Origin of the sequence: Planococcus soli (assembly GCF_016881065.1) — a bacterium.
GTDB classification, from domain to species: domain Bacteria; phylum Bacillota; class Bacilli; order Bacillales_A; family Planococcaceae; genus Planococcus; species Planococcus soli.
The window spans coordinates 57,097-97,664 of sequence record NZ_WXYN01000002.1 but is presented as its reverse complement, the minus strand read 5'-3'; the positions used below and the strand labels follow the sequence as shown (position 1 = coordinate 97,664).

Below are 40,568 nucleotides of genomic sequence, written 5' to 3'. Positions count from 1 at the left end.
AAACTCCGCACAAGTGGCTTTTTCGTTCCGCAATACTCAAGTTTGTTTAAAAAGCTTTGTAAGTAATGCAGTTAATAATCAGAGGTTCTTGTCCTTGTACATTACAGAAGAAGCGAGAGGTTGAATCTGTGCTTTCTATAAATTTCATTTAAGTTTACATAATATAAATTATCGGAAGTAACGTTTCATTCAATAAGTATACTCATGACAGTGAGACGAAACCAATTTTTTGGTTATTTCAGGCTCGTTTTACGAATTTGCGTTTATGCGGTGTTTAACTTTGCGCTGCTGCGTATTCAGTGAGTTTTTCATCTGGATCCTTTTGCTGAAGAATTTTTACATCACCGAGAATTCTTCAGCAATTATTAATTGTCAGATCCAGTTTTCAATAACTTAGACCATGTTCAGCTTATGCATAAATCATCAGTAATTTAATACGCATTCCTGTTAACTTGCTGCATAGCTACATCACCAGCAAATTCCATCGGTGTCCGTCCAAATCTGCAAATCCTGCGCCATACAATCCGTCTCGTTCTGTCGGCTCGCCAAATACGAATCCGCCTGCTTGTTTGACGTTTCCAATAATCTCCTCAAGTTCTTCTTTTGTGTCGACTGAAATCGAAAATAACGCCTCTGTTGACTGATCGGTATCCGTCAGCGCGTTGTGTGTAAAGCTTTCAAACCGCTCGTCTTGCACCAACATGACATGCACCTGATGAGTGCCGACGACCATTCCGACCATTTGATTGCTGCCTTCTCCTCCATCCATGATTTCCATGCCGATATCGCTGAAAAACGTTCGTGATTTGCTTAAATCCTTTACCGGTAAATTGATCCACAATTCTTTCACGATTTTTCACCTCCTTATTCGTTTCTTCCATTCGATTTTATGCCAATTATCAGAATATTCATAGTGAAAATACACTTTTAACGCATAATATCTGCCATGATTACCGCCCCTTTTTGAGATTCTTATTAATTCTTGCGATTCGGTCTGCCTAAATTAAAAATATACCGATATTATACAGAATTTCTTATTGATTCTTGTTAGAATATAAGAAAAACAGAAATGAGCGATCACTTTGCCCCTTGTCCAGGACATCTCACATCATCCTTTCATTTTTCATTCCATCCAATCCTTTACCATACCAAAAGGACACTCACAGCGCCAAACCCTTCACCGTCATCCAGAAACGATGGAACTGCTGCTGGTATTAGAAGGGAAAATCGAATGCCAGCTTGACCATAAACCCTATACAGTGCCAACAGGCGCGGCTTTGCTCATCCGTCCAGATACCTGGCATGAATTGGAGTTTGCCGCTTCAGAACAGCATAGCGGGTACTCTCTTTCCTTTATTCGAAACCGTTCCTCATTGCAGGTTCCTGAGGCCGACTTGCCGCCTGTTGTTCCAGTCAGTGATCTTCACGGATTAGGAGCGCTATTGGCCCAACTGCAACTGGAATCCGCTCACCCCCAATTAAATTCCGGACTAATGGCCTGTCACCTCATTGAGTTGATCTTGCTGTTGCTAAACCGCTCCCTAAATCCCAACAATGCCATCTCTTTATCAGATCTCACCATCATTCAGGAGATCCGGCATTTCATGGAAGAAAACCATTGCCGCTCCCTTTCGCTTGATGGTCTTGGCAATCGGTTTGGCCTAACCAAATACCAGCTGGCGCGTCTCTTTAAACAACAAACGGGCATGAGCCCCCTCCAGTACATCATTTCCTGCCGCATGGACACGGCAAAACAGCTGCTAACCACCACGAAGAGACCTGTGGCGGCGATTGCTCGTGCTATTGGCTATAAGAGCGACACGCAATTCCAGGCAGCGTTTAAGAAAGCGGTCGGCATGACTCCGAGACACTACCGCTTGGAATCATCCGCTAAAGCTTGATTTACAAAAATGATGCCTATTTTGTTAAATTAAAATATAAATGGTATTAGTTTGAAAAATACTTTATCATACATATAAAGAAATCATATTGTTGCAACGAACAACATGTATTTGCAAGACTTCAATTTTTAACTGCTGCAGTTTAGATTAACAGGAGGCCATACTGATGAAAAACGACAAAAACAACTTAAAAACCTCCGTAATTAATAACTTATCCTTGTCGCATGACCTGCTTTACGAGGAGTTATTTGATGGGATGATCCATCAGGCACCCGTCAGCATGTATATTGTCACAGGTCGGACCTACTCTTATGTAAATAAACATTTTTGCGAGCTAGTCGGCTACAGTGAAGAAGATTTGCTGAGCGGCCGCATTAATCCAGAAAATTTAATTCATCCCGAAGATTTGGCTGTCATTCAAACACGAATGTTGACAGAATATGCGGCACAAGATGCGTATGCACGCTATCGTGTCAGAGCATACAGGAGTGACGGGCAGGTACGCCATGTCGAGATCCATTCGACGAAAAAGAAATGGCAAGGTAAAAATGTCCTGTTTGGAACCGTTATTGATATTACGGCAGAAGTGACGGCCAATCTGCAGTTAATGGAAAATGAAGAACGGCTGAATTCCCTTTTTGCCTACAATCCGGATGCTATCTTCACTTTCGACATCGAAGGGAAGTTTAAAACAGCTAATCCGGGGTGCGAGACTCTGTCCGGCTACTCCATCGAGGAAATTCTTCAACTTACTTTTGCGCCTTTGCTTGTTTTAGAAGATCTCCCTATCGCCCATCTTCATTTCACCGATGCCCTGAACGGCATTACCAGTACGTATGACGTTACCATTATCCGGAAAGATGGGGAGAAGCGGAATCTGCTGGTGACCAACTTTCCGATGAAAGCAGGCGGAAACATCATCGGTGCCTACGGCATTGCCAAAGATATCACCGATGAAATCAGCTACAAAAAGCTGATGGAAGGCTTGGTCTTTTTCGATCCGCTGACCCGTCTGCCCAACCGCAAATTATTTGAGGACCGGCTAAAGACAGCGATCCAAACGGCCGATCGCGAAAAACATCAACCCGCCGTGCTGTCGCTGAATTTGGATCGATTTAAATTCATCAATGATTCATTCGGCCATGAGTTTGGCGATGCGTTCTTAAAGGATATTGCACAACGGCTGCTGGACAGTGTAAGCGAGAGCGATACGGTGGGACGCTTTGCGGGAGATGAATTTGCGGTGCTGTTGCCGAACCTCGATCAGGAACAGGTTTACCGCTTGGCAGAAGAGCTACATGAAGCCTTGGCTAAACCGTTCGAAGCGTTGGGCCACTCTGTCTCCATTTCAGCGAGCGTTGGCATCGCCTTCAGCATTGGACCGGACGAAACCGTGGATGCGCTGATCAAAAAAGCGGATGCTGCCATGTACTACACGAAAAAATACAAGACCAATCAATATACAGTGTATTCCGAAGAACTGGATCAACAGTCGGCAGATCGACTGGTAATTGAAAGAGAATTAAAATCGGCCATTACGAAACAGGAAATGGTGCTCTATTACCAGCCCATCACCGATTTGAAAAGTGGACAGCTGAGTGCCATGGAAGCCTTGATCCGCTGGAACCACCCGGAACTGGGCTTGGTGCCGCCCGACCGCTTTATTCCGGTGTCTGAGGAAACCGGGCAAATTGTTTCCATTGGCCGCTGGGTCCTGCATACCGCCTGTGCACAAAATAAAGCCTGGCAGGACCAAGGCTATCCGCCAATTAAAATCTGTGTCAACATCTCGACCATCCAGCTGCAGCAACTCAATTTCGTCCAAACCGTCAAGGCCATCCTGGAAGAAACCGGACTGAGCGCCAAGTGGCTGGAACTGGAAGTGACCGAAAGCATTTTATTGGTGGATACCGAACTCCTCAAATGCAGTTTGCAAAGCTTAAAAGAATTGGGCGTCTCCATGTCGATTGACGATTTCGGCACCGGCTACACGTCGCTCAGCTATTTGCGGCAATTCTCGTTTGACCGCGTCAAAATCGACCGCAGTTTTGTCGAAGACATCAGCACAGATTTGAACGGCAAAGCCATCACGGCCAGCATCATTTCACTGGCGCATCAACTCAACATGACGGTCGTGGCAGAAGGCATTGAAGATATTGCCCAATTGACGTTCCTGCAAAGCCAACAATGCGACGAAGGCCAAGGCTATTATTTTGGCCGTCCCCTGCCTGCTGAACTGCATGACCTAAACATGCGATTTAAGAAATGACCCACATAAAAAAGTCGACCGAATTTTTCCGGTCGACTTTTTTCATTTTTTATTAAGAAGGTGGTGCACTGTCTTCCACATAAGCATCAATGACCACCGGTTTCCGGCTGACTTTGGCTTTTGCCAGCACGTCTCTCAGCTCGCTTCGGGTTTTCGCGGTATAGCCTTCTCCGCCGCAGGCATGCGCAAACGCCGCAAAATCAATATTGGCCAGCTCGGTTTCGGTTGCTTTGTGGCCCATTTCCTCCTGCTCGTGTTCAATGAGCTGGATTTTCTGGTTATTGAACACCACCAGGATCATCGGCAAGCCGTATTTGACGGCCGTGACATAATCTTGCATGCCCATGGAAAAGCCGCCGTCACCGAGCAGCGACACAACTTGTTTGTCCGGATATGCCAGTTTTCCGGCAATGGCACCCGGCAACCCACAGCCCATGGTACCAAGCCACGCCGACACGACAAGCCGCTGCTGAGTCAGCTGCAGGTAACGCGCCGCCCACAAGGTCACACTGCCGACATCAAGCGACACGACCGCATCCTGCTCCAAAATGGCCTGCACTTCGGCGATGACGTGCTGCGGCTGCAGACGTTCGGTTTCTTTGGACATGTCACTGTGCAGCGTGTCGTGCCACTCTTTGCGCTTCTCCTGATACTTCAACAAGAAAACATCTTCCTTGTCTTCTAAATGTGCCGTCAGCCAAGCTGCAGCTGGCGCAAGTTCACCGACCAGGCCGACCAAGACCGGATAATACTTGCCGATTGCTTTCGAATCGACATCAATTTGAATGGCCGGCACGTCGTCAGGCAAGTAGTCGCGGTAGGGAAACGCCGTTCCTGCCAAGATCAACAGGTCGGTTTCTTTCATCGCTTGTTCTGCAGGATCGGTGCCGAGCTGGCCCAATTGTCCGAGGTTGTGCGGGTGGTCATCGGGAATCAGCCCTTTCGCCGGGAAGGAAGCGATCAGTGGTGCTTTCAGTTTTTCCGCAAATGCCAGCACTTGTGCCGTTCCGCCGGCTGCCCCTTTGCCGGCCAAAATCACCGGTTTTTTCGCCGCCTGCAGCAATTTCAACGCCGACTGCAAGTCCTCTTCCGCTGCCCGGATGTGCGGTTTGGCATAAGCCGGTGAGGTCAGCGCTTTGTCCCGCTTGATTTTGGTGCCGAACAGGTCATCGGAGACAATCAGCACCGCCGGCCCTGATTCGGCATAGGCCGTCCGGATTGCCTGGTTGAGCATATCCGGCAGCTGCTCCGCCTTTTGGACGCGCCGGTTGTAGACCGTCGCTTCCTCAAACAGCGACTCCATTTTCAGCTCCTGGAAACTGTCGGTGCCGACTAAATCGCTGCTGACCTGGCCGATAATGGCGAGCATAGGTGTTTTGTCTTTTTTGGCGTCATACAGGCCGTTCTGCAGATGAACCGCTCCGGGACCTGCAATAGACAAGCAAACCCCGATCTTGCCGGTCAGTTTGGAATAGGCAGATGCCGCTAGTGCTCCTGTTTCTTCATGGCGAATTTGGATAAACCGGATCTGCTCTTCTTTTCGCAGCTCTTCCATTAACTCGTTAATGGAGTCTCCCGGCATTCCGTAAATATGATCAACGTTCCACGCTTTCAGCAATTCGACGACGTGGCTTCCTGCTGTCTGTTCAAACATCTGGACATCCCCCGCTTTCTAAGGTTTCGTACAAGCCTTATCTCTAGCTCATACCTCCCGCTCGCTGGAGTTAAACGTGCAGCAATGAAAAAAAAGAGCTCCGCTTTGTAACGGAGCTCTTTTTTTACTTGGGGCGGTTTCTATAGTCGCGGTAAGACCCCTCTTCCCGCTTTCGTTCTATCCAGCTTCAGATGGCATACATACCGACAGCTGCAGCTTCTGCTAAAAGTGTAGCGTAAAATACAAAGTCAAAATCCATTTCACGAACAATGACTTCGTCCTCTCCGGCGACGTTAAACTGGCTGTAGCGGACGCTGTCGTAGCTCATCCACCAAAGGGCCAGCATCCGCCAAATGATAACCCGCCAAGCAAGGAACCAAAGAACTTTTTCATGTGCATCTTTCCGGCAGGTAGTCCGTGTTTGCATAAATGTGTTTAAACTTCCCGCTCTTCGAATGGACTTGCGGCATTTTGTCAGATAGAAAAATATCGACCTGCAGGCTGTGGTCGCGGAAAAACGACTGCAGCCTCCCTTCTGCGGCTGCAAAGGCAGCTTCCCGGTCTTGTGCCTCCAGGCGCAGTTCCAGTTTGTTTTCGTTATGCTGAATCAGCTGAAACCGCTCGATCGGGGCACTTTCAGCAATCATGGACTGGAATGACAGCGGGGAAACTTTAATGTTGTCAGCAAAATGCAGGATGTCATCCGTCCGGCCTTCCAGTTCGATCCACCGCGTCGCTCTGCCGCACGGGCACGGGTCGGAATGGATTGTCGCACGGTCTGTCAACACATAGCGGATAAACGGCTGCGTGTAATTGAACAAATTGGTGATCAGCAGCTGTTCTGCAGCCAACCCGTCTGCGATTGGCTGGAATTCAAAGTCGACGGCTTCAACGATGAGCCAGTCTTCATTAAGGTGATAGCGCCCTTCCCCGCATTCACAGGCAATGGTCCCGGCTTCTGTGCAGGCATAAGTTGATTGGACAGTGCATCCGAAAGTTTGCTGGAGTCGCATGCGCAGTTCGGCACTCAAGTGCTCCCCGCCGGCCATGATCAGCACTGGTGCAATATGAAGATTGCCGCTCTGCTGTTCCGGCAGCAGCAGTTCCAATGCGGTCGGGTAGCCGCCGAGCAGCGCCGGCTGAAAATCGTTCAATTTCTGAACGATAGCGGCGGTGTCCTGCCGCACATCGACAATGATCTGGTTTTTTCTCCACGGCATGCGCAGCTGATTCCAGCGCACCGTGCCATTGCCAAGGTAAAAGCCGCCGTCCACAAACAAGCCGGCCGTGCGTTTGCCATTTTTCAAAAAAGCCAGCAAGTCCTCCCGTCTTGCAACACCGCGCAATATGGCAATGGCTGATACGACGTTCATGGTAGCTTTGTCATACAGTACAATGGCCGGATGCCCCGTAGAGCCCGAGGTCGTGTTGACCAGGTATCGGCCATTCAACTTCCGTCCGATATTATCGGTGGTTTCCATAAAGCTCTCAATGTCGCGCTTCGAGACGGACCGGTCCGTGAGCCATTCGTCAAAATGATTCATCAGTTCATGCTTTTCGGTGACAGGCAAATCTTCTAAACGCAGCGGGACGCTCAGGGGCCCCAGCCGCTTTTCGAAATAGGGGCTGTGTTTTTGGGCGTGCTGGATTAAGCGCGCGAGGCGCTCTTGCTGCAGTAAGTGCAATTGCTGCCGGGTCATGGTCCGTGAACGATGGGTCGTGCGCAATGCGCGAAAAAGTCCCATGCCTTTCATACGATTTGCCCCTTTCCAACCATCGGATGGTGTTGCCATCAGTTTATCACGCAGCAGCTAGAGCGGGACAACATCTTTGCACTAGCCGTCCCTCTCATTTTGCTTCACGCTCATTAAGGCACCTGCAGCGACAATGCCAATCATCACTGACCAAAAGAACACCGTCCACAGCAACGAATGCGGAAAGTCATGCGGCAGCACGGCAATTTTTTCGTGGGAAAGAGTCAAGACGGCCAATTTGACTCCGACCCAGCCCACGACAATAAATGCCGCGGTTTCAAGCTGCGGATAGCGCTCCAGCAAACGGACAAACTTATGGGCCGCAAAGCGCATCAAGACGACCCCGATCAAGCCGCCGGCAATCATCACGGAAAATTGCCCCCCGTTGATGCCGCCGATGGTAAACGTTCCCCAATGCGGCAGCGTCAGTGCCAATGCCACAGCTGCCAGCATGGAATCCACCGCAAAAGCGATATCGGCCACTTCAATTTTTAATACAGTCATCCAGAATCCTGAATGCCCACGGTGTTTGTCGAGTGGGTGGTTTTGATGCTTTTTCTGGTCAAACAGATGCTTGGCCGCAATAAACAACAGATAAGCTGCACCAAGGGCCTGGATTTGCCAAATGTTGACCAGCAGCGTAATCGCAAATAGAGCCAAAAACCGGAACAGGAACGCTACCGACAATCCGTAAAACAACGCCTTTTTCTGCTGCGGTTTCGGCAAGTGCTTGACCATGACCGCCATCACCACGGCATTATCCGCTGCAAGCAAGCCTTCCAAGCCGATCAGCACCAGCAAAATCCATGCATATTGCAGTACCAGAACTTCCATTGCCAGTCTCCTCCTTTTCACATCAACCAAAAAAGACCCATGCCTAACTACTAGGCAAAGGTCTCGCTGAGCATGTTCTATGCCATCACAACCGATGATGACGGATCATCATGTCCTGACGATTGTGAAAAAGGTAATCCTCCAGCTACTCCCCCTTGGCTGCGGGGCAATCCATTCAGTTTGCGCAGTTCCAGACAGCTGCATCTCACATCACGGGCTGAAAAATATTCTTTATCCAAAGTCTTCTTTAGTAGTTTATACCACCATTCCGATTTCAATTAAACAGGAAAAGGCAGTTATTTTTCAAAATGAAAAAATCAAAAAACAGAAGCGGAAGATTGCTCTTCCTGCTCCTGTTTCTGAGAAATTTCATGCTGTAATCTTCTGAATGACTCTATTCATTTAGTCATCGTGATTTTTTGCTTATGTCCGGTTAACCCGAAAAAGGCAAACATGCCGAGAACGGATGTGCCGAACAGGATGGCTCCCATTGGAACTGCCGACGTTTCGTTAATGCCGACTAGCGGTGACACCAGTGCACCAATGACCAGTGGCAGCATGCCGACTACCGCGCTGGCACTGCCTGCGCGGTGACCCTGGCCGCGCATCGCCAGCGTAAAGGAACTGGTGAAAATCATGCCGATGGCGATCATGTAAATGAAAATCGATGTGACAAGAGATGCCAGCGGCCCTTGGATGATTGTCATAACCAACAGTACAGATGTCGCAATGACGGCTACAATTACAGCTCCCTGAAGCAGGCGGTGTTCGGAAACAATGCCGCCGAACTTGCCGATGATAAAGCTGCCGAGAATCATTGCCAGTCCGTTGATGCCAAACAGTACGCTGAAAGTTTGCGGGGACACCCCGTAAATTTCCTGGTAGACAAAAGGTGTACCGGCAACATAGGCAAAACTGCCGCCGTGGATCAGCCCGACTACAAGCGCGTAGCCGATAAAAGGACGTGCCTTAAACAAGCTTCCCATTGTTCGGAGGGAATGGCCGATGGAGCTTGGTACACGGTTTTCCGGCGGCAAAGTTTCCGGCAGCCGGAACATGACGACCACCACCATTATCAACCCAAGCAAGCCGAGAAAATAAAATATCGTTTCCCAGCCTGCAAACGGCAAAGCCAGGATGCCGCCGCCTGCAATCGGAGCGGCCATCGGAGCCACTGCGTTGATGACCATCAGCAAGGCAAAGAACTTTGTCATTTCACGTCCCGTAAAAACATCACTGACGATTGCTCTGGAAATTACGACACCGCCTGATGCGGTAAAGCCCTGAAGAAACCGGGCGGCAATCAGCGTTTCGATATTCGGGGCAACGGCACAAAGGACCGAAGCCAGTGCAAACAAAATGACGGAGACAATCAGCGGTTTGCGCCGACCGACGGCATCACTGAAAGACCCTACCACAATTTGGCCAGCAGCGAGGCCGATGAGGCAAGCCGTCAAGCTCAGCTGGACGAGCGACACATGCGCATCCAACTCGTCTGCGATTGCTGGAAAAGCCGGCAAATACATATCGATGTTCAGCGGCGCCAAGACTCCCAACATGCTGAGGATCAAGGCCAAACCGAGCCGTTTTTTCCCTTTGGGGTTCTGCAACATAATAAGAAAACACCTTTCACTTCTAAATAAATCCTTACTAACTATACAATATTTCAGTGAAAGGTGTAACGCTATCGAAAAAAATGGTCGATTTCATTTTTGAAACAAACCATTTTTTAGTCCTATGAAATTTAATTTGACTGGTTTAAGGGGAGCACCAGCAACGCATCTTCTTCTGTGCTGGCCAGATACAATGTGCCGTCCGACTCGGCAACTCCAGTCACGCCGTGGTAGCCAATCGCCGAATGCTGCAGATCCCACAGGCAGTTTCCTTGTTCATCAAACTGCATCGTCCAGGCTGTTTCAAATCCTTTCGGTTGCCAGCGCTCTGGAATTCGCCACAGCCCTTTGCGGAGGAAGCCTGGCATGGAGCCGAGCCGGTCGAGCATCAAATTGCGGTTTGTCACCATCGCCACCCAGAACTTGCCGTTTTGCATGCGGGATAGGTTATCCGGAAACCCTGGCAAGTTTTCTGCCAAGAGCTCAAGTGTTCCGGCTCGGGGTCCATCGATCCAAAACCGTGACATTCGGTAGCCATCCGTTTCAGAGAAAATAACGGCCTGTTCATCGTTTGACAGCGTCAGTCCGTTAGCAAAATGCAGTCCTGTCAGAACCACTTCCACTTGTCCGTCTCGGCTTCGTTTAAAAAGGCGTCCGGACGGCCGGTGTTCGAGCATAGCACCCGTATACTGTTCAAAGTCGTAGCGGCTGGTGGACTCTGTAAACCAGATGGTTCCATCTTTGGCCGCAGCGGCATTTGAACAAAACCGGAGCGGGACCCCGTCCACGTACTGGGCGAGCGTCTCCACGACTCCTGTCTCGGTGTTCAATCGAAGCAGTCCTTTATGAGCGTCGCATACCAATAACTGCCCATTCGGCAAAAATTCAAGGCCTAACGGGCGGCCACCGGTATGGCCGATGGTTTCTTCCAGATGTTGTTCCGGATCAATGCGTAAAATGCGTCCGTCCGCTACACCGCACAGCAATCGGCCCCGATTATCCGCAACCACATCTTCAGGTCCGTAGCCACTGAGCGGGATTCGCCGTGCTGACGGAAATGGCGATTGGCCAAATTTGTGCCTGGCGCGTGGCGGGGCAGGCACAAATTTACGGCGGACTGGATCTAAACGCGGCTTGCGCTCCGGTTTAATTTGCGGCAAAGTGGGCCTGCCGCTCATTGTAAAAAGATAACTGTCTGCTACGGGATAGCTGTGTATTGCTTCGCAATGGGCTTGCTGTGCAGATGTTGTCATCCAAAAATCCGCTGTAGCCAGTGCCTGTTTCAACGCAGAAGCGTCCGCTGCGCCGAGTATCAGCATGGCCTGGTAACTTGATTGGTTTTTGCGACGCTGTTCAGCCTCCAGTAGGTGATAGTGTATGTTCGAAATGCCTGGAGCTTTCGCAAGTGCCGGAACCAGTACCTGTGAAATAAAAGCTTGGAAGTCTTGAGGCCGGATAAAAGGCTTTCGTCGAATCAACACAACTTCCTGGTAGTTTCTTTTTGGACTTGGCGATGAACGATTCAGACTTCTGCTATTTTTTAAATCCGTCACGTGCAACTCGATTTTCTTAAATGCTCCCGCTGATTCGATCAGCTTTCGTTGCTGCTTAACGGCACCTGTCTCCAAAACAACTTCTTCTACGCCATCCATTCGCTGGTGGGGACGAATAACGGTATCGATTCCGGCAATGGACGGCCATTGTCCAGGCTGGTCTAATTCAAAATGATGCTGGAGGTATTCCACAACTCCTCTAGTTCTCGCTGCTTTTTGTGCAAAGAAACTGCGCCAATAAGCCAGTTCCTGTTCTCGCAGAATGTCACCGCGAAACCAGATAAACGCTGAAATCACTGACTTTTTCCGCATGCTGCGTCACATCCATTTCTGTTGGAGAAACTGGCATTCGAGTGAATAGTATTATTCGCGATTGATGAATCTAAAAGGTAGCCGCTATTTTTGCTGCAAGACTTTATACCAAACTTCCACTTGTTTGTCGGTTTCAATCACCCTGCTTTTTACCAAGTAAATTTCATGTTCTTCCAGGTGCTCAAAAAAGCGGACCCCTTTACCAAGCAATACAGGGGCAAAAGCAATCTGCAATTCATCTGCCAAATTGGCCCGAAGCAACTGTTGACAGACGTTCGCGCCCAATACCAAAACATCTTTGCCATTAGCGGCAATTTTCGCCTGACGGATAGCCTCTTCGATGCCCTCCGTTATAAAGGTAATGGTTAATTTGTCGTTTTCTTTCGGATGTTTAACCGGAGGATTATGGGTCAACACAAACAGCGGCACTTGAAATTCATAGTGGTCGGCATAGCCATCCGTGTCTTCAGCCATCTCAAAACTGTTGCGTCCCATGACAACGGCTCCTGTATTTTCATCAGCTTTCTGAGTCGCGGCGTGCGGTTTGTAGCTTTCGTACAAAGTTCCGATTTTACCATCGCGATCGTTGACAAATCCATCAAGTGAAACAATCATGCCAAAATAGACTTTCGCCATGTAGATCTCTCCTCTTCGATTTCTTGGATAAAATTCTGTACAGCATGCAAGTCTTCTCTAGTCTTGGAAATCACGACACATTCATCATCATCGACAGTCAGTAAATAGCGAGCATTGTAAAAGGCGATAAAAGAAGATTTTTTGCCGCGCACAATTGATTTAATATAGGCAAGAACTTCGGGTATGGCGAGATCTTGTATCGTTGCGTAACTCAATCGGACCGTATCGTCCTGCTTTAGTACAACATCCTCACGCCAGTTTTGAATGCAAATGGTTTGGTGCAAGGATTGTTTTTCAAAGCTGTGGAAATGCTTGCTTGTCCCACTGGCATAGGACTTTAAAAAAGTAAGATCGATTTGTGAATCTCCGGCAAACAAAAATTCCGTGAAAGCTCTTTGGAAACATGTCTTTCCTTTTAACTGTTGGAAAGGAAAAGCCACTCGCAGCGATGGATCTACTTGAAAATACGGACTTTGTTCATCCGAAAACAACACAGAAAATTGCCTTTCGATTCTATCCATCTACTTTCCTCCTGTTTTTTGGGTTTAGTTAAACAGTATTTGCCCCGAAAATCCCAACAAGCATCATCAAAATAACAATTGCTGCAATGAGAGCAAGACTTATTTGTACTCTTTCGGGTATTTTAGTATTTAATATTCGTTATGCACTTGTTTTGTTCCTCTTTTATACAGGGATCCTTATAGTAGTTATTTTTTTGTTGTTGACGTTTTTGATTTTTAATGATAAACCCTTAAGTAGATAACTACATTTATAGTAAAAACAATCTTTTATTATCACCTATACTTTATGAACGACCTTGAATCGCTCACAGACAAGGAGCAGATTATCAGAATAGCTCAGTCCGTGCACAGCCAACTCCTGTGTGAAAAATAGCTTGTGTGCATCCCACCAATATGCATAATCGCCTTCGCCTTCTGCCAACGCAAATTCTTCCGGTACTTTGTTCATGGGAACCAAAGCCACGCTCGTGACTTGAATGATGGCAACCGGCAAATTCTTGGCATCGAGCACTACGCTATATTGGTGAATTTGCGGTACAGCTTCGCCTTCCAATTCATAAAGAATATGCGCTGAACAAGTGGCGGTTTTCATCCCTGTTGCGACTAGTTCGGCTAAACGATCGGCATCCGCACCAAATTGGAAGGCGTCATATTCATCAAGCGGTTTTTGACTTTGTTGCATCCAATAGTCATTCCAAAAAAATTCTGTGATTTCATTCATAAAAACACCCCTTTGTTATTCATTTTTTTCAATCACCTAAAAGTCGAATCTATTTCTTTTCTATCGTAGTTTAAAATCCATTCATTATATTCATTATATAAAAAGCGAATGTCTTCCTTGTCTGCTGCTAAAATATCACAACCCCGATCATCGTAAAGATGAAAAATAATCTTTTTGGTCTGGTTAATGAAATAAACATTTGAACCGCTTTCCGGATTACTTTTCAGGATACTGGAAGAATGTCTAAAATCTTCATAGCAGAGTGCCCGCAATAACTGCGGATAACGGACATCACCCTTTTTGCAGCCTAACCAAAAACGGTAAATCTTTACCTCTTCTTCCGTGTTATCACGCTCTTGAAGTTGCAGTTGGTCCAATATTCTTTGCTCTTTTATATATTTCCGGTAAACATTCAAAGGCTTGTGATGTAGAAAGTTATTATTTGCTTTTGTGGCCACGTCTGTCACAACAAGAATGTCATCCAATGGCGCGAATACTTGATTAAATAAAGTTATGGAGCGGTAGAAAGCCTGCTGCATCACTGCAGGGTCGTCATATTCGATTTGTGGATTGGAAATTTCGAAGCGAATACTGTTTTGCCATTCATAAAACAAAGCAGGTTCCAATTGAAGACCATTGAAGTGGGTAGCTAAATAACTTTCGGGAGAATTGTTCATTTACTCGCACCATCCTAAAAAAAATTATGTTACCATCTATAATAATTGTTGGATAAATATGTTAAACCAAAGGAGTTTTCCACATGATTCATGTTGGCATTGGAGCATCTGCCACTGCAAGTTTGAAAAGTGTTTTTCATCGATTGGGGCACCTAATTATTGAAATACCGATTGATTTCTCTGTAGGACCTATTAAGCAGATTCATAATAAAAGAGGAGTTTCAGCACGGGCTGACTGGATTGTGCATTCATTCAATCCTACAAGAGAGCGCTTTAATCAACATGCAGAATTGTATATGAATTCTTTAGAGACATTGCAAAACATCAGAATTGGAGAAAAAGTGACCATTTGGACCTGCAGCAACGCAGCAGAACAAATTGGACTTCGGATCTCATGCTTTTTGCTTGCAGACAAACAAGTTGAGCTTAATATGGTAAATACACAGTATGCGATGAATGAATGTTTAAAGGGTTTAGAGCTGCAACAAACTATACGGCATTCGGGTGAATGCAGCGGTAAACAACTGGCGCATTTCTACAGATATTCCTCCGTTAGGATGACAGAAAAAATGAGAAACGCTTTTGAAAAAGACGGAGCAAAGTTGCTCCACAGCAGCAGCCTGCTCCGCTCTTGGCGTGAGAACGAAATTGCAGAAGATGAAGAAACACGAGAAGATGCTTTTATTGTAGACTGTATCAAAAATAACCTTGCTCAATCGCCGGAAAGCGAATATGTGGATGCCATTCGCATTGTCGGTGAAGTTCTTGGTTTATCAGAGCAGACCCTTTCTGACATGTGGATCGATTACCGGATCCGCTCTTTGATCCAAAATGGCAAATTAGCTTATCAAGGCAATCTTCACTCTATGCTTTCTTACAAAGTCAAAGTGACGCGCTAATCAAATCTGAAAGGCTGTATGCAACTAACAGATGCCTTCTACCACTATATCCAAATTTTTCTTAACCCGCCATTTAATTTCCAATCAAATAGCGTATAATGAGAATAATTAGTTTTTTCACGATTCCCCTCCCGCCGAGTTTCGTCAATTTCGTTTGTTTATAAATTTCGTAAAATGAAAAAAGAGAATTCATTGTAACGAATAATTTATCGTGCCTCAAGAAAAGAAACGGATGTGTATACATGATTGATTACCGAATCGTTTCTGCAAACTTTTATACTGAAAAGATTGGCGAACTTGTTTCCATGCTCGAACACACTCGAAACGTAACCTTAAGTGAAATCTCTGAGCTAACTCAAGCTGAACTTGACTACTTACCGGGTAAGGGGGCAAATTCTGTCGCTTCCCTGCTGCTGCATATTGTCTCGATCGAATTTGTACACCAAATAGGTTCATTTAATAACAGGGAATTGACCGAAAGTGAGGTTGAAAAGTGGGGAATTTCTTTGGAACTTGGTGCCAGAGCGAGAGCCAATATCAAGGAGCATTCCGTAGATTTTTATATAGACAGACTGCAACGGGTCCGAATGGTTACACTGCAGCTATTGGAGTCTCAAAGTGACAGCTGGTTATTCGAAGAGAACAAATGGGGTAATGGCATTCCCTATAACAACTATTACCTGTGGTTTCACGTAATGGAAGATGAAATCAGCCATCGTGGACAGATTAGGACAATTTTAAGGCAGTTAAAAAATAAGCAATAGAACTATCCACTCAAAATTATTCCCAATTAATTTGGCAAAGAAGCAAAACGTCCTTTACATGCGCAAGGCATGTAAAGGACGTTTTCTTTCAGTCATATTCGAAACTTCAATTCACTTTCTTCGGTCCGTTCCAATACATTTCACGCAAACGGAATTTCTGCAGCTTGCCAGTAGCCGTCTTCGGCAGTGCCTCGACAAACTCGATCGACTTTGGTGCTTTGAAATGCGCCATATTGTCGCGTGTGTAGCTGATGATTTCCTGTTCAGTCACGGTTGCTCCCGCTTGCAGGACGATGATGGCTTTTGGCACTTCTCCCCATTTCTCGTCCGGTACTGCGATAACTGCAACTTCCATAACATCAGGATGCTTGTACAGGACCCCTTCAATTTCAGTAGAGGAAATGTTTTCCCCCCCTGAAATGATCATGTCCTTGATCCGGTCCTGGATTTCAATGTAGCCGTCCGGATAAGTGACAGCCAAGTCCCCTGTATAAAACCAGCCATCTTTGATCGCTTCTGCGGTTTTTTCGGGATCTTTGTAATAGCCGCTCATCACGACGTTGCCTCGGGTAATGATTTCGCCCAATTCTTTGCCATTCCACTCGACTTCTTTGCCATCTTCCTGGTTGACGACTTTGGTTTCACCGTTAAACGCCAGCTCGATGCCTTGCCGCGCTTTGATGGTTGCTTGTTCATCCGGTGTTTTGTCGTCAAACTCTTTTTTCCATTCGTTGTACAAAATGAATGGCGAAGTTTCAGTCAAACCGTAGACATGCATCATATTCAAACCGAGCAGGTCTTGCGCCTTGCCGATCAATGCAGCAGCAGGCGGAGCCCCAGCTGTCCCCATTCGTGGGTTGGTGGTGATGTTGATGGTTTTCGCTTTTGGTTCATTGACCAGCATATTGACTACCGTCGGTGCACCGCACAGCACGGAAATTTTGTGTGTTTCAAACAGCTCAAGGATGAGTGGTGGATCGACTTTTCGCAGGCAGACATGCGTACCTCCTGCTGCAGTAATTGCCCATACACCGCCCCAGCCATTGGCATGGAACATTGGCAATGTATGCAGATAGACATCATCGTGCACCACTTTCAAATGGTAAAGAAAGTTGGCGGCATTCAAGTAATTGCTGCGATGCGACAGCATGACCCCTTTCGGATTAGAAGTGGTGCCGCTCGTGTAATTCAGTGTCAGCATCTGATTTTCATCGATTCTCACTTCAGGAAGCATAAATCGGCTGTCTACAAGAATAAAATCCTCGTAAGATATACCTTTAATTTTTGACTCATGGCCATCGACTTCCACTACAATGAATTTCTCAATTGGCAGCTTATCCTGAATGTCTTCAATCAATTTGCCAAACCCCGCATCTACGATTAGGGTTTTCGCATCACTGTGGTTAATGATGTATTCAAGGTCTTTTGCGGCCAACCGGTAATTGAGCGGCACCATGACCGCGCCGATCTGGCTGATGCCATAAAAGCATTCCAGCATATAATGCGTATTCGGCAGCATAACTGCGACATGTTCACCTTCCTGAATGCCTGACTGGTGCAAAGCGAACGCCAAACGGTCTGACCGATCGCCGAATTCCTTGTATGTAAAGGTTTTTTCTTCATCAATGATCGCAACTTTTTCTGGATAGTACTTGATGGCTCTTCGTTTCCAATCGATTGGTGTTAGTGGTGCAATCATAATTTGGCCCCTCTCGTCTTTAAATTCAGCAACTGTTATAGATCAAGTATAGGTAGCTCTCGAATCTGTGTCAATACAGTTTTCGGAATGGATTGACAATTCAGGCAGATAAAGAAAAAACCGGCAGCTCTCGAAAAAAGGAGCTGCCGGTTTTGTAATGACTGGCGGATGTACAATTTAGCAATTGCTTTCAGGAAGGCCTTCCAGTACCAATCCACCATTTTTAAAATCAAGCGATACTTCGTTTACCATCGTGCTGACACGTTCATCAAGCGCCACACGGATGCCGTTGACTTCTTTAATGACGTCGCCTTGTTCCGGTGCATCCATTGACAAGCCGAATTGCGGTCCGCAACAGCCTTGCCCCGCGAAATAAAAGCGGATGCCTTCTGCCGTGTTTTCTTTCATGGATTCCAAAAGCATTTCTTTAGCTGGTTGTGTGATATTCATCTAAAATCCCCCTTTTATTTAGTAACGAGTTGTTTCATTTTATCATAGCCGATGCTGTCTTGTGCCTGCCACGGAATCAAGACTGTCCGTTCAGCCAGTTCGCTGCTGACTTTTTGGATCCACGGCCATTCACTATACGCTTTTGCCTGTAAGAGCGCTTCAGTCGTTCCTGTGCCGGCTAGGCTTTGATTAATGATCCAGTTTTTTGCTTGGATTCCGGCACGTTTCAAATCCTGTTGCAGACGCGCCGCTTCAAAAACCGGAGTCGCTTCCGGCAAGGTCACAAGCAAGACATCCGTTTCCTTCGGATTGCGCAGACGCGGCAGCAAATTTTGGACGCTTACCGGTATTTCTCCGGTCGAGCGCTCCAGCTCTTTATGATAGGTTTGCGTTGCATCCAGCAGCAACAAGGTATGGCCAGTCGGAGCGGTATCGATGATAACAATTTCCTTGTCCGCTTTGGCTACCACTTCCGCAAATGCACGGAATACGGCAATTTCCTCCGTACATGGTGAACGCAGGTCTTCTTCCAAATAGGCACGTGCCTCATCGTCTAACGGCCCGGCAGCTTCCATAACTTGTGCTTTGTAAGATTCCACTTGCAGCTCAGGGTCGATTCGCGAAACGGTCAAGTTGTCTCCGCCCGTTCCTTCAAAGCGGTCCGCCAGATGAGCAGCAGGATCTGTCGTCGTCAAATGCACGTGGTGGCCTTTTTCCGCCAACCCGACAGCGAGCAAGGATGCAACAGTCGTTTTGCCGACGCCGCCTTTGCCCATGGTTAAAATGACGCGCGTATTCTGCGTTGAATAATGTTCCACCATATCCTTTAAACTATTCAATTCAGCTAGTGGATGATCGGCGTTTTCCGCCGCAGCGGGACGCCATTTTGGCTCATTGAACAAGCGCTGTAAATTGGCAATGCCGGTCAACGAAAACGCCACGAATGGCAAGGTGTATGCCGGCAGGCTCTTCAAATGAGCTGGCATTTCGATTAACGCTAGTTCATGCTGATGTGCGAATGCACCAGATACCTTATCTTCATTTTGAACCGGTGAATAAACGCCATTCAAGATCAATACCTGATTGTCAATGCCGATGGTTTGGAGCTCCTGAGACGCACGGTACGCTCCTTTAAAAGAAGCAGTATCCGGACGTGGGACCAGGACGAGTGTTGTTTGGTTGGAATCGGATAACGCCTGTACCGTTTTGGCATAAAGATCCTTTTTGGCATCAAGTCCTGCCAGTGGGCCTAGACAAGACGCACCGTGTGTTGACTCGTCCAAAAAGCCGCTCCATGCAGTTGGCAGCTTCAGAAGCCGCAACGTATGGCCAGTTGGTGCCGTATCAAAGAGGATGTGATCGTAGTCGTCCATGACCCGTTCATCGGCCAATAGTTTTGTAAATTCATCGAATGCGGCAATTTCAACTGTGCAAGCGCCAGACAGCTGTTCTTCCATCTGGTTGACGACTGCTTCCGGCAACTTGCCGCGGTAAGGGCCAACAACAGAATCACGGTAAGTGCGGGCAGCTTCTTCTGGATCCAGGTTGCACGCAAACAAATTCTGGATCCCCCCAACTGCTTGCGGTTCATTTGTTAATTCCATGCCGAAAACGTCCTGCAGGTTTGATGCGGGGTCTGTGCTGACCAATAGTACCCGCTTGCCGGTGTCTGCTAAAGCTACAGCTGTTGCTGATGCGGTTGACGTCTTACCGACGCCGCCTTTTCCTGTAAAAAACAGAAACGGCGTCCCGCTTACATGGGCTGGTTGGAAAGTCTGTGTCATCATTTTGCACCAGATGATGCGATTGTGACATTCAGCGGGTTGCTTGGCTGTTTAACCGTCTGCAATTCCGCAGCATCCACTCCGAACCACTCAGCGAATTCCTCTACTGTCGGGTAGTCTCCTGTTTTAACGACTTCGCCGTCGACCAAAATCATTGGCAGCGACTCGATGCCTTTTTCAAACAACAGTGCGTTGACTTTCTTATTTTCCACAAAAGCAGCCGGATCGTTGCTTAAATTGAAACGTTTGATGCTAAAGCCCTTTTTCTCAAGTGAAAAAACAGCGGCTGCCACAGCGGTCAGTTTCGGATCCACAACGGGTCCGCAAACACCGGTATCGCAGCACATAGCCGGATCGTATATCGTCACTTTTGTCATCAGTCATTCTCCTTTAACGTTCAGTTTCCAGTTTTAGCGAAGGTTTCGATGCGCGTGCCGATTGCATCACGGACGGTTTGGAACACGGTCCACTTTTCTTCTTCAGTTCCTTGTGCTTTCGCAGGATCTTCAAAGCCCCAATGTTCGCGTCTTACGTGAGGCGGTGTCATCGGGCATTTATCCGCCGCATCGCCGCAAAGCGTAACCACGAAATCTGCATTGTTCAGCAAGTCCATATCAATAATGTCCGAAGACTGGGTAGAAATATCAATGTCCACTTCGTTCATCGCTTTTACTGCATTCGGGTTTAAACCGTGGGCTTCGATTCCCGCACTGTAGACATCCCACTCTCCTGCTAAATGCTGTTTTGCCCAGCCTTCAGCCATTTGGCTGCGGCATGAATTTCCGGTACATAAAAAATAGATGGTTTTTTTCGTCATATCGTGAGTTCTCCTTTTTAGCAGCGTGTAAACAGCTTTCATCGCTCTATAGTTTTAGTCAGTTTCTTTATTAACAGCAATCCACAGGCATTTCTTTGGCACGCAAGGCCAACAACTGTGGATCGGCATCTTCAATATAGCTTAAAATATTTTGCAGCAGCGGTGCATGAACAGATTCCTGATTCATGGAATAAAACCGCCATTGCCCTCTTCTGTTTTCTTTTACGAGTCCCGCAGATTTTAGCTTGCGCAGATGCTGGCTGATGGCCGGTTGGCTCATGTCAAACATCTCGACAAATTGGCAGACACACAATTCATTTGTCTCCACCAGCTTCATCATCAATAGACGGGTTGGATCGCTGACTGCTTTTAAGCACACGGTAACGTCAGATGCAGATTGTCTTATTAAAGTCTCCATTCGGATCCACTCCTTCGCGCTTAGTATATAACGATTCAGTTATATAAGTCAATCGTGATAGAAGACTTTCACTATAAATCAAAAAAAACTGATTTATAACTTGCAATGGAATAAAAGTGAGATTACACTTAATTCATCAAATAAAATTGATTTAAAGAAAGTGGGGATTAGAATGGCTCAACAACTGGAACACACAGCAGCGATTCATACAACATACGAAGTCTATGCTCAAAAATTCAAAGCCCTTGCCGATCCAAAGCGGCTGGAACTACTGAAGCTAATTGGTCAAAAAGGATCGGTTTGTGTTTGTGATTTGGTTGATGAAATGGCTATGCCCCAATCAAAATTGTCGTATCATCTGAAAATCTTGTTGAATGCCAGCCTTGTAACGAAGGAAACAAAAGGAACATGGAGTTATTATGCTCTGGAGAATACTGAACTGGAGCGGCTTTTGCCTGAAGAGCTTGTCCATACAATCAGATCCTGATATTTAAATACCCCATAACCGCACACCAAATTAGTGTGAATATGTGTAACAGCGTCATTAAAAGAAAACTTATACTATAGAAGGAGTGTTTAATAATGATCACCACTTTACCCGTAGCAATCATCGGCGGCGGACCTGCAGGACTAGCAGCAGCTGCCCACCTGGTCCAGTATCAGCAACCGTTTGTGTTATTTGAAGCAGGTCCCGCACTCGGCACCCATTTTCTCCAGTATGGCCATGTCCGGTTGTTCTCGACGTGGCGCTACAATATCGATGCTGCGTCTAAAAAACTATTCGAAAAGCATGGATTGGCATTGCCGGATTCCAACGGGCTTCCTACTGGAGAAGAAGTTGCCAGACTTTATTTGCAGCCGCTTGGCCAATTGCCAGAACTCGAGCCCTCTATTCACTTAAACAGCCGCGTCATCCACATCCAACGGCAGGGACTGGATAAAATGAAGTCAGCAGCCCGTGAGGAAAAACCCTTTGAACTGGTTGTTGAAAACGGATCAGGTACTCGAGAAAAGATACTCGCGCGGGCAGTGATCGACGCGACCGGTACTTGGCAAAACCCTAACCCAGTAGTGTCCGGCGGTGCACCTGGAGCTATAGCAGGAGTGGATACCGGCATTCCAGACATTCTTGGAGCTGACCAAAAACGCTTTAAGAATAAGCATGTTGCTGTGGTAGGGAGCGGCCATTCCGCTTTAAATTCCCTGTTGGAGCTTGTGGCACTGAAGGAGAACTTTCCAGAAACGCATATCACCTGGATTGTCCGAAAAACATCCATTGAACAAGCATTGGGCGGTGGTGAGGCTGATCATTTGCCAGAACGAGGTGCTCTCGGGCAACGCGTAAAAGCCCTACTGGATAAAGGACAAATAGATGTACAAACTTCATGCTTGATCCAATCTGTAGACTTGGACCAGGAGCATCTCGTGTTGCGTGCCGAACAAAACGGCCACACGTTTAAACTTGGTCCATTTGACCGAGTTGTTGCCAATACAGGTGCCCATCCGAATTTTGAACTCTTGCGCGAGATTCGCTATGCCTTCGATCCCGCACTTGAAAGTGTTCCAGCGCTGGCACCGCTCATCGATCCGAACGTCCATAGCTGCGGCACCGTGCGGCCGCACGGTGAGCAGGAGCTGCGTCAGCCAGAGAAAGACTTCTATATCATCGGAGCCAAAAGCTACGGACGTGCCCCTACTTTTCTGATGGCCACCGGATTTGAGCAAGCGCGTTCTGTAGTGGCCCATCTTTCAGGTGACGTGGAAGCCGCCAAACGTGTAGAACTGGATCTTCCGGAAACCGGTGTCTGCAGCAGTCGTCCGCTTTCTTTCACAATCGTAGGAGCAAACGCTGAAAACAGCTGTTGTTAAATACTGGATTATTCATTAAATATTCACCTACCCAAATTGCGCATCAATAGCTAACGAATAACAGCATGAATAAATTAATTCGAAAAATCATTATATGAATAAAAAAGACTTGCTCAGCTTGGTGGTTGCAAGTCTTTTTTTATTTTCTATTCAACTATTCAACCGTTTACAAACCGCATATCTTCGCTGTTGATCATTAAGTCTATTGGCTGTTCAGGGTTCATTTTTTCGGCCTCTTGACTGGTGAAATTGCAAATCAGTAAATGCTCTCCTATTCGAACCTTTACTGAATAATAACCATGACTGAATATTTTATGATGAATGACTCCCTTGAAATAAACGCATCCCAGAATTTCAACCATGTTTTCTGAAACTGGCCGAATCGTCTCCGGGCGAATAATCAATACACTTTGACTGGTTTGAATAGATGACTGAATAGGAAATTCGAAACTTTGATCATTGGAAATAAAGTGGTTATTTGCAACCGTTCCTCTGATAATGTTTTTTAGTCCCAAAAATGAAGCAACTTCCACATTAACAGGCTGTTCGTAAATTTCCTTCGGCTTGCCGATTTGCAGAAGCCTTCCTTCACTCATCACACCAATTCGATCCGACAAATAAAATGCTTCTTCTCGGTCATGGGTAACAAACAGGACGGTAACATGGAACTCTTTTTGGACGCTGCGGAGCAGCTCCCTCATCTCCTCGCGAAGACTTGGGTCCAGTGCACTGAACGGTTCATCCATCAGCAATAAGCGCGGTTTGGCAACCAAAGCCCGTGCCAAGGCTACGCGCTGCTGCTGTCCCCCGCTCAATTCGTCAGGAAAGCGGCTGCCGTATCCACCGAGCCCAACATGCTCCAGCATGCTTTGCGCATCAGCCAGCCGCTCCCTTTTGCTGATTTTTTGCATTTTTAAACCGAATGCTACATTGTCTTCAACTGTCATGTGCGGAAACAACAGGGATTGCTGAAACACCATGGCAAATCTTCGGGCTTCCGGAGCAACAGCCGTTAAGTGATCATCGCCAACCCAGATCTCTCCATTGTCTGCGGGTATCAGTCCCGCGATTAATTTCAAAAGAGTCGTCTTGCCGCATCCGGAAGGGCCAAGCAAGGAGAAAAATTCGCCTTCTTTAATGGTAAGTGCAACTGGCTGCAGAGAAAAGGCAGGATCTTTTTGTTGTTTGGTTTGCGGGTATTGCTTTTCAATATTGATAATGCGCAAGTCACTCATATTTTCACTCCTTACCCCTTCGCTGTAGCGGCTTTCTTATTTTGGTAGTATTTCTTCAACGCCAGATCCATCCCCAACAGCGTCAAGACAGCAATACCGGCATAGAGCAAGGAAAAAGCTGAGGCAATCGCTGGATCTCCTCCGCTGATAAACGGAAACAGCAAGATCGGCAACGTAACAACCTGGCCAGAGCCGATGATGAACGTGATCAAGTACTGGCTTAAGGAAATCAGAATGCTCAAACTTGCCCCTGCTGCAATGCCCGGCAATAAATGAGGCAATACGACATGGACAAAGCGGGAAATCGGTCCAGCACCGAGCATGCGTGCCTGGTTCTCCCAGTCGACCGACAAAGTATTGTAACTGATCATGATCGCGCGCACCATATAAGGCAAAGTTGGTGAAATATGTGCCAAAACGACGCCCAATATGGTTTCAGTCAGACCGAGACGCAAAAAGGTTAAATGGATGCCCATCACTGCGACAAATGGCGGAATGACAATTGGCGCAAAAATGATCGCTTCCATCAGCCATTTGCCACGGAAAGAATTGCGTACCAGCGCATTGGCAGCGGGTACAGCGAGCAGCAGATTCACTGCTGTGACGATAAAAGCGACCAGTAAGCTGGTTCCTACTGCCGACCAGGTACCTGAACTGTCAGCGAGCACATATTCCCAGGCGCGAAAGCTGAATGAATCAGGAAGTACATTTGGCCACTGCCACCCAAAAGACACGCTCGACAGGATTAACGGGACGAATGGCAGGCCGATGACGATGAATAACAATAGGAATAAAATCGAATTCAATAAACGGCGCGGGCTTCTCATCAATCCCACCCCTTTAACACATTCCAGCGCTTGCTGAAGTAATAAACGACGAGCCCCAGCAATATGGTTAAAGCTGCCAGTATGATGTTGACGGCCAGCGCTTCTGGCCGGTCAGCCAAGGTCCCACTCGTATACAGCTGATAAGAGTAAACCGGCAGCATGCTCGGGTACGTGACCCCAAGCAAAAATGGCACTTCAAAAGCTGAAAAAGTGAAGACAAATACAATAAACGTCGCAATTGTCCACGCAGGCAGCATCACCGGAAGGACAATTTCTCGGATGAAATTCCAGCTGCCAGCACCATACACACGTGCAACATCTCGCCACGAACGATGAATGCGAGACAGTACTGGATAGATCATCAGCGATACAAAAGGAGCTTCTTTCCAGGCATAGGTTAAAATAATCCCCCAGCCAAACGGATCATTCACCAACACTGGGAAATCAGTGATTTCATCAATTAAACCGGCAGAAGCAAGAATTTTTGACAAAAATCCGCTTTGCATAAAGAGAAGGACAATGATATAGCCTCCGACCAAATGCGGAATGGTCAAAGGCAGCTGAAACAGCCGGTGCCAAACTTGGCTTGCTCCTGATTTCGAAGATTCCTTCAGCATAAACAGCGAAACCGCAATCGCTGCTCCCAACACTGCGGCAAATATCGACGACAGGGCGGCTACTCTAATTGTCAAAATGAGCGATTCCCAAAACTCGGATGACTGGAACAGGTTCGTGTAGGCAGTCATTTCAAAGCGCGTTTCGCCTATTGCCGGAAAATAGCCCAGACTTTTCAAAAGCCCATCAAAAAGTCCTCCAAAAAACAGGAGGACGATGGTGCCGATGGCTGGCAGCAGCAAAAGATAGGGTCTAGTCTTTTGCCACATGTTCCATCCATCCTTTTTCGATAATTTCGATGTAATCCGCTGACAGTTCAGGCAACTGATGGTTTTCCAGCTCGTCCAGCGGCAGTGTAGCTTCACCCAAATCCACATCATTCATAGCTTGTTGCTGCTCTGGCGACAATTTTTCCAAATCCAAAGCCGACAAATCGCCCCAGTTTTCAGGAGACAATTTTGCGGTCTGGGCTTCTGGTGACATCATTTCATTGATTGCTACCATCGCTCCAGCTTTTGCAGAAGAATTGAATGGAATCGACAGGAAATGTGTATTGGAAAGCGTCCCCCCGTCAAGCACAAACGTGCGGGTCGATTCAGGGAATCGGCCTTTCAGCACTTCACTCGCTGCGAGAGCCGGGTCGTAGCTCATTGTCATGCCGATCTCCCCGCTCGCATATAACTGGTCCTGTTTGGCCAAGCTTTCCGGATACGTTTCCCCTTCACGCCATAAGTATGGTTCAATGCTGTTCAAGTATTGCCACATCGGCTCCAATCGATCTTCCAGGTCGTCGATGTCAGCAGCAGGCTGCTGGTATTGCTCGTACCCGCCGGTTGTTTCATAAAGCACGTGGCGGATAAAGGCACTGCCTGTAAAGTCAGGCAACGCCGGGTAAGTGAACTGCCCGGGATTGTCCTGAACCCAGACGGCCAGCTCGTCCATCGATTTCGGAGGCGTTGCTGATTTATTTTCATCATGGACAAATACAAATTGCGCTTTCCCCCACGGCGCTTCCAGGCCATCCACAGGTTCCCCGAAATCAGCTGCAATCTCAGGAGCTTCCTGATCAATATAGTCATTGAAACTCGGCAACTGGCTGGTAAAATCCCCCCACAGCAATTCGTTGTCTTTGGCGGCTTTGAAATTTTCGCCGTTGATCCAAATGATGTCCATGCTGCCATCGTTTTTGCCGGCAGATTTTTCATCAACCAACTGATTGATGATGTCCTGTGAATCGTTCATCGGCACACGGTTCAGCTCAACGCCATGGTCTTCTTTCAGGCGGGGAGCCACCCATTCGTCGAGGTAGCGGTTGATGTTGTCATTGCCGCCCCACATGTACATATTGACTTCCTGGCTTGCGGCAGCATCAGAAATTTCCTGCCAGTCGCTTGTCAACAAATTGTCAATGCTTTCTGCACTGCTTTCGGATTCCTCAGAACATCCTGCGAGCGAAAGTGCCAACAAGCCAGGTACTATTAATAAAAATTTTTTCATTTCTTCCACTTCCTAAATCTATTGATAAACTTCTTTACTTATCGAGCGGCTGTTTTTTCATCCAGCGATTTCGAATGACAATCGGGACCACTGTCAAAATGACAAAAATCACTACAGCCAAAACGATGATCTGTGGGTTTCCGCTGACAAAACTGCTTCCCAAGAAATTATAGGCAAATGTACCAGGAATAATGCCGATTAAAGTTGCCAGCGCAAAGGAGGAAAATCGAACTTTCGCAAGGGCTGCCGTGTAACTGATCAAATCAAAATTAATGACCGGAATCAGCCTGAACAGCAGTACGTATAAAAAGCCATTTTGCTCCATCTGAGATTGAATTTTTGCGGCATTGCCGGTCCATTCTTTGCGTACAAGGCTTTTGCCTAAGGTTTTGGCCACGTAAAACGACAGCAATGCCCCAAGTGTTGCCCCGATGATCGTGTAAAGCGTACCCAGCCAAGCACCGAAGGCTAAACCTCCGGCAATCGACAGGACGGATGCCGGAAAGAAGATCAATGGCCTGACTGTATAAATCAGGATGTAAATAACGGGCGACCACAATCCAAATGACAAAATCCAGCTGCGGAGGTCATTGGCATCGACTTCGAAAACAGACCGGCTCAGCCAGAAAACCAGGCCGACCAATGACGCAAGCAAAAGCCATTTTCCTATTTGAAGCGTTATAGGGCTCATGAGTTGCGGGTATGTCGCGAAATGTTAATGTACCGGTTTTTCATCTCATCGTAGCGCTTGCGGTTGACGCCGGCATCTGAATAACCGACACGCGAAGCAGAGCGGAACTCAATCCACTGAGCGGCATCGTTAAAATAAAACTCAATATCATCCTTGAATTTCATCTTTTTGGAAGTGGCGACGGCGTAAACGTAGCTATCGTCGTTTTGAATGATTTCAACCCCCTCATAGCCTTTCAGCATGCCGATCAAGTTCTTTTTGGCGTCGCTTTTGCTGCCGTTATACGGCAATGCCGGTACGTATTTGTCTCTTGGTATAGATTGGGACGACACGGCATTCGGTGTTGAAGGCATTTTTTTCAGACGGCCGTTTTTTACGCCCAGTTTGGGTTTGACATTATTTTTGATAGCCATGTTGGCAATGCCGAGTCCAGCTGCAGCAGCCACTCCAAAAATGGCGATTTTATCTGCCGGCAACTCTCCCTCTTTTGCTTTGTTGAAAGTTTTGACGACTGGCTGATTTAATAGATTGTCTACATAAACCTTCTTGCCGATTTTCACAAGCACTTCGCTGTATGTCGGATAAGGATGAATCACGCCCGATAATTTGCCTAGGTTGATGTGCAATGATTTGATGGTCTGGATTTGGCTGATGATTTCACCTGCTCGGTCACCCAGAATGCTTGCCCCTAAAATATAGCCTTTTTTATCCAGAATGATTTTCACTTTGCCGATGCTGTCTTTTTTCGTATTGGCACGGTCAATATCCGCGTAGTCGTGTTCGTATACCCGAATGGAATCGCCGTATTCTTCGCGCGCTTCTTCTTCGGACATACCCGATCTGCCCAGTTCAGGGTCGGTGTATGTACACCAGGTAACATGCTCGTAGTCCATTTTTCGGTTGATTGGCAAAATGGCGTTTTGCGTTGCCGTGATTCCTTGAGCATTTGCCATATGCGACAATTGGTAAGGACCGACAACGTCGCCAATCGCATAAATGCCTTTGGCAGTGGTTTCTAAATGATCGTCCACTTGAATGCTTTTCGAATCAAATTCAATGCCAACGCCTTCAAGGTTATAGCCTTTTACATTTGCCTGGCGGCCGAGTGCCACCAATAGGCCTTCGCTCGAAATGGTTTGTTCGTTGCCGTCTTTCTCAATTTTTAAGTTGATCTGTCTGCCATTTTGTTCAGCTTTAACCGCGGTGGCACTTGTATGGATGGTTACGCCTTCGTCGATCAGGCGCTGCTGAATCATTAAGACCATTTCTTCCTCGTCTTTTGGCAAGATCCGCTCGAATTTTTCGACAAGCGTCACTTGGACGCCGATGCGGTTCAGCGCCTGGCTCAATTCTACGCCAATTGCGCCTCCACCAAGAATGGTCATTGTTTTTGGAAAAGATTTCTGTGTGAAAATGGTCTCATTCGTTAAATACGATACGTTATCTAAGCCGTCGATAGGCGGAACCATAGGAGAAGAGCCTGTAGAAAGGATGATTTTTTTCGCTTCAATGCGTTCGCCATCCACTTCTACGGCATGCGGTCCGACAAATTTGGCGTAGCCGTTAATGAAATCGATGCCGGATTTTTTCAGCACATCCGGAGATTCACCCGCGTATACTTTTTGGATCACGTCCTGGATATCTTTTAGGACAACCGATGTATCAACTTCCAAATTTGGCGTATATTTTTTGGCGTGATGGACTTCTTTTGCGATGTTGATCAACGACTTGCTTGGGATACAGCCTGACCACGTACATTCTCCGCCTGGCAGATTCTTATCGATCAGCACGACGCTTTTGGAAAACCCCGCTCCTGTAAAAGCGGCTGTCAGACCAGCTGCACCGGCTCCAATTATGGCGATATCATATTTTTTGACCATCTTTACCATTTCCTTTCTTTTCCTGAATTAAGTCCATCTTAACAAAAAACACAATTGACTTACTCTTAATTACCCTCGAAACTTCTTGATTACCCTGCATTATTCTCAATTTTATGGCTCGAGTGGGATTACGGGTCAGCAGCGGGATCGTATTATATACTGAAATTATCTTGAACATGAAAAGGTGAATTTGATGTTGGATACACATGCACGAAAGCACGTTCAACCGGTCGTTGAAAAAACAGCGGATGCATTGCTGAAAATGGGCTTTACCGCTGATAGCGTGACAAAAATCGCCTTTGTCATCGGGATGTCATCCGGTCTCTTTATATATTTGGATCAGCCGTTCTGGGCCGTCGTGGTTCTCTGGCTATCCGGTTATTTGGATGTTGTCGACGGAACCATGGCACGAAAAACCAAACCGTCTTCGTGGGGAACTTTGCTTGATATCAGCTTTGACCGCCTTGTGGAAATCAGCGTCATTTTGGGGCTGGCTTTCCGCTTTCCCGAATCGATGTGGGCCTTGCTGCTATTGAGCGTTTCCATCATTGTCGCGATGACCGTATTCTTAACGGTAGGTGCATTGTCAGATAAAGAAGGCATGAAGTCCTTCTACTATCAAGCCGGACTGGCTGAGCGAACAGAAGGCTTTATACTGTTTACCCTAATGATTGTTTTTTCAACGTATTTAACCGCCATTACGCTGGTCTTTTGCGCGGTGCAGCTTGTCACCATTTGCCAGCGCATGGCTGAAGCCCGACGGATTTTGAAATAGAAGGGAATGAAGTGGAATGAAGACCCTTGTGCTGGTTGGAGGCGGGCATGCCCATTTACATTGCCTGGAGCAGTTGAAAGACGGCTTCTCGGAAGACTGGCGTGTTCTGCTGATCTCCCCTTCTCCATATCAATACTATTCCGGGATGTTTTCGGGCTTTACCGAAGGTGCGTACAGCCTCGAAGACATTCGGATTGATTTGAAAAAGCTTTGCCGCAAAGTGGGCGCAATCTTCATAGAAGATTCGATCGCTGCAGTCCATGCTCAGGACAAAGAACTTGTTGGAGCAGAAGGCAAAATATACCTGTATGACTTAGCATCTTTTGACATCGGGTCCCGAAGCGATATTCCGGAAACGGCAAGAAATTATGTGCGCTCCATCAAACCCAATTACCATTTTCCAGAACAGTTAATGCAGACGCGTGAATCCGCTCATCCTGTAGTTGTCGGAGGCGGCGCTTCAGGGGTGGAATTGGCATTTTCAATTCTGGCTTGGAGAAAACAACAAGGCTTGCCTCCTAACTTGGCGTTATTCAGTTCGACTTCCCTGCTTGCCGGACAAGGAAGATCTGCTTCGAAAAAAATCGAAGACATAGCAGTACGAAAAAACCTGACCTTCTTCAGTGACGTTTCCATCCAAGAAATTGATGAAGTCAGCGTAACGACCAGTGCAGGCAAATCGTATCCACAATCGGATGTGTTGTGGCTGACGGGACCGAAAAGTGCCGAGTTGTTCAGCGCTTCAAACTTGCCGACAGATAGGGATGGATTCTTGCTGGTCAACGACACCCTGCAAAGCGTTCAATGGCCGGAGATTTTTGGGGCTGGCGATTGCATAACCATAGACCGCTATCCGGAACTCGCCAAAAACGGAGTATACGCAGTGCGGCAAGGACCTGTCTTATGGAAAAATTTAAAAAACAGCTTATCCAATGATAAACTGCAGTCGTTTGCACCGCAAAAACGGTATGTCTCCATTTTGTCTACAGGCGGAGGCGAGGCTTTCCTATCATATGGTGCCCAGCAATTTCACGGCACCATTCCTTGGAAGCTCAAGCAGCGCATCGACCGAAAGTTCATGAAACGCTATAAAGATCTTTATGAATAAGCTAAAAGCTGCCAGTTGGCAGCTTTTTTACTTACATGTATAGATATTTAATGAGTATAAAAAAAGTTTATCTTGTTTCAGCCATTGAAAACAGTAAAAAAAGTAGATATCACAAGGATTCCCATAACTATAACCAGCACCGCTTTTATCGTTTTCGCCATTTTTATATCCCGCTCTCATCATTTAATGTTAAAATGCTGACAAAAGAAGTATATTCACCATTTATGTAGACGTTTATTGCTTCATGAGAATCATCCAAAGTCATCTTATAAACATGTTCTTGCTTTTCGCCATTTTCAATACTCGTTGTATCCAGATTGATTTTAAGGCTATTTTCTTGTTCTTCAACCCCTGTCGCAATTTCCCCTTCTGCCTGATAAACCAGATAGACCGTATTATCGCTTTCCTCTATCAGCTGCAGTGTTTCACTTGAATCTATTACAGCACTTAAACCTTCAGGCACAGTTTCAATCTTACTGAAACTAAGCGTCGAAACATCCGAATTGCAAGCTGCTAACAATAGGAACGCCAACCCAACTCCAATTATTTTTTTCACTGATTGTTCCTCATTTCTTTCATCTAGAGAAGTAAAGATCCAATACAGACATTCTCTAAAATTTTTCAGTACGTAAAGGCTGTGTTGTTAGTTTTTTGTACCCAACCAGCAAAAGTCCGCAAACTATAGCCGCTGCCAAAAATGTGCCGCCGTACCATAGAAGCGAAGTCACAGAGCCGAATGCGACTGCATTTGGCAAGTTTTCTGCATGTTCCCAGGCCGCAGAGAAATTTGGTTTATAAGTGATGGTTTTGACATATCCGACAGACATCGCTGCCGCAAAATACAGGATATGGATAACTACAGCTCCAAGCAATGACTGCCAAAGGATTTTCATTTCCATCTCTCCTCTTTTATTCCATATTTTAGTATATCAATTATCAATCTCTATGTATATAAATTAGCGAATATTCTTTCAACTGAAACAAAAAAGACTGCAATTCAGCACATACTTATCATAAGCAAGTGCTGGAATGCAGTCTGACTATAAGTTTATTTGTGAGATGAAGGTCTTTAGCTATTTATGTTTTTGTTCCTTCATCTGCAAAGGAATAAAATAAGAGGCACACCCTTCCCACCCCAGTTCTTCTATTAAGAGAGTAAAGCTGGTGTGGAAAAACTCTTGTATTGTGTCACTCAAACTGGCAGAACCGGCTATGCTTTCCAAATCCAAAAAATACTCGCCTTTGGTGGGATCAAAATAAGCTTGCGGTGGTTTTAGCGCATCACTATTTAAATCCTTGTATAAAAAAGGGTATGACAAAACAAAGAATGTTGGCACATCGACTTGCTCATCACCCAGCCAAAATCCGTATTCGATCATCTGCTCATCAAAAGCGGCTTTCTCAATGACTTTGTCTTCCGGAAATGGCTCCATGATGCCGTGAAGGATAAGCAGTGACACATCAAAGGTACCCCAAAAAAGCGCCGGCTTCATTTTTCGGCAGCGCAGCGGACCTACAAATTTGGATTGTTCCCGAAGCGCAAACTGGAAAAGCTGCAATCCTCTCATTGCCTGGTGCTGATCGAATGTTAAAGGGGCAGTGTCCTCATCCAGTTTGTTCTTATAAGCCATTTCCTGCGGCTTCGGATTGATCGTTAGGTTTATGCCGCGCTCGCTCAGTGTTCCAAATATCTCTTCAAAATAATCTTTTATGGACTTGGATGTTTTTAGCTCAATCGACTGAACGTCCCCTTCTACATTTACAAGAATTCGGCTGTTTCGGATATCCACATCGACTTGGAAAGAAGTATTTTGAACAAATAGCAAACCTGTCGAAAATCCGTCGGTCGTAACCGTCAGCGCAACATGTGCCCATTGGGGTTCCTGCTGTGCCGCTTCCAGTTTGATTTTCCCTAAGATCTGCGAAATCAAATGCAATGTAAATTTGGTCTCTGCCCACTCGGAATGTCGGATAATATCAAGTGTCATGTAATCGCCTCCCTGAATTATCTGGTTTTGACAACCATGGCCGCTGACTGAAAAGTTGGATGCTTTTCGAAAGTTTTGTAATAGACTCGCTCTTCGTTATTAAATTCGACATTGATTGGCTTATCCCTACTAAGGAATTTTTGAATTGGTTAGTGTCGGCCCATCTATGGATAGCTAAAACAGCAAGACTGGTGTATTTCAGCCAGTTTTTGGCGTAAAGTATCCCCAAACGTCTTTAAGCAGTGATTTTTTCTTCAACTTAATATATTTGTAATTTCTTTGACGACCTTTACAATAAGTTCAGGCCGGTCCAAATGAATCGAATGTGACGAATTTTTCGCGAAAATTAATTTGCTATTTTTTGAAAGCAATGCCTGTTCTTGTATTAACTGTTCCCAAGTGCTTTCGAGCAGCATTAATTCTGTTTCAGGAAATCCTTCTTCTATGCCTTTTTGAATAATATGTTTTTTATCTCGGCCCATCACAATAACCATGACGTCTGAAAGAGGATTCAGTTTTTTGATTGCTTTGGCATCCTTTTTCCAGTTGTCAGTTTCAGATTTCATCGCCTTATACAAATTAGGTTTTTGCTGGAATTCTATCACATTCCTTGTACAGACATAGGTAACATTTTTTGTTCATTCGTTAACTCAGGTAAAATAAGGTCCTTTAATTTTTGTTCAGTTAAAAGAGCATAACTTGTACATGCTTTTAGCCAGTCCTCGTCTGAAGAACCTTGGTTTAAAACAGGTAGATTCAGCTCATCAAGTCTTTCCAAATCAACAGAGGTAGAGTCTAATAGAAGTAAAGCTTTCACTTTTTCAGGGTATAGCTTTGTAAAATGCTGCGCACACAGTCCACCATATGAGTGGCCAATTAAAATAACAGGCTCTTCTATTGCTAAGACGCACAATAACTGATTGATTTCTTCAACTACTTGTAAAGTCGTACGATTCTCCTCACCTATCTCACTTTCTCCAAGACCGGGACGATGAAATAGGAGAGTTCTGTTTGTTTGACTTAAAGATTCAGTCACCTCAAACCATTCTTCAAACGAACATCCCATTCCAGATAGAATAAGAATGGTTACTCCTCGCTCTCCTTTTAAAGATATTTCCATACGTTTATTGTTTACATTTACAAATTGTTTCATTTTGCCTCCTTGTGATACTTATTCTTTAAATTCATAAATCATTTTTAAAAACTCGAAACTGCTTCCATTTGTCGCTTGTATATACATTCCATATTCTTTGAAGCCAACTTTTTTATAGACATTTATAGCTCTTGTATTGAAGGTGGCTACTGACAATGTAAATTTTTCTAATATATAAGTTGAATTCGCAAAGTCTAGCCCTGCTTTTACGAACTCAAAACCACTGCCTTGCCCTGTCAAACTAGGTTTCATTCCTAATCCTATATCTATGATGCCGTCAGAAATCTCACGAAAGCTGTAAAACCCGATAATTTCTCGCTTGTTGATGACCACAAAATATGAATCTTCTCTTTTAGTTGGATTAAGAAATTCTTGAAGATCTTCTTGATCTGCATCCATATTGTAAAAGGAATAAATTCCATCGTAACGCCAGCGGTTTGCAATTTCGTCTGCATAATCTTGTGACATAGGTTGAAATTTATAAATCATTAAGTAATCCTCCTTTTAAATATAGAGTAAACCACTAAATTAAATACCTGTAGTCAAAGCAGCAACGAAATATACACGAGAAGTTAAATAATATAGTTATATTTCAGTAAATACACACCAAAACCTCTCAACTCCTACATATTTTTCACCTAGTCTAGTTATTGCAAATCCATAATTTCTGTAAAATCCTACTGCATCTTTGTCTGTTTCAGCCGAAAGTTCCATAAATGAATGTGACTCACGCACAAAGTTAATCATGTCACTTCCAATTCGTTTTCCTCTAAATTTTGGAGAAACTGCAATATGCCTGATTTCACAAACATCTAAATTAGTAAACTCAAAACCGATAATACCAATAAAATTATTCTCAACAAGAATTCCGTATAATTTACGATTTTCTGAAGTAATGTACTTTTCATATTCTCCAGCTATTCGATCTTGAGATATTACATATGAAAATAGATTTACTAAAGTTGGGTCAAGCTGATTCGAAACAATTTCTTTTATAATTCTCACCTCTTTTAATTAATTATAAAATTTTCTATACCCATTATAATAACTGAATATATAGAATTGGGAAAACCAGGTGGATTACGATAGAATATTTAATTATGCGGAAAGTAAAATTAAGTAATAAAAGTAGGGGTTAAACAATTTCAAGGAGGTTAAAAAATGAGTTTACAATGGCTGGAATGGGCACAACGGATCCAAGCACTTTCTCAATCTGGATTGACTTACGCTACCGATGTATACGATTTGGAAAGATATGAAGAATTGCGAAGCATCAGCGTGGAAATAGTAACTGAGCACACCGGACTAGAAATGCAGCATGTTAAGGATTTGTTTGCTGTAGAAAAAGGATATCAGACACCTAAAATGGACGTGCGAGGAGCTGTTTTTCAGCATGGGAAAATCCTTATGGTAAAAGAAAAAAGTGATGGCAGATGGGCATTGCCTGGAGGATATTGTGATGTTGGCTTGTCACCTGCAGAGAATATTACAAAAGAAATCGAAGAAGAGTCAGGCTATCTCGTGGTTCCAACGAAGATGTTGGCTTTGCTGGACATGACTAAACACCCTCATCCGCCACAGCCATTTCATTACTATAAAATCTTTATCCGCTGCGAAATAGTAGGTGGGGAAGCTAAAAATGGCGTCGAGACGCAAGGCGTGGAATTCTTTGCTGAAGATGGCTTACCCGAACTTTCTTTAAATCGAAATATCGAATCCCAATTAAAGCTGCTTTTTGATTTTGAAAAAAATCCGGCCAAGGCAACAGTTTTTGAGTAATTAAATAAACATCATAGTTTTTTATTGAAATATCACATACTCGACAATCACTTCTGAAGGAAGAATATACGATAAGTCTTTTGGTAAATTAAAGGGGACAACCCGGATTTGATCGCTTTCTTTCAATTCATCGAATAATACTGTGCCGTTGGTGAGATGCATTTCAACAGTTTTTTCTTCTGGATACTCTGAAAAAACTTCTTTAATGAAACTGGCGTTTTTCTTATCTGTTACTGTTCCTTCGTAGCTGCCACAAGCTGTAAGAATAGCTATGAGGATTATTAACATTGCAAGCGATGGCTTCATATTTAGTCCCATCCATTTATTTGAATTTTGTATATCTGTTTATGTATACCATTTTGGCTTCCATTGGCTGAAATAGTCATGATCATCCAAAAACAGATAAATTTTATCCAGCGCATTATCAATATCTTCAGGAAACGTATTCAAAGTCCAGACGACTGAAGAAAACACACACATCGCCAAATAAAGAGAATACAATCTCCAGAATTCTTCGTCGGGCTCTGCGCCATTAAAATATCCTTTAATTTGGCCGGTTGAGAACTTTGTACTTATTCCACGGCTAAAAATTCCGATTTTAAGAAATTCATGAATTGGATCTCCCCAATCATGCCTTTCAAAATCTATGACCCCTGCGAACTGTTTGTCGTGAAAAATTAAATTACTGAGATGGAAGTCGTCATGCTGAAATACATTCGGACGCTGTTTCATTAGGTGAAGATTGGCATCGATGAATCCAATTATTTTTTCATCATTTTTAACCTTTACCCCACATGATAAATACGCTTCTACATACCGATTATGTTTTGCTACTTTTCTTGTGTACCAAGAAGAAATATGTTCAGGAGCCGCAAGTTGGTGCATTTTTCGCAATTCCACCCCCGCTCTATAACCGATAGAAAACTGTTCTTCTTTTGAAACCGTTAAAATTTCATTCTCTCCATCATTTCCTTCTATGTAAGTAACGATCATGTATCCCACTTTTTCTGTTTGGCCGATTGCTATTGGCTTTGGGCAAACAACACCAAGCACCAGCATCTGCTCTAAAATAAAATACTCGCATTTTTTCACTTCGAACTGTTCCGGGTTGAACGTTCGAAGCAGCAACTTATCATTACTGTTAGCCATGTAGATCAAGTATTTTTTATCTGAAGATAATCCTTTATTTATTGGAGCGATCATTCGGTAATTTCTCATTTCCGGAATTTGTTTGATCAGGCTCACTATCATAAAAATTGCTCCTTTTTATCATGCTTAATTCTGTATAAATTCCATACAAATATCAATTGCCTTTTCAGTTGCTGCATCTATGTAGTCCAATATTTCCTCTACAGCATACACTTCCAACTCACTAACTAACTCTTCTTTTGAAAACTTAAAGTCTCCAATTGTTTCTTCTTTAAATTGCTGGAGATTTTCTGTGTCAATCTCACTTATATTAGTGGAAAGAAGAAAGGTATCCATCAGCTCATTTCTCAAATTTTCACAATCGAAATGGGTAATCAACTTCCCGTTCAATTTTCTGAAGTCACTATGCCACCTATCGAGCAATTGAGGATCCGCATCTGTACGGTTTTTAAGGTCATTTCTAAAGTAAACCTGTTTAAGCCAGACATCATCGGATATTAAATGGATTAAGTAGCCAAGCCCAAACTCGCTTTGAATATCTAGAGGGTATTTTTCGATAAACCGATTATAGTTTACATGCCTCGTCCCATCGTCCAATCTTCCTTCATAAAAATGCGATTGTGATTTTTTCGCAATTGTATAAGCTGCGTCCGGCGCAATTCCTCCCAAAAGAAACAATTGCTTATCCGTTATCTCCAACTGCTTTGACACATGATCAGCGATGATCATGTGCATTACTCTCGAACCCATTACTATGCCACCTTTCTTCGAATATATTTTGTCTTATAAATTTTATCCAGTTCCAACTAGTTGATATCTCCCAAGTAAACCACCTCACTTTTACCCTCCGCAAAACTTTGAATCAGTTTCCGAATGCCTTTCGGATAAATTCGATAATCCAATAATCGAGAGACAGTCAACCATTCGATCCCCACTTGATGAGAGTCAGGATTGGTAGGCATAGAAGCAGAAACTTGTTCCTCTAACAGTTGGCAAACAAAATAATATTCAATCTGATGTACATCTCCATCAAAATGAGCATGCTCATGGTTTTTGCCTATGTATTCTCGAATATGAAGAAGATCTTTCACTTTAACGTTTTTACCGATTTCTTCAATGCATTCTCTTTTCACAGTTTCCGTCAGAACTTCTCCATGTTCTTGCCCGCCGCCCGGAAATAAATAAAAAAATCCCTCACTATCTATATTTTTAGTCAGCAAAATTTTAGAATCTTGAATAATAATGGCCTTTGCGGAATTCCTTATTTTCATTTGGTCCACCTTTTTCTTTGTTATAAAGTATATGTAATTTAAGATTAACAAATTTAACCATTACTTCCTACTTAAAAAAGAATATTAAGATAAATGGAAGTAAAGATTTACATTTTTATTTAATCCAAAATTCGAGGCAGCTTTTATATATCTAATACAAAAATCCGAAACGAGGACACTTTTTAGGTTCCTTCCATTTCGGATTTCTTCCAGCTAATAATATATTTATTTCGAAATTACGATGACCCCGCCGCAATGTGAAACTGGATAAAACTCACATGAAACAAATTCTGCGAGTGACACTTGAAGTTCTTCAAACACAAAATAAAATTCATCTGGATCCCAATAAGGGCTGCTGGCCTTTCTGCATAACTCCAACCCGGCGCGTGTTTGAAAAGCGATATCGCCGATAACAATTTTGCCTTGTTTAGAAAGAACGGATAACAGATTTTTTATTAGTTCAACCTTGTCTTCGTCTGTTAAGTGGTGCAATGTGTACGTGCTTACGACAAAGTCATACTTCTTCTCTTTCACATGGTCCGGCAATCCCTTTGATATATCCCATTCCATCAAAATGGCCTTTGGCATTTTCTCTTGAGCAATCGCAATCATGTTAGGCGAAAAATCCAAGCCGTCTATGTGGTAGCCGTTTTCGTATAGCTTGTTGGTTAATACACCTGTGCCAAACCCAATATCCAATACGTGCGACTGTTCTTTTTTCATGACTTCGTTTAATACCAAATTCAAAATATCTTTGTATCCGGCAAATGGATACAAGTTATTGTCCTCACTTACTTGAACTGTCCTGTCGTACTCGTCTGCCCATAAATCAAATCCCCGATTGTCCAGCATGAATGATCCCCCCTTGAATGCTCATCTATTTAGTCAAACAATTTTTGTATAAGTTTTGGTCATTTTCTCTTTTATTACATAGTCAATATGCAGGAAGTGAAGGCCAAACAAAGTCATATCGTGCGTAGCCAGCAAGTCCTCGTCCATCTCTCTGATGACAAAATTTTCATGCAGCGGAAGTTGAAAGAGATATCGGCCGACTGCCAAATAAGTTCCAGTGTCGCCTTCTCCATCGCTTGTTAAGTAGAGCTTTTCATTCTCAACCGCTGCTTGCAGAATTCCATGCATTGAAGAGAAAGGCAATGGCAATGCGACATTCATGTATGTCCTGCCGTTCGACTGATGTTGTGAATAAATTGCGGTAAAGACCGTTTCTTCGCCTATTTTTCTTATCCACACTCTCGGTTTGCGTCTCCCATCAAGCTGTTCATTCACTAACTGCACTTTCCCAGTCATTTCCATTTGAACCGAGGAAAAAGGTAAGTTTAGTTGACCAGTTTTCCGGCTGATAAACTGATAGATAAATGCAAAAGGCTTAAACCACACAGACCAGCTTACAGATGCGAACAACTGGTATCTGTCTGTATTTTCATAAAAATCAAT

At 44.9% G+C, this 40,568-nt stretch carries 45 protein-coding genes (1 of these 45 running past the window's edge); 9 read left to right on the top strand and 36 right to left on the bottom strand.

What is annotated here, in order from left to right:
• Positions 1-463: 463 nt before the first annotated feature.
• A complete protein-coding gene (locus tag GJB59_RS00555) occupies positions 464-850 on the bottom strand; it encodes a VOC family protein (RefSeq protein ID WP_142829544.1) in 387 nt (128 codons plus the stop codon).
• 232 nt (positions 851-1,082) lie between these two features.
• Here GJB59_RS00555 and GJB59_RS00550 point away from each other — a divergent pair, with 232 nt between their 5' ends.
• Both GJB59_RS00550 and GJB59_RS00545 read left to right on the top strand, forming a co-directional pair.
• Positions 1,083-1,901 carry an AraC family transcriptional regulator gene (locus GJB59_RS00550; RefSeq protein ID WP_236015316.1) on the top strand — a complete coding sequence of 273 codons (819 nt, stop codon included), beginning with the start codon at positions 1,083-1,085 and terminating at the stop codon, positions 1,899-1,901.
• A 166-nt stretch (positions 1,902-2,067) separates the two neighbouring features.
• The gene (locus GJB59_RS00545; protein WP_142829546.1) at positions 2,068-4,170 is read left to right on the top strand and encodes a putative bifunctional diguanylate cyclase/phosphodiesterase; all 2,103 of its coding nucleotides are present in this window, start codon (positions 2,068-2,070) and stop codon (positions 4,168-4,170) included.
• Positions 4,171-4,222: 52 nt separating this feature from the next.
• On the opposite strand, the gene GJB59_RS00540 is transcribed toward GJB59_RS00545, so the two are convergent.
• From GJB59_RS00540 to GJB59_RS00495, 10 genes are all read right to left on the bottom strand, one after another.
• The gene (locus GJB59_RS00540; RefSeq protein WP_142829548.1) at positions 4,223-5,824 is read right to left on the bottom strand and encodes a pyruvate oxidase; all 1,602 of its coding nucleotides are present in this window, start codon (positions 5,822-5,824) and stop codon (positions 4,223-4,225) included.
• Between the two features lie 187 nt (positions 5,825-6,011).
• The gene (locus tag GJB59_RS00535) at positions 6,012-6,251 is read right to left on the bottom strand and encodes a hypothetical protein (RefSeq protein WP_142829550.1); all 240 of its coding nucleotides are present in this window, start codon (positions 6,249-6,251) and stop codon (positions 6,012-6,014) included.
• Positions 6,214-7,578: a phenylacetate--CoA ligase family protein gene (locus tag GJB59_RS00530; RefSeq protein ID WP_185960104.1), complete on the bottom strand. Its 1,365-nt coding sequence runs from the start codon at positions 7,576-7,578 to the stop codon at positions 6,214-6,216. The genes GJB59_RS00535 and GJB59_RS00530 overlap by 38 nt, the downstream gene beginning before the upstream one ends.
• A gap of 81 nt (positions 7,579-7,659) precedes the next feature.
• On the bottom strand, positions 7,660-8,412 hold the full coding sequence (locus tag GJB59_RS00525) for a TerC family protein (RefSeq protein ID WP_142829554.1): 753 nt from the start codon (positions 8,410-8,412) through the stop codon (positions 7,660-7,662).
• A gap of 398 nt (positions 8,413-8,810) precedes the next feature.
• Complete coding sequence (locus tag GJB59_RS00520; RefSeq protein WP_142829556.1) at positions 8,811-10,025, bottom strand: Bcr/CflA family efflux MFS transporter; 1,215 nt, start codon at positions 10,023-10,025, stop codon at positions 8,811-8,813.
• A 131-nt stretch (positions 10,026-10,156) separates the two neighbouring features.
• The gene (locus GJB59_RS00515) at positions 10,157-11,890 is read right to left on the bottom strand and encodes an SMP-30/gluconolactonase/LRE family protein (RefSeq protein WP_142829558.1); all 1,734 of its coding nucleotides are present in this window, start codon (positions 11,888-11,890) and stop codon (positions 10,157-10,159) included.
• A gap of 84 nt (positions 11,891-11,974) precedes the next feature.
• Positions 11,975-12,526, bottom strand: coding sequence for a dihydrofolate reductase family protein (locus tag GJB59_RS00510; protein WP_142829560.1), 552 nt, complete (start codon positions 12,524-12,526; stop codon positions 11,975-11,977).
• The gene (locus GJB59_RS00505; RefSeq protein ID WP_142829562.1) at positions 12,502-13,047 is read right to left on the bottom strand and encodes a hypothetical protein; all 546 of its coding nucleotides are present in this window, start codon (positions 13,045-13,047) and stop codon (positions 12,502-12,504) included. Before GJB59_RS00505 ends, GJB59_RS00510 begins: the two co-directional genes overlap by 25 nt.
• 277 nt (positions 13,048-13,324) lie before the next feature.
• Positions 13,325-13,768, bottom strand: a complete 444-nt coding sequence (locus GJB59_RS00500; RefSeq protein WP_142829564.1) for an ASCH domain-containing protein — start codon at positions 13,766-13,768, stop codon at positions 13,325-13,327.
• A gap of 32 nt (positions 13,769-13,800) precedes the next feature.
• Positions 13,801-14,445 (bottom strand): DUF3885 domain-containing protein, encoded by a 645-nt coding sequence (locus GJB59_RS00495; protein WP_142829566.1) that lies wholly within the window; start codon positions 14,443-14,445, stop codon positions 13,801-13,803.
• 83 nt (positions 14,446-14,528) lie between these two features.
• Here GJB59_RS00495 and GJB59_RS00490 point away from each other — a divergent pair, with 83 nt between their 5' ends.
• A complete protein-coding gene (locus tag GJB59_RS00490; protein ID WP_142829568.1) occupies positions 14,529-15,344 on the top strand; it encodes a DUF1835 domain-containing protein in 816 nt (271 codons plus the stop codon).
• A 242-nt stretch (positions 15,345-15,586) separates the two neighbouring features.
• Positions 15,587-16,108, top strand: a complete 522-nt coding sequence (locus GJB59_RS00485; protein WP_142829571.1) for a DinB family protein — start codon at positions 15,587-15,589, stop codon at positions 16,106-16,108.
• Positions 16,109-16,214: 106 nt separating this feature from the next.
• Here GJB59_RS00485 and GJB59_RS00480 read toward each other — a convergent pair whose 3' ends face one another.
• The 6 genes from GJB59_RS00480 to GJB59_RS00455 form a co-directional block, all read right to left on the bottom strand.
• Complete coding sequence (locus GJB59_RS00480; RefSeq protein ID WP_142829573.1) at positions 16,215-17,807, bottom strand: long-chain-fatty-acid--CoA ligase; 1,593 nt, start codon at positions 17,805-17,807, stop codon at positions 16,215-16,217.
• A gap of 177 nt (positions 17,808-17,984) precedes the next feature.
• Positions 17,985-18,257 (bottom strand): iron-sulfur cluster assembly accessory protein, encoded by a 273-nt coding sequence (locus tag GJB59_RS00475; protein ID WP_142829575.1) that lies wholly within the window; start codon positions 18,255-18,257, stop codon positions 17,985-17,987.
• 14 nt (positions 18,258-18,271) lie between these two features.
• The gene (gene arsA, locus GJB59_RS00470) at positions 18,272-20,041 is read right to left on the bottom strand and encodes an arsenical pump-driving ATPase (protein ID WP_185960105.1); all 1,770 of its coding nucleotides are present in this window, start codon (positions 20,039-20,041) and stop codon (positions 18,272-18,274) included.
• A complete protein-coding gene (arsD, locus tag GJB59_RS00465) occupies positions 20,041-20,418 on the bottom strand; it encodes an arsenite efflux transporter metallochaperone ArsD (protein ID WP_142829579.1) in 378 nt (125 codons plus the stop codon). Before arsD ends, arsA begins: the two co-directional genes overlap by 1 nt.
• 20 nt (positions 20,419-20,438) lie before the next feature.
• Positions 20,439-20,858 carry an arsenate reductase (thioredoxin) gene (gene arsC, locus GJB59_RS00460; RefSeq protein WP_142829581.1) on the bottom strand — a complete coding sequence of 140 codons (420 nt, stop codon included), beginning with the start codon at positions 20,856-20,858 and terminating at the stop codon, positions 20,439-20,441.
• Positions 20,859-20,928: 70 nt separating this feature from the next.
• On the bottom strand, positions 20,929-21,276 hold the full coding sequence (locus tag GJB59_RS00455) for an ArsR/SmtB family transcription factor (protein ID WP_142829583.1): 348 nt from the start codon (positions 21,274-21,276) through the stop codon (positions 20,929-20,931).
• A gap of 172 nt (positions 21,277-21,448) precedes the next feature.
• On the opposite strand from GJB59_RS00455, the gene GJB59_RS00450 reads away from it, so the two are divergent.
• Together GJB59_RS00450 and GJB59_RS00445 are read left to right on the top strand one after the other, a co-directional pair.
• The gene (locus GJB59_RS00450) at positions 21,449-21,763 is read left to right on the top strand and encodes an ArsR/SmtB family transcription factor (protein ID WP_142829586.1); all 315 of its coding nucleotides are present in this window, start codon (positions 21,449-21,451) and stop codon (positions 21,761-21,763) included.
• A gap of 95 nt (positions 21,764-21,858) precedes the next feature.
• A complete protein-coding gene (locus GJB59_RS00445) occupies positions 21,859-23,145 on the top strand; it encodes an NAD(P)-binding domain-containing protein (protein ID WP_142829588.1) in 1,287 nt (428 codons plus the stop codon).
• Between the two features lie 158 nt (positions 23,146-23,303).
• On the opposite strand, the gene GJB59_RS00440 is transcribed toward GJB59_RS00445, so the two are convergent.
• The 6 genes from GJB59_RS00440 to GJB59_RS00415 are packed head-to-tail and all read right to left on the bottom strand — an operon-like array spanning position 23,304 to position 29,890.
• Positions 23,304-24,380: an ABC transporter ATP-binding protein gene (locus GJB59_RS00440; RefSeq protein WP_142829590.1), complete on the bottom strand. Its 1,077-nt coding sequence runs from the start codon at positions 24,378-24,380 to the stop codon at positions 23,304-23,306.
• 11 nt (positions 24,381-24,391) lie between these two features.
• Positions 24,392-25,207 (bottom strand): ABC transporter permease, encoded by an 816-nt coding sequence (locus GJB59_RS00435; protein ID WP_142829592.1) that lies wholly within the window; start codon positions 25,205-25,207, stop codon positions 24,392-24,394.
• Complete coding sequence (locus tag GJB59_RS00430; RefSeq protein ID WP_142829594.1) at positions 25,207-26,091, bottom strand: ABC transporter permease; 885 nt, start codon at positions 26,089-26,091, stop codon at positions 25,207-25,209. The genes GJB59_RS00435 and GJB59_RS00430 overlap by 1 nt, the downstream gene beginning before the upstream one ends.
• Positions 26,075-27,319: an ABC transporter substrate-binding protein gene (locus GJB59_RS00425; RefSeq protein WP_142829596.1), complete on the bottom strand. Its 1,245-nt coding sequence runs from the start codon at positions 27,317-27,319 to the stop codon at positions 26,075-26,077. Before GJB59_RS00425 ends, GJB59_RS00430 begins: the two co-directional genes overlap by 17 nt.
• A 34-nt stretch (positions 27,320-27,353) precedes the next feature.
• Positions 27,354-28,010: a TVP38/TMEM64 family protein gene (locus tag GJB59_RS00420; protein WP_142829598.1), complete on the bottom strand. Its 657-nt coding sequence runs from the start codon at positions 28,008-28,010 to the stop codon at positions 27,354-27,356.
• Entirely contained in the window at positions 28,007-29,890 is a 1,884-nt protein-coding gene (locus tag GJB59_RS00415; RefSeq protein WP_142829600.1) for an FAD-dependent oxidoreductase, read from the bottom strand. The genes GJB59_RS00420 and GJB59_RS00415 overlap by 4 nt, the downstream gene beginning before the upstream one ends.
• A gap of 193 nt (positions 29,891-30,083) precedes the next feature.
• Here GJB59_RS00415 and GJB59_RS00410 point away from each other — a divergent pair, with 193 nt between their 5' ends.
• Together GJB59_RS00410 and GJB59_RS00405 are read left to right on the top strand one after the other, a co-directional pair.
• Positions 30,084-30,665 carry a CDP-alcohol phosphatidyltransferase family protein gene (locus GJB59_RS00410; protein ID WP_142829602.1) on the top strand — a complete coding sequence of 194 codons (582 nt, stop codon included), beginning with the start codon at positions 30,084-30,086 and terminating at the stop codon, positions 30,663-30,665.
• A 16-nt stretch (positions 30,666-30,681) separates the two neighbouring features.
• On the top strand, positions 30,682-31,773 hold the full coding sequence (locus tag GJB59_RS00405) for an FAD-dependent oxidoreductase (protein ID WP_142829604.1): 1,092 nt from the start codon (positions 30,682-30,684) through the stop codon (positions 31,771-31,773).
• A 163-nt stretch (positions 31,774-31,936) separates the two neighbouring features.
• On the opposite strand, the gene GJB59_RS00400 is transcribed toward GJB59_RS00405, so the two are convergent.
• The 7 genes from GJB59_RS00400 to GJB59_RS00370 form a co-directional block, all read right to left on the bottom strand.
• Positions 31,937-32,329 (bottom strand): hypothetical protein, encoded by a 393-nt coding sequence (locus tag GJB59_RS00400; protein ID WP_142829606.1) that lies wholly within the window; start codon positions 32,327-32,329, stop codon positions 31,937-31,939.
• A gap of 55 nt (positions 32,330-32,384) precedes the next feature.
• The gene (locus GJB59_RS00395) at positions 32,385-32,666 is read right to left on the bottom strand and encodes a hypothetical protein (protein ID WP_142829608.1); all 282 of its coding nucleotides are present in this window, start codon (positions 32,664-32,666) and stop codon (positions 32,385-32,387) included.
• Between the two features lie 180 nt (positions 32,667-32,846).
• Positions 32,847-33,761 carry a DUF5996 family protein gene (locus GJB59_RS00390; RefSeq protein WP_142829610.1) on the bottom strand — a complete coding sequence of 305 codons (915 nt, stop codon included), beginning with the start codon at positions 33,759-33,761 and terminating at the stop codon, positions 32,847-32,849.
• A gap of 254 nt (positions 33,762-34,015) precedes the next feature.
• Positions 34,016-34,327 carry a hypothetical protein gene (locus GJB59_RS00385; protein WP_203583259.1) on the bottom strand — a complete coding sequence of 104 codons (312 nt, stop codon included), beginning with the start codon at positions 34,325-34,327 and terminating at the stop codon, positions 34,016-34,018.
• A gap of 35 nt (positions 34,328-34,362) precedes the next feature.
• Positions 34,363-34,914: an alpha/beta fold hydrolase gene (locus tag GJB59_RS00380; RefSeq protein WP_142829615.1), complete on the bottom strand. Its 552-nt coding sequence runs from the start codon at positions 34,912-34,914 to the stop codon at positions 34,363-34,365.
• An 18-nt stretch (positions 34,915-34,932) separates the two neighbouring features.
• The gene (locus GJB59_RS00375) at positions 34,933-35,403 is read right to left on the bottom strand and encodes a GNAT family N-acetyltransferase (protein WP_142829617.1); all 471 of its coding nucleotides are present in this window, start codon (positions 35,401-35,403) and stop codon (positions 34,933-34,935) included.
• A 96-nt stretch (positions 35,404-35,499) separates the two neighbouring features.
• Positions 35,500-35,919, bottom strand: a complete 420-nt coding sequence (locus GJB59_RS00370; protein ID WP_244946842.1) for a GNAT family N-acetyltransferase — start codon at positions 35,917-35,919, stop codon at positions 35,500-35,502.
• A gap of 156 nt (positions 35,920-36,075) precedes the next feature.
• On the opposite strand from GJB59_RS00370, the gene GJB59_RS00365 reads away from it, so the two are divergent.
• A complete protein-coding gene (locus GJB59_RS00365) occupies positions 36,076-36,693 on the top strand; it encodes an NUDIX hydrolase (protein ID WP_142829619.1) in 618 nt (205 codons plus the stop codon).
• A 21-nt stretch (positions 36,694-36,714) separates the two neighbouring features.
• Here the strand turns inward: GJB59_RS00365 and GJB59_RS00360 are convergent, their stop codons facing one another.
• The 6 genes from GJB59_RS00360 to GJB59_RS00335 form a co-directional block, all read right to left on the bottom strand.
• Positions 36,715-36,999: a hypothetical protein gene (locus GJB59_RS00360; protein ID WP_142829621.1), complete on the bottom strand. Its 285-nt coding sequence runs from the start codon at positions 36,997-36,999 to the stop codon at positions 36,715-36,717.
• A gap of 39 nt (positions 37,000-37,038) precedes the next feature.
• Entirely contained in the window at positions 37,039-37,944 is a 906-nt protein-coding gene (locus GJB59_RS00355; RefSeq protein WP_142829623.1) for an aminoglycoside phosphotransferase family protein, read from the bottom strand.
• 24 nt (positions 37,945-37,968) lie between these two features.
• The gene (locus GJB59_RS00350; protein ID WP_142829625.1) at positions 37,969-38,592 is read right to left on the bottom strand and encodes a zinc dependent phospholipase C family protein; all 624 of its coding nucleotides are present in this window, start codon (positions 38,590-38,592) and stop codon (positions 37,969-37,971) included.
• A gap of 56 nt (positions 38,593-38,648) precedes the next feature.
• On the bottom strand, positions 38,649-39,113 hold the full coding sequence (locus GJB59_RS00345; RefSeq protein WP_142829627.1) for an NUDIX domain-containing protein: 465 nt from the start codon (positions 39,111-39,113) through the stop codon (positions 38,649-38,651).
• Between the two features lie 225 nt (positions 39,114-39,338).
• Complete coding sequence (locus GJB59_RS00340; protein ID WP_142829629.1) at positions 39,339-39,965, bottom strand: class I SAM-dependent methyltransferase; 627 nt, start codon at positions 39,963-39,965, stop codon at positions 39,339-39,341.
• Between the two features lie 33 nt (positions 39,966-39,998).
• A protein-coding gene (locus GJB59_RS00335; RefSeq protein ID WP_142829631.1) for a YndJ family protein crosses the window boundary here: on the bottom strand, positions 39,999-40,568 show its 3' portion. 1,011 nt of this gene lie beyond the right edge of the window; 570 of the gene's 1,581 nt are visible here — the last part of the coding sequence; the start codon falls outside the window, past its right edge; the stop codon is at positions 39,999-40,001.

Bases quoted from the DNA above. Each gene is read 5' to 3' on its own strand.
- GJB59_RS00425 (WP_142829596.1), bottom strand. From the start codon at position 27,319: ATGAAAAAATTTTTATTAATAGTACCTGGCTTGTTGGCACTTTCGCTC.
- GJB59_RS00500 (WP_142829564.1), bottom strand. From the start codon at position 13,768: ATGAATGAAATCACAGAATTTTTTTGGAATGACTATTGGATGCAACAA.
- GJB59_RS00340 (WP_142829629.1), bottom strand. From the start codon at position 39,965: ATGCTGGACAATCGGGGATTTGATTTATGGGCAGACGAGTACGACAGG.
- GJB59_RS00360 (WP_142829621.1), bottom strand. From the start codon at position 36,999: ATGAAGCCATCGCTTGCAATGTTAATAATCCTCATAGCTATTCTTACA.
- GJB59_RS00345 (WP_142829627.1), bottom strand. From the start codon at position 39,113: ATGAAAATAAGGAATTCCGCAAAGGCCATTATTATTCAAGATTCTAAA.
- GJB59_RS00520 (WP_142829556.1), bottom strand. From the start codon at position 10,025: ATGTTGCAGAACCCCAAAGGGAAAAAACGGCTCGGTTTGGCCTTGATC.
- GJB59_RS00350 (WP_142829625.1), bottom strand. From the start codon at position 38,592: ATGGGTTCGAGAGTAATGCACATGATCATCGCTGATCATGTGTCAAAG.
- GJB59_RS00495 (WP_142829566.1), bottom strand. From the start codon at position 14,445: ATGAACAATTCTCCCGAAAGTTATTTAGCTACCCACTTCAATGGTCTT.
- GJB59_RS00485 (WP_142829571.1), top strand. From the start codon at position 15,587: ATGATTGATTACCGAATCGTTTCTGCAAACTTTTATACTGAAAAGATT.
- GJB59_RS00525 (WP_142829554.1), bottom strand. From the start codon at position 8,412: ATGGAAGTTCTGGTACTGCAATATGCATGGATTTTGCTGGTGCTGATC.
- GJB59_RS00530 (WP_185960104.1), bottom strand. From the start codon at position 7,578: ATGAAAGGCATGGGACTTTTTCGCGCATTGCGCACGACCCATCGTTCA.
- GJB59_RS00440 (WP_142829590.1), bottom strand. From the start codon at position 24,380: ATGAGTGACTTGCGCATTATCAATATTGAAAAGCAATACCCGCAAACC.
- GJB59_RS00380 (WP_142829615.1), bottom strand. From the start codon at position 34,914: ATGAAACAATTTGTAAATGTAAACAATAAACGTATGGAAATATCTTTA.
- GJB59_RS00545 (WP_142829546.1), top strand. From the start codon at position 2,068: ATGAAAAACGACAAAAACAACTTAAAAACCTCCGTAATTAATAACTTA.
- GJB59_RS00450 (WP_142829586.1), top strand. From the start codon at position 21,449: ATGGCTCAACAACTGGAACACACAGCAGCGATTCATACAACATACGAA.
- arsC (WP_142829581.1), bottom strand. From the start codon at position 20,858: ATGACGAAAAAAACCATCTATTTTTTATGTACCGGAAATTCATGCCGC.
- GJB59_RS00390 (WP_142829610.1), bottom strand. From the start codon at position 33,761: ATGACACTTGATATTATCCGACATTCCGAGTGGGCAGAGACCAAATTT.
- GJB59_RS00515 (WP_142829558.1), bottom strand. From the start codon at position 11,890: ATGCGGAAAAAGTCAGTGATTTCAGCGTTTATCTGGTTTCGCGGTGAC.
- GJB59_RS00455 (WP_142829583.1), bottom strand. From the start codon at position 21,276: ATGGAGACTTTAATAAGACAATCTGCATCTGACGTTACCGTGTGCTTA.
- arsD (WP_142829579.1), bottom strand. From the start codon at position 20,418: ATGACAAAAGTGACGATATACGATCCGGCTATGTGCTGCGATACCGGT.
- GJB59_RS00385 (WP_203583259.1), bottom strand. From the start codon at position 34,327: ATGAAATCTGAAACTGACAACTGGAAAAAGGATGCCAAAGCAATCAAA.
- GJB59_RS00415 (WP_142829600.1), bottom strand. From the start codon at position 29,890: ATGGTCAAAAAATATGATATCGCCATAATTGGAGCCGGTGCAGCTGGT.
- GJB59_RS00430 (WP_142829594.1), bottom strand. From the start codon at position 26,091: ATGTGGCAAAAGACTAGACCCTATCTTTTGCTGCTGCCAGCCATCGGC.
- GJB59_RS00540 (WP_142829548.1), bottom strand. From the start codon at position 5,824: ATGTTTGAACAGACAGCAGGAAGCCACGTCGTCGAATTGCTGAAAGCG.
- GJB59_RS00510 (WP_142829560.1), bottom strand. From the start codon at position 12,526: ATGGCGAAAGTCTATTTTGGCATGATTGTTTCACTTGATGGATTTGTC.
- GJB59_RS00410 (WP_142829602.1), top strand. From the start codon at position 30,084: ATGTTGGATACACATGCACGAAAGCACGTTCAACCGGTCGTTGAAAAA.
- GJB59_RS00480 (WP_142829573.1), bottom strand. From the start codon at position 17,807: ATGATTGCACCACTAACACCAATCGATTGGAAACGAAGAGCCATCAAG.
- GJB59_RS00375 (WP_142829617.1), bottom strand. From the start codon at position 35,403: ATGATTTATAAATTTCAACCTATGTCACAAGATTATGCAGACGAAATT.
- GJB59_RS00535 (WP_142829550.1), bottom strand. From the start codon at position 6,251: ATGCAAACACGGACTACCTGCCGGAAAGATGCACATGAAAAAGTTCTT.
- GJB59_RS00435 (WP_142829592.1), bottom strand. From the start codon at position 25,207: ATGAGAAGCCCGCGCCGTTTATTGAATTCGATTTTATTCCTATTGTTA.
- GJB59_RS00405 (WP_142829604.1), top strand. From the start codon at position 30,682: ATGAAGACCCTTGTGCTGGTTGGAGGCGGGCATGCCCATTTACATTGC.
- GJB59_RS00365 (WP_142829619.1), top strand. From the start codon at position 36,076: ATGAGTTTACAATGGCTGGAATGGGCACAACGGATCCAAGCACTTTCT.
- GJB59_RS00505 (WP_142829562.1), bottom strand. From the start codon at position 13,047: ATGGATAGAATCGAAAGGCAATTTTCTGTGTTGTTTTCGGATGAACAA.
- GJB59_RS00355 (WP_142829623.1), bottom strand. From the start codon at position 37,944: ATGATAGTGAGCCTGATCAAACAAATTCCGGAAATGAGAAATTACCGA.
- GJB59_RS00445 (WP_142829588.1), top strand. From the start codon at position 21,859: ATGATCACCACTTTACCCGTAGCAATCATCGGCGGCGGACCTGCAGGA.
- arsA (WP_185960105.1), bottom strand. From the start codon at position 20,041: ATGACACAGACTTTCCAACCAGCCCATGTAAGCGGGACGCCGTTTCTG.
- GJB59_RS00490 (WP_142829568.1), top strand. From the start codon at position 14,529: ATGATTCATGTTGGCATTGGAGCATCTGCCACTGCAAGTTTGAAAAGT.
- GJB59_RS00475 (WP_142829575.1), bottom strand. From the start codon at position 18,257: ATGAATATCACACAACCAGCTAAAGAAATGCTTTTGGAATCCATGAAA.
- GJB59_RS00420 (WP_142829598.1), bottom strand. From the start codon at position 28,010: ATGAGCCCTATAACGCTTCAAATAGGAAAATGGCTTTTGCTTGCGTCA.
- GJB59_RS00395 (WP_142829608.1), bottom strand. From the start codon at position 32,666: ATGAAAATCCTTTGGCAGTCATTGCTTGGAGCTGTAGTTATCCATATC.